51 protein-coding genes (2 of these 51 cut by a window edge) are annotated in these 57,382 nt (G+C 73.8%); 24 read left to right on the top strand and 27 right to left on the bottom strand.

The window, feature by feature from the left end; translation table 11 throughout:
* Nucleotides 1-343 carry the 3' portion of a hypothetical protein gene (locus AB4039_RS00980; RefSeq protein WP_266846011.1) on the top strand. Its footprint begins 215 nt before the window's first position, so only the last 343 of its 558 coding nucleotides appear in the window; its start codon lies beyond the left edge, outside the window; the stop codon is at nucleotides 341-343.
* 22 nt (nucleotides 344-365) lie between these two features.
* Here the strand turns inward: AB4039_RS00980 and AB4039_RS00975 are convergent, their stop codons facing one another.
* From AB4039_RS00975 to AB4039_RS00905, 15 genes are all read right to left on the bottom strand, one after another.
* Nucleotides 366-1,481 carry a SagB family peptide dehydrogenase gene (locus AB4039_RS00975; RefSeq protein WP_266846010.1) on the bottom strand — a complete coding sequence of 372 codons (1,116 nt, stop codon included), beginning with the start codon at nucleotides 1,479-1,481 and terminating at the stop codon, nucleotides 366-368.
* Nucleotides 1,482-1,546: 65 nt separating this feature from the next.
* Nucleotides 1,547-1,678, bottom strand: a complete 132-nt coding sequence (locus AB4039_RS00970; RefSeq protein WP_266846009.1) for a hypothetical protein — start codon at nucleotides 1,676-1,678, stop codon at nucleotides 1,547-1,549.
* 73 nt (nucleotides 1,679-1,751) lie between these two features.
* A complete protein-coding gene (locus AB4039_RS00965) occupies nucleotides 1,752-2,999 on the bottom strand; it encodes an ATP-grasp domain-containing protein (RefSeq protein WP_442269731.1) in 1,248 nt (415 codons plus the stop codon).
* A gap of 24 nt (nucleotides 3,000-3,023) precedes the next feature.
* Nucleotides 3,024-4,682 carry a glycoside hydrolase family 13 protein gene (locus AB4039_RS00960; protein WP_442269730.1) on the bottom strand — a complete coding sequence of 553 codons (1,659 nt, stop codon included), beginning with the start codon at nucleotides 4,680-4,682 and terminating at the stop codon, nucleotides 3,024-3,026.
* Between the two features lie 56 nt (nucleotides 4,683-4,738).
* Nucleotides 4,739-5,296, bottom strand: coding sequence for a sugar O-acetyltransferase (locus tag AB4039_RS00955; protein WP_266846074.1), 558 nt, complete (start codon nucleotides 5,294-5,296; stop codon nucleotides 4,739-4,741).
* 38 nt (nucleotides 5,297-5,334) lie between these two features.
* Entirely contained in the window at nucleotides 5,335-6,345 is a 1,011-nt protein-coding gene (locus AB4039_RS00950) for a methyltransferase (protein WP_266846006.1), read from the bottom strand.
* A 266-nt stretch (nucleotides 6,346-6,611) separates the two neighbouring features.
* Nucleotides 6,612-6,878 (bottom strand): helix-turn-helix domain-containing protein, encoded by a 267-nt coding sequence (locus AB4039_RS00945; protein WP_266846005.1) that lies wholly within the window; start codon nucleotides 6,876-6,878, stop codon nucleotides 6,612-6,614.
* Between the two features lie 9 nt (nucleotides 6,879-6,887).
* A complete protein-coding gene (locus AB4039_RS00940; protein ID WP_442269729.1) occupies nucleotides 6,888-7,703 on the bottom strand; it encodes an HAD family hydrolase in 816 nt (271 codons plus the stop codon).
* Between the two features lie 32 nt (nucleotides 7,704-7,735).
* The gene (locus tag AB4039_RS00935; protein WP_442269728.1) at nucleotides 7,736-8,590 is read right to left on the bottom strand and encodes an endonuclease/exonuclease/phosphatase family protein; all 855 of its coding nucleotides are present in this window, start codon (nucleotides 8,588-8,590) and stop codon (nucleotides 7,736-7,738) included.
* Nucleotides 8,587-9,267 (bottom strand): DUF1349 domain-containing protein, encoded by a 681-nt coding sequence (locus tag AB4039_RS00930; RefSeq protein ID WP_266846002.1) that lies wholly within the window; start codon nucleotides 9,265-9,267, stop codon nucleotides 8,587-8,589. The genes AB4039_RS00935 and AB4039_RS00930 overlap by 4 nt, the downstream gene beginning before the upstream one ends.
* On the bottom strand, nucleotides 9,264-10,097 hold the full coding sequence (locus tag AB4039_RS00925) for an SDR family oxidoreductase (protein ID WP_266846001.1): 834 nt from the start codon (nucleotides 10,095-10,097) through the stop codon (nucleotides 9,264-9,266). The genes AB4039_RS00930 and AB4039_RS00925 overlap by 4 nt, the downstream gene beginning before the upstream one ends.
* Nucleotides 10,094-11,464, bottom strand: coding sequence for a glycosyltransferase (locus AB4039_RS00920; protein ID WP_266846000.1), 1,371 nt, complete (start codon nucleotides 11,462-11,464; stop codon nucleotides 10,094-10,096). Before AB4039_RS00920 ends, AB4039_RS00925 begins: the two co-directional genes overlap by 4 nt.
* Complete coding sequence (locus tag AB4039_RS00915; protein WP_442269727.1) at nucleotides 11,445-13,280, bottom strand: 1-deoxy-D-xylulose-5-phosphate synthase N-terminal domain-containing protein; 1,836 nt, start codon at nucleotides 13,278-13,280, stop codon at nucleotides 11,445-11,447. Before AB4039_RS00915 ends, AB4039_RS00920 begins: the two co-directional genes overlap by 20 nt.
* Nucleotides 13,277-14,614, bottom strand: coding sequence for an aminotransferase family protein (locus AB4039_RS00910; protein WP_442269726.1), 1,338 nt, complete (start codon nucleotides 14,612-14,614; stop codon nucleotides 13,277-13,279). The genes AB4039_RS00915 and AB4039_RS00910 overlap by 4 nt, the downstream gene beginning before the upstream one ends.
* A 94-nt stretch (nucleotides 14,615-14,708) precedes the next feature.
* Nucleotides 14,709-15,788 carry a phosphotransferase gene (locus AB4039_RS00905; protein ID WP_266845997.1) on the bottom strand — a complete coding sequence of 360 codons (1,080 nt, stop codon included), beginning with the start codon at nucleotides 15,786-15,788 and terminating at the stop codon, nucleotides 14,709-14,711.
* Nucleotides 15,789-16,260: 472 nt separating this feature from the next.
* Between AB4039_RS00905 and AB4039_RS00900 the strand changes: the two genes are divergently transcribed.
* From AB4039_RS00900 to AB4039_RS00820, 17 genes are all read left to right on the top strand, one after another.
* Nucleotides 16,261-17,658 carry a hypothetical protein gene (locus AB4039_RS00900; protein WP_266845996.1) on the top strand — a complete coding sequence of 466 codons (1,398 nt, stop codon included), beginning with the start codon at nucleotides 16,261-16,263 and terminating at the stop codon, nucleotides 17,656-17,658.
* A gap of 219 nt (nucleotides 17,659-17,877) precedes the next feature.
* On the top strand, nucleotides 17,878-18,813 hold the full coding sequence (locus tag AB4039_RS00895; RefSeq protein WP_266845995.1) for a cyclase family protein: 936 nt from the start codon (nucleotides 17,878-17,880) through the stop codon (nucleotides 18,811-18,813).
* Nucleotides 18,814-18,918: 105 nt separating this feature from the next.
* Nucleotides 18,919-21,687, top strand: a complete 2,769-nt coding sequence (locus AB4039_RS00890; protein WP_442269725.1) for a SpoIIE family protein phosphatase — start codon at nucleotides 18,919-18,921, stop codon at nucleotides 21,685-21,687.
* A 149-nt stretch (nucleotides 21,688-21,836) separates the two neighbouring features.
* A complete protein-coding gene (locus AB4039_RS00885) occupies nucleotides 21,837-23,396 on the top strand; it encodes a sugar ABC transporter ATP-binding protein (RefSeq protein ID WP_442269724.1) in 1,560 nt (519 codons plus the stop codon).
* Entirely contained in the window at nucleotides 23,393-24,412 is a 1,020-nt protein-coding gene (locus tag AB4039_RS00880) for an ABC transporter permease (protein WP_266845992.1), read from the top strand. Before AB4039_RS00885 ends, AB4039_RS00880 begins: the two co-directional genes overlap by 4 nt.
* Nucleotides 24,413-24,471: 59 nt before the next feature.
* Entirely contained in the window at nucleotides 24,472-25,632 is a 1,161-nt protein-coding gene (locus AB4039_RS00875) for a substrate-binding domain-containing protein (RefSeq protein WP_442269723.1), read from the top strand.
* A 143-nt stretch (nucleotides 25,633-25,775) separates the two neighbouring features.
* Complete coding sequence (locus AB4039_RS00870; protein WP_266845990.1) at nucleotides 25,776-26,462, top strand: response regulator transcription factor; 687 nt, start codon at nucleotides 25,776-25,778, stop codon at nucleotides 26,460-26,462.
* Nucleotides 26,459-27,838: a sensor histidine kinase gene (locus AB4039_RS00865; protein WP_266845989.1), complete on the top strand. Its 1,380-nt coding sequence runs from the start codon at nucleotides 26,459-26,461 to the stop codon at nucleotides 27,836-27,838. The genes AB4039_RS00870 and AB4039_RS00865 overlap by 4 nt, the downstream gene beginning before the upstream one ends.
* 127 nt (nucleotides 27,839-27,965) lie before the next feature.
* A complete protein-coding gene (locus AB4039_RS00860; RefSeq protein ID WP_442269722.1) occupies nucleotides 27,966-30,203 on the top strand; it encodes an MMPL family transporter in 2,238 nt (745 codons plus the stop codon).
* Complete coding sequence (locus tag AB4039_RS00855) at nucleotides 30,200-30,916, top strand: LmeA family phospholipid-binding protein (RefSeq protein WP_442269721.1); 717 nt, start codon at nucleotides 30,200-30,202, stop codon at nucleotides 30,914-30,916. The genes AB4039_RS00860 and AB4039_RS00855 overlap by 4 nt, the downstream gene beginning before the upstream one ends.
* 74 nt (nucleotides 30,917-30,990) lie before the next feature.
* Nucleotides 30,991-31,293: a DUF1876 domain-containing protein gene (locus AB4039_RS00850; RefSeq protein ID WP_266845986.1), complete on the top strand. Its 303-nt coding sequence runs from the start codon at nucleotides 30,991-30,993 to the stop codon at nucleotides 31,291-31,293.
* A gap of 359 nt (nucleotides 31,294-31,652) precedes the next feature.
* Nucleotides 31,653-34,466 (top strand): AAA family ATPase, encoded by a 2,814-nt coding sequence (locus AB4039_RS00845; RefSeq protein ID WP_442269720.1) that lies wholly within the window; start codon nucleotides 31,653-31,655, stop codon nucleotides 34,464-34,466.
* Between the two features lie 467 nt (nucleotides 34,467-34,933).
* Entirely contained in the window at nucleotides 34,934-35,593 is a 660-nt protein-coding gene (locus AB4039_RS00840; protein ID WP_266845984.1) for a LuxR C-terminal-related transcriptional regulator, read from the top strand.
* A gap of 124 nt (nucleotides 35,594-35,717) precedes the next feature.
* Nucleotides 35,718-36,737, top strand: a complete 1,020-nt coding sequence (locus AB4039_RS00835; protein ID WP_442269719.1) for an NAD(P)-dependent oxidoreductase — start codon at nucleotides 35,718-35,720, stop codon at nucleotides 36,735-36,737.
* Between the two features lie 130 nt (nucleotides 36,738-36,867).
* Complete coding sequence (gene galE / locus AB4039_RS00830; protein ID WP_266845982.1) at nucleotides 36,868-37,863, top strand: UDP-glucose 4-epimerase GalE; 996 nt, start codon at nucleotides 36,868-36,870, stop codon at nucleotides 37,861-37,863.
* A 77-nt stretch (nucleotides 37,864-37,940) separates the two neighbouring features.
* On the top strand, nucleotides 37,941-38,093 hold the full coding sequence (locus AB4039_RS00825) for a hypothetical protein (RefSeq protein ID WP_266845981.1): 153 nt from the start codon (nucleotides 37,941-37,943) through the stop codon (nucleotides 38,091-38,093).
* Nucleotides 38,090-38,389, top strand: coding sequence for a hypothetical protein (locus AB4039_RS00820; RefSeq protein ID WP_442269718.1), 300 nt, complete (start codon nucleotides 38,090-38,092; stop codon nucleotides 38,387-38,389). The genes AB4039_RS00825 and AB4039_RS00820 overlap by 4 nt, the downstream gene beginning before the upstream one ends.
* Nucleotides 38,390-38,442: 53 nt before the next feature.
* On the opposite strand, the gene AB4039_RS00815 is transcribed toward AB4039_RS00820, so the two are convergent.
* On the bottom strand, nucleotides 38,443-39,582 hold the full coding sequence (locus tag AB4039_RS00815) for an amidase domain-containing protein (RefSeq protein WP_373916589.1): 1,140 nt from the start codon (nucleotides 39,580-39,582) through the stop codon (nucleotides 38,443-38,445).
* 531 nt (nucleotides 39,583-40,113) lie between these two features.
* Here AB4039_RS00815 and AB4039_RS00810 point away from each other — a divergent pair.
* Complete coding sequence (locus tag AB4039_RS00810; protein ID WP_442269753.1) at nucleotides 40,114-41,958, top strand: transglycosylase domain-containing protein; 1,845 nt, start codon at nucleotides 40,114-40,116, stop codon at nucleotides 41,956-41,958.
* A 58-nt stretch (nucleotides 41,959-42,016) separates the two neighbouring features.
* Here the strand turns inward: AB4039_RS00810 and AB4039_RS00805 are convergent, their stop codons facing one another.
* Both AB4039_RS00805 and AB4039_RS00800 read right to left on the bottom strand, forming a co-directional pair.
* Nucleotides 42,017-43,333, bottom strand: coding sequence for a hypothetical protein (locus tag AB4039_RS00805; RefSeq protein ID WP_266845977.1), 1,317 nt, complete (start codon nucleotides 43,331-43,333; stop codon nucleotides 42,017-42,019).
* A gap of 453 nt (nucleotides 43,334-43,786) precedes the next feature.
* A complete protein-coding gene (locus tag AB4039_RS00800; protein WP_266845976.1) occupies nucleotides 43,787-45,412 on the bottom strand; it encodes an ADP-ribosyltransferase domain-containing protein in 1,626 nt (541 codons plus the stop codon).
* A gap of 267 nt (nucleotides 45,413-45,679) precedes the next feature.
* On the opposite strand from AB4039_RS00800, the gene AB4039_RS00795 reads away from it, so the two are divergent.
* A complete protein-coding gene (locus tag AB4039_RS00795) occupies nucleotides 45,680-46,357 on the top strand; it encodes a macro domain-containing protein (RefSeq protein WP_266845975.1) in 678 nt (225 codons plus the stop codon).
* 101 nt (nucleotides 46,358-46,458) lie between these two features.
* Entirely contained in the window at nucleotides 46,459-46,806 is a 348-nt protein-coding gene (locus tag AB4039_RS00790) for a DUF3040 domain-containing protein (protein WP_442269717.1), read from the top strand.
* A gap of 192 nt (nucleotides 46,807-46,998) precedes the next feature.
* Here the strand turns inward: AB4039_RS00790 and AB4039_RS00785 are convergent, their stop codons facing one another.
* Entirely contained in the window at nucleotides 46,999-47,778 is a 780-nt protein-coding gene (locus AB4039_RS00785) for a crotonase/enoyl-CoA hydratase family protein (protein ID WP_442269716.1), read from the bottom strand.
* Between the two features lie 338 nt (nucleotides 47,779-48,116).
* On the opposite strand from AB4039_RS00785, the gene AB4039_RS00780 reads away from it, so the two are divergent.
* A complete protein-coding gene (locus AB4039_RS00780) occupies nucleotides 48,117-48,380 on the top strand; it encodes a hypothetical protein (protein WP_266845972.1) in 264 nt (87 codons plus the stop codon).
* A 39-nt stretch (nucleotides 48,381-48,419) separates the two neighbouring features.
* Here AB4039_RS00780 and AB4039_RS00775 read toward each other — a convergent pair whose 3' ends face one another.
* Both AB4039_RS00775 and AB4039_RS00770 read right to left on the bottom strand, forming a co-directional pair.
* Nucleotides 48,420-48,599 (bottom strand): hypothetical protein, encoded by a 180-nt coding sequence (locus tag AB4039_RS00775; RefSeq protein WP_266845971.1) that lies wholly within the window; start codon nucleotides 48,597-48,599, stop codon nucleotides 48,420-48,422.
* A gap of 100 nt (nucleotides 48,600-48,699) precedes the next feature.
* On the bottom strand, nucleotides 48,700-49,092 hold the full coding sequence (locus AB4039_RS00770; protein ID WP_266845970.1) for an STAS domain-containing protein: 393 nt from the start codon (nucleotides 49,090-49,092) through the stop codon (nucleotides 48,700-48,702).
* 206 nt (nucleotides 49,093-49,298) lie between these two features.
* On the opposite strand from AB4039_RS00770, the gene AB4039_RS00765 reads away from it, so the two are divergent.
* The gene (locus AB4039_RS00765) at nucleotides 49,299-50,420 is read left to right on the top strand and encodes an alkene reductase (RefSeq protein WP_442269715.1); all 1,122 of its coding nucleotides are present in this window, start codon (nucleotides 49,299-49,301) and stop codon (nucleotides 50,418-50,420) included.
* A gap of 68 nt (nucleotides 50,421-50,488) precedes the next feature.
* On the opposite strand, the gene AB4039_RS00760 is transcribed toward AB4039_RS00765, so the two are convergent.
* The 3 genes from AB4039_RS00760 to AB4039_RS00750 form a co-directional block, all read right to left on the bottom strand.
* Nucleotides 50,489-50,911, bottom strand: a complete 423-nt coding sequence (locus AB4039_RS00760) for a CBS domain-containing protein (RefSeq protein WP_442269714.1) — start codon at nucleotides 50,909-50,911, stop codon at nucleotides 50,489-50,491.
* A gap of 79 nt (nucleotides 50,912-50,990) precedes the next feature.
* A complete protein-coding gene (locus AB4039_RS00755) occupies nucleotides 50,991-51,836 on the bottom strand; it encodes a class II glutamine amidotransferase (protein WP_266846073.1) in 846 nt (281 codons plus the stop codon).
* Nucleotides 51,837-52,075: 239 nt separating this feature from the next.
* Nucleotides 52,076-52,267 (bottom strand): CsbD family protein, encoded by a 192-nt coding sequence (locus tag AB4039_RS00750; protein WP_266845967.1) that lies wholly within the window; start codon nucleotides 52,265-52,267, stop codon nucleotides 52,076-52,078.
* A 239-nt stretch (nucleotides 52,268-52,506) separates the two neighbouring features.
* On the opposite strand from AB4039_RS00750, the gene AB4039_RS00745 reads away from it, so the two are divergent.
* Nucleotides 52,507-54,903 (top strand): Orn/Lys/Arg decarboxylase N-terminal domain-containing protein, encoded by a 2,397-nt coding sequence (locus AB4039_RS00745; protein WP_266845966.1) that lies wholly within the window; start codon nucleotides 52,507-52,509, stop codon nucleotides 54,901-54,903.
* Between the two features lie 170 nt (nucleotides 54,904-55,073).
* On the opposite strand, the gene AB4039_RS00740 is transcribed toward AB4039_RS00745, so the two are convergent.
* From AB4039_RS00740 to AB4039_RS00730, 3 genes are all read right to left on the bottom strand, one after another.
* Complete coding sequence (locus tag AB4039_RS00740; RefSeq protein WP_266845965.1) at nucleotides 55,074-55,196, bottom strand: hypothetical protein; 123 nt, start codon at nucleotides 55,194-55,196, stop codon at nucleotides 55,074-55,076.
* A 117-nt stretch (nucleotides 55,197-55,313) separates the two neighbouring features.
* A complete protein-coding gene (locus tag AB4039_RS00735; RefSeq protein WP_442269713.1) occupies nucleotides 55,314-56,192 on the bottom strand; it encodes a helix-turn-helix domain-containing protein in 879 nt (292 codons plus the stop codon).
* A 74-nt stretch (nucleotides 56,193-56,266) separates the two neighbouring features.
* Nucleotides 56,267-57,382, bottom strand: the 3' portion of a protein-coding gene (locus AB4039_RS00730) for an amino acid transporter (RefSeq protein ID WP_266845963.1). Its footprint extends 867 nt past the window's final position; 1,116 of the gene's 1,983 nt are visible here — the last part of the coding sequence; its start codon lies beyond the right edge, outside the window; it ends in the stop codon at nucleotides 56,267-56,269.

Genomic DNA, 57,382 nt, shown 5'->3' with positions numbered 1-57,382 from the left:
GAACGTGGACGCGACCGGGCACTTCCTCCTGAAGCGCTTCCAGAAGAACGTCGACTACACGGTCCTCGCCGTCAACGAGAACCAGCCCTTCGTCTTCGTGAACTGCAAGCGCGTCCCCGCGGCCACCTCACCGCAGGCCACGAGCCCGACCCAGCCCGGCTCCCGGCGTGACCGGGCCGCGGGCACCGCGGCCGGCGCCGAGGCGGGGATCGCAGCGGCCGCCAAGAGCTGCGCCACCCCGCCCGTGGCGGACAAGAGCGGCCAGCAGCACAGCGACACCTACTGGAACAGCTGGACCCAGGCCGCCAACCGCGCCTTCCAGAAGGCGTGCCAGAACGGTTAGGAGCGCAGTGCGCCCCGCGGCCTCAGGCGGGGTCGTCCCCCGGGTACAGCGCCGCGCGCCGGAAGGCGTCGAGACCGGCGGTGGGCTCGGCGTCCTGCCGGACCCCCGCGGGGATCCCGGCGGCCAGGACGTACAGGGCCGTTTCGGCGATGCCGTCCACGCCGAGGGCGTCTTCCAGTTCGCTGTCGCGGAAGGCCGCGGTCTGGAAGGGGCCGAGGCCCAGCGCGGTGGCGGTGAGGGCGAAGGTCTGGCCGAGGTGGCCGGCGTTCATCAGCATCACCCGGTAGGCGCGGGGCGCCCGGTACTTGCTGCTCATGCGTTCGACGACCGCCGTCACGAACACCGTGACCGCGGCTTCCCCGACGGCCTCCTGGTCGAAGCTCAGGTGGGCGGCCCGCTCGCGGGTGAAGGCGGGGTCCAGGAGCTCCAGCGAGTGCTCCAGGACGTTGTAGTGGTAGAGCCCGGGCGTGACGCCCTCGACCGCGAAGACGCCGACGTACGCCTCCAGTTCGTGCCGTGAGCCGCCTGCGGCGCTGGTGCGCTTCATGAGGGCGCCGAAGTCCTGGCCGTCGAGGAACTCGCTGGGGCCGAACACCATCGCGAGGAGTCCGGAGAGCACCGGCAGCGGCAGGTCCGCCTGCCGGAAGGACCGGTGGGTGCGCCGGCCGTAGAGGGTGCGGACGAAACCGGCGTCGACGTCGAGGGGGGCGCGGGGCAGCAGGATCCGGTCCGCGGCGGGGTAGTTCTTGAACAGCGCGGGACGCTTCCCGGCCCGGAAGTCCTCGTTGACCTCGGGAGAATCGGTGTAGGGGGCGTCCTTGCTGGAGAAGTGCAGCGCGCCGGCCTCCGGCGACCAGGTGTCCCAGTGCTCGGCGAGCCGGTCGTCGCGTTCGCGCTCGTCCTCGGAGACGAGGAAGCCGTAGGCGTGCAGTTCGGCGAGGGCCGCGCGGCAGGAGTCGGGATCGTGGTCCGGGAACATCGTCACGGCCTCGTCGACGGTGGTCCAGTCGGTGAACGCGGCGAGGAGGTCGGCGGCCACCGGCGCGAGCGAGACCTCGGATCCGCCGAGGTAGTTCTGGATGACGAACGCCCCGTCACGCCAGTAGCAGACGAGGTTGTGCGCGCGGCGCAGAAGCATGGGGTCTCCTTGGTGACCCGGGCGGGGGCTGGTCGCTCCGGCCCCCGCCCGAGATCATCGGCGGGTCAGCGCTGGTAGTGGATCTTGATGGAGCGGGCCTGGACGGGCTTGGCGGCGAGTTCGACCTTCTTCATGGGATTCTCCTTCTGCTTGTTCCGGCTCCGGGATCCTTTTCCCTTCGCCCTTGATGAAATCAATTCTGCCGGTGTGCGCAGGGGCGGCCAAGTCACGGGATTCCGGGACCTGTCGGCCGGTACGCCGCGGATTTCGTCAGTCGACGTCGTAGAAATCCCGGCCGTCGAGATAGCGGACGGTGGCGAGGTCGCGCAGCACGCTTTCCAGTACCTCGTGGCGCAGTTCGACGAGCAGCGGGTACGTGAGGTCGTTGACGGTCGGGACGATGTGTTCCCCGGGGTGGACGAATTCCCTGACGCCCACGAAGCTTTCCAGCTTCTTCAGCTCGTCGAGGCCCGTGTATCCCCGCAGGGTTCCCTCCACCGGAGAGATCATGGGCGCGCCGGCGACGAACTGCTTCACCCGGTACCGCTCGCGGCGGCGCTCGTGGAAGCGCTCCGGGCGGACGTAGGCGTCCGCCGTCCAGTTCAGCTGGGACTCGCCTGTCGCGATCCGGGCGTAGTGCGCCGTGCTGCCGCCGCCCATGCGTGCCGCGACCTCGATCACGCACGGGCCGGACGGTGTCATCTTGAGCTGGACGTGGGCGGGTCCGTGGCGGATGTCCAGGGCGTCCAGGACCCGTTCGGCGTAGCGGACGATCTCGTCGAGCCGTTCGCCCTCGTACGGCAGCAGCACCATCCCGTCGCAGAGGTCGAGGACCCCGTTCGCGGTGATGTGCGTCGAGGTCCAGATGTCGCAGACGTGGTGCTCGCCGTCCCGGCTGACCGTGTTCAGGGCRTACTCGGGCCCGGCGAGGTACTCCTGCGCGACCACCGTGTCGTTGGGCAGCGAGAAGATGTCGTCCGTGCCGACGAGCCCCGCGTACGCGCGCACCGCCTGTTCGGGGGTGTCGCAGTAGTTGATGCCGTCGCTGCCCGCGCTGCTGAGCGGTTTCACCACGACCCGGCCGCCCAGTTCCCGGTGCCACGCCTCCAGTTCGGCGGCGTTCGTGACCAGCAGCTGGCGGGCGCCGCGCAGGCCGGCCGCCTTGATCTTCTCGACCATCGCGTACTTGTCGCGCCGGGCGTGGCTGCCCGCCGTCCCGTTGGTCGCCAGGCCCAGCCGTTCGCTGAGCAGGTCGGCGAAGCCGACGCCGAACTCGCTGTCGGGGATGACCGCGACCGGCCGGTAGCGGGCGAGTTCCGCGAGGGTCGCGTCGAGGTCTCCGTGGTGCACCACTTCGGCCGCGAAGCCGGTGGGCACCACCGACGCGTAGAACTTCGGGCGTACCGGGACGCTCTGCACGTGGACGGCGTCGTATCCGCGTTCCTTGAACGCGGCGACCAAGCCGCCCGAGCGGCAGGCGGGACTCGCGTCCACGAGCGCGACGTAGCCTTTTACCACCAGATTCCCACCTTTGCTTGTCGTTCATGAGTCGGGGGCGCCGGCCGGGGGCCGGCCGAGCCAGGCGGCCGCGTGCGGCGCGAGCTCGTGCCCGGACGCCGGATCACTGGCCAGCAGTACGGTGTGCGCCCGCGGCAGGGCCACCGGGCGGTCGGAGAAGTTCACGAGGCACAGGACGTCGTCCCGGCGGAAGGCCAGCACGTCCTCCCCGGCCGGCACCCAGGCGAAGTCCTCGCCCCGGAAGGCGTCCAGGGAGCGGCGCAGGCGCAGGGCCCGGCGGTACAGGCTGAGCAGGGAGGCGGGGTCCGCGTCCTGGGCCGCCACGGTGAGGGCGGCCCAGTGGTCCGGCTGCGGGAGCCAGGTGTCCGCGCCGGCGCCGCCGCCGAATCCGTACGGCCGCTCCCGGCCGGACCACGGCAGGGGCACGCGGCAGCCGTCCCGGCCCGGGTTGACGCCGCCGGAGCGGAAGTGGACCGGATCGCGGCGGGCCTCCGGGGGCAGGTCCTCCACCTCCGGCAGCCCGAGTTCCTCGCCCTGGTAGAGGTAGACGGAGCCCGGGAGGGCCAGGGTCAGGAGCGCCGCGGCGCGGGCGCGCCGGGTGCCGAGGGCGAGGTCCGTGGGGACGCCGGCGGTGACCTTCCCGAAGTCGAAGGAGGTGTCGGCCCGGCCGTACCGGGTGACCGTACGGGTGACGTCGTGGTTGCACAGCACCCAGTTCGCCGGGGACCCGGCGCGTGCGCTCGTGGCCAGCGAGGCGTCGACGGTCTTCCGCAGCGCGGCGGCTTCCCAGGCACACGTGAGGAAGGCGAAGTTGAAGGCCGAGTGGAGTCCGTCGCCGCGCAGGTAGCGGGCCAGGCGCTCGCCCTCCCCGGTCCAGATCTCGCCGATGAGGACGCGCTCGTCCGGATAGGAGCGGGCGATGCGGCGCCACGACCGGTAGACGCCGTGCAGTTCCTCCCGGTCGACGTACGGGTGCGGCCGCTCGCCCGGGGGGCGGACCAGGTCGGGCAGTTCCGGGTCCTTGGCCAGCAGGTTCGCGGAGTCCACCCGGATGCCGGCCACCCCGCGGTCGAACCAGAACCGCAGGATCGACTCGAACTCGGCGCGGACGGCGGGATGGTTCCAGTTGAGGTCCGGCTGCTGCGGGGTGAACAGGTGGAGGTACCACTCTCCCGGTCGCCCCGCCGCGTCGGTGGTCCTGGTCCAGGCCGGTCCCCCGAACTCGGAGAGCCAGTTGTTGGGGGGCAGCTCGCCGTGCTCCCCGCGTCCGGGCCGGAAGTGGAACGGTTCGCGCTCGGGGGCGCCCGCGGGGGCGGCGAGGGCGGACCGGAACCACGGGTGTGCGCAGGAGACGTGGTTGGGGACGAGGTCGACGACGATGCGGACGTCCAGGGCGCGGGCCTCGGCGATGAGCAGCTCCGCCTCGGCCAGGGTCCCGAAGGCGGGGTCGATGTCACGGTGGTCGGCGACGTCGTATCCGCCGTCGGCGAGGGGCGAGCGGTACCAGGGGGTGATCCACAGGGCGTCGACGCCCAGCCCCGCCAGATGGGGCAGGCGGGCGCGCAGCCCCGCGAGGTCTCCGGTCCCGTCGGCGTTCCCGTCGGCGAAACTGCGCGGGTAGACCTGGTAGACGACGGCGTCGCGCCACCAGTCCCGCGGCGGCGTCCGTCCTGGTGTGGGCACGGCCCATCTCCTTCCCGCACCGGGGCCGCCGCCCGCCGGGCGGCCCGCCCGGTGCCTCAGAGCGCCTCCCGGACGACGCGCGCGGGGTTCCCCACGGCGACGACGCCGGCCGGCAGGTCCTTGGCGACGACGCTGCCGGCGCCCACGACCGTGTTGGCGCCGATGGTGACGCCGGGCAGCACGATGACGCCCCCGCCGAGCCAGGCGCCGTCGCCGATGACGATCGGTTTCGCGGTTTCCCACATGCCGTGGCGCAGCTCGGCGGAGTGCGGATGGTTGGCGGTGTACAGCTGGCAGCGCGGTCCCATGCGGACGTCGGCGCCGATGGTGATCGGCGCGCAGTCGAGGAGGACCGCGTCGAAGTTGATCCGGGAGCGTTCCCCGATCTCGATGAAGAACCCGAATTCGCACAGGAGCCGGGGCACCACCCGCACTCCGGGTGCCACGGCTCCGAACAGCTCCCGGAGGATCCGGTCGCGCTCGCCCTGGTCCGCGAGCGCGGTGGCGTTGAACCGGTCCAGGAGGTTCTCGCAGCGTTTGCGGTAGGGGCGCAGGGCGGGGTCGTTGGCCAGGTAGGGCTCTCCCCCCGCCAGGCGGCCCTTGATCTCGTCCAGTTCCACGGCAACCCCCTCGGATCCGGCGGTACGCTCCCTCACTCGCCCGGTGCGGGCTTGACGGCGACCACCATCGATTCGGGGCCGGCGAGGTGGCGGACCCGGGTGTCGCGGAATCCGCATTCCCGCATCCAGGCGGTGCAGTCGGCGCCGGTGTAGTCGAACCCTTCCGGTACTTCCATGTGCATGATGAGGCTGAGGATCAGGCCGATGGCGTTGTCGCGCCGCTCGTCGTCGATCAGGGTCTCGTAGACGAGGACGGCGCCGCCGGGGGGCAGGGCCTCGTACGCCTTGCGCAGCAGGAGTTTCTTGGTCTCCAGGTCCCAGTTGTGCAGGACGTGGCCGAACACGATCACGTCGGCCCGGGGCAGGTCGTCCTGGAAGAAGTCCCCCTCCGCGAAGACCTGGCGATCCGTCAGTCCGTGCGCCCCGGTGTAGGCGAGGAAGCCGTCCCGGGTGGGCGGCAGGTCGAACCCGGTGGCGGTGAGGTGGGGGTGGCGGAGCAGGACGCGGGTGGACAGGGCCCCTTCGGCGCAGCCGATGTCGGCGAGCGAGCGGTAGTCGTGCCAGGGGAACTCCTCGGCGATCGCCTGCGCCGAGTCGATGCTCAGTGCCGTCATGTCGCGCTGGAAGGAGCGGACGGAGCCGGTGGTCCGGTAGACCGCCTCGTAGTAGTCCCGGCCGGTGTGGGCGCCGTTCAGGGCCTCGCCCGAGCGCAGGACCCGGGTGAGGTCGTCGGCCAGGCCGGTGCTCCGGTCGACGAAGCCCCCGCCGAGGTAGGCCTCGCTCCTGGCGGGGTCCAGGTAGGTGCCGGCCGCCGGGGAGTTGGAGTAGTGCGCGCCGTGGCGCTCCAGGAGTCCGAGGGCCACGAGCGCGTCGAAGAAGTCGGGGGCGACGCGTTCGTGGACCCCGGTGCGTGCCGCCAGTTCACCGGTTTCGAGGGGGCCGGCGGCGAGTTCGCCGAACACGCCCGTTTCGAGGGCGCTCAGCAGGGTCTTCGTCTTCCAGTGCGCCCACATGAGGTCGACCACCGGTTGTGCGGACGTCATGAACGGCACCTCCCTCGCTCGTGACTCGGTACGGACCGTCGGGGGCCGGTGGTGTGCCGCCGGCCCCCGATCGGTGTTTTCGTGAGGTGGATCAGCCCTGGCGGTGGATCTTGATGGTGCGGGTCTGGACGGCCTTGGCGGCGAGCTCGATCTTCTTCATGGTGTGCTCCTTTTTCCATGGGGATGAGGGTCGTTCATCTGTCGTGCGGTTTCCGGTGTTTCCTGTTCCGTTCGCCGCTGACAGGTATTACTTTGCCGGGGTCGCTTCACGCGGCCAAGTCACGGGATTCCGGGACCGTCGAGGAGACCGGCGCCGTCGTCTGCGCCGCGCACATCGCGAGGAATGCCATCTGAACGCGCGTGGTGGCGCCCGTCTTTCCACGGATGCGGCGCAGGTAGGTGTCGACGGTATGGACGCTGAGTCCCATGCGGCGGGCTATTTTGCAATAGGTGTCGCCTTCGGCCAGGTGCACGAGGACCTCGCGCTCGCGCCGGGACAGGAGGGAAACGGTTTCCTGAATGTTCTCGATCATCACGGCACCTCAGAAAGTCTTGTCGCGCGGAAAGGTGGCCGGCCCGGTGAAGTGCAGGGCCGACAGGTCGGGCAGGATCCGGTCGGCCGCCCCGTGGTCCAGGCCGCGGGTCAGGGCGGTGGGCACCGCCACGACCGTCATGCCGGCCGCCCGTGCTGCCGCGACGCCGGTGAGGGAGTCCTCCACGGCCAGGCAGCGGCCGGGGTCGGCCCCGAGGGCCGCCGCGGCCGTCAGGTACGCCTCGGGATCCGGTTTGCGCCGGGTGACGTCGTCTCCGGTGACGACGGCGTCGAAGTGGCGGCCGAGGCCGTAGTGGCGCAGCCACCGGCGCACCCAGTCGCCGTCGGAGGAGGAGGCGACGGCCAGGCGCAGCCCGGCGGCGCGGGCCCGTTCCAGTGCCCCCGGCACGCCGGGGAGCAGACGGACCAGGTCGGGCGTCATGTGGACCTCCCACAGCTGCCCGAGCCGCCGCCGCAGCGCGGCGTCGTCCGGCGCCGCCGCCCCGCACGGGCCGCGCAGCAGCGCGAACAGGGCCGGATAGCCCTCGGGGCGGCCGCAGACCTCACGGGCCCAGAACTCCCGGGGCAGCCGCTGCCCGTACTCGGCGAACAGGGCGCCGCAGGCGAGGAAGTCGGGGCGGACGGAGTCCACCAGGGTGCCGTCGAGGTCGAAGATCACGGCGTCGTGGGGGGTCGGGCCCGGGGCGGCGCCGCGAGCGGGGGCGGGGCCGGCGCCGGGGGCGGCGGGATGGCCGGGGGGCGAGCCGCCGCCCGGCCGTCTCGCGGTGGGGTCGGGGCCGTCTCCGGCCGGTCCGGTGGGTCGCACGGCAAATCCACTGCCTTTCGGGGAGGGCGGGGTCACCGGCGGCGCAGCCGGATCGTGACGGGCCGGTGGTCGGAGGCGGGCGGGCGGCCGGCGCGCCGGTCGGGCCACGGGTCGGGCGCGCCGTAGGCGAGCAGGCCGGGGACGAGGGAGGGGGACAGCAGGAACAGGTCGATGCGGCGCTGTGCCTCCTGCCCGGGCCCCGCCGTGCCGAAGGTGGGTGCACGCAGGCCCAGGTGGGCGCCCGCGTCCACGAGGAGGGGGTCGGCCGGGTCCCCCAGCAGCCGGGCCACGGGCATGCGGTCGGCCCGGTCGGTCCCGTCGAGGAGGTGGTCGGCCCTGCGGTGGCGGGGCACCCGGCTCCAGTCCGGCTCGGGGTCGCCGGGCGGCAGGCTGTTGGCGTCCATCCCCGCCACCAGCGGCGCCAGGGCGGGGTCGGCGTGGCGGCGCAGGTGGTCCGACTCGATCCGCCGCCCGGTCGGGCTGAACGGGTCGAGGTGCGCCACCAGGAACCGCAGGGGTGTCGTCCAGCCCGGCAGGCCCAGGGTCGCCAGGCCGTGGCCGTGCCAGTGGGTCAGTTCGGGTGCGGGCCGTTCCGTGTCCAGCCGCTCGATGTCCCGCTGCCAGAAGACGGCCTGGTGGCAGCCGGTCTTCGCGAGGAACAGCTCGCCGTCCATGCCGAAGGCGGCCTTGGCGTCCTCGAAGAGCGCCCCGTCGTTGCGGTGCCAGCCCCAGCCCTCGGTGGTGAGCAGGACCCGCGGCCGGAGCGCGGCGACCAGCTCGCACTGGGCCAGCCAGCGTTCGTGACGGCCCGCGAGGCGCTCGATGCCCGCCTCGTAGAGGTTCCAGAACATGACCAGGTCGCTCCCGTCGGCGGTGTCGGCGCTCACCGCCGGTCCGCCAGGGCGCGGGGGCTCCACCGGGCTCCGGTGAAGACCGCCGTGCAGGAGTCGGAGAACGGCGCCTGCGCGAACAGGGCCAGCCGTACGTCCGCGTCCGCGGGGCCGAGGAAGGTGCGTACGAAGAGCCAGGGTCCGTCCGGGTCCTCGCGGCAGAACATCGCGTGGCGCCCGCCCTCGCGGGTCACCAGCAGCTCGGCGCGCGGGCCGGCCAGGGCCGGTCCCACCGCCTCGTCCGACAGAGGGCGGGAGACGACGGTCACCACCGCCCAGCCGCCCGCCCGGGTCCGCTCCACACAGACCTTGAACCAGCCGTCGGCGCCGTGGACGAGGATGCCTCCCGCGTCGCCGAAGGCCCCGCCCCGGACGGCGACCCGGGCGCGGACGGTGTGGTCGCCGGCCAGTGTCCGGCCCAGCAGGGGGACGCCGGAGGCCTCGTGGAAGCCCGGCATCGCGAAGAGGTCGGCGCCCCGGTCGGCGCGGATCTCCAGGGTGGCCGCGTCACGGGCCGCCACGGCGCCGGGGCCCGAGAACGTCCAGCCGGTGTCGTCGAAGGCGAGGGCGTGTCCCCGGGGCGGTGTCGCGCCGGGAGCGGTCGCCGCGGCGGTCAGGGCCGCGGTGACGCCGTCGGGGGCGGGGGTGGTCACCGCGGCGGCGGGGGCGGTCACGGGGCCGACATCCCGCCGTCGACGCTGATGGCCTGGCCGGTCACGCGGGGCGCCGACGCCAGGTACAGGACCAGCCCCGCGATGTCCTCGGGCGTCTGGAACTCCCGCTGCGGGACCATCGCCCGCATGCGCTCCCAGCACTCGTCCTCGCTCTCGCCGGGGCGGACGAACTCCGAGAGGAGGTAGCGCCACATGTTGGACCGGACGATCCCCGGACAGACGGCGTTGACGCGGATGTTCTCCTTGGCGACCTCCTGGGCGAGGGCGGCGGTGAAGCCGATCACCCCGAACTTGGCCGCGCAGTAGTGGGCCACCTTGGAGAAGCCCGAACGTCCCGAGACCGAGGAGAAGTTGATGATGGAGCCGCCGCCGGAGGCGCGCAGCAGGGGCAGCGCGGCCCGGGAGGAGAGGAAGACCCCGTCGAGGTTGCCGGACACCACGTGCCGGAACTCGGCGAGTTCCATGGTCTCGACCGGGCTGACGTGGGTGACGCCGAAGGCGTTGACGACCGTGTCGAGACGGCCCTCCCCGTCGGCGATCCCCGCGTAGAGCCGGTCCACGGCCTCCTCGTCGGTCGCGTCGACCTCGGCGGCGGTCACGGCCAGGCCCTCGGCGGCGAGCCGGTCGGCCAGCGCGCGGGCCTCGGTGTAACCGGTGACGGCGGTCGAGCGGTAGTGGTTGAACGAGGACGGCAGCCGGTCGGTGTCGGCGGCGACCACCCGGGCGCCCTGGCGGGCGAAGGCCTCGGCCACGGCGGCGCCGATGCCGCGGCCGCCGCCGATGACGAGCGCCACCTGTCCGGCGGGGGCCGGTGCGCGGTCGGTTGTCATGGGGTGACTCCTGTCGGGACGGCGCCCGCCGGGGCGGGCGCGAGGGTGTAGGCCAGCGGGGGCAGGACCAGCGCGTCCAGCAGGCGCGGGAAGGCCCGGTAGTCGGCGAGGTTGCGCTCGGGCGCGGCGACGATGCGGCGCAGGGCCGGGTCGTCGTGGCCGGTGCGCGCGGCGAGGGCGTCGAGGGCGGCGCGGACGGCGCCGTCCCGGCGTTCGAAGAAGTCCCGGAAGAGGGCGGTGGCCGCCGCCGCCTCCGGGGCAGCGCCCGTACGGGGTGCGACGCGCACGGCCCCGGGCAGGATCCGGTCGTGGCCGTCCGGAGCCGGCACCGGTTCTCCGGCGAGGGCCCGCAGGAAGGCCGCGTCGGTGTACGGGGTCTCATGGCGCAGGGCCGCCGGTGCGATGTCGCGCGTGAGCAGTTTCCGTGTCAGGACGTCCTCGTCGACCCGGCCGAGGGGTCCCACGCGGCCCATGTCGAAGGTGCCGTGGACGTCGAGGGTGGTGGGGACGAGGTTGCGGGCGGGGAGCAGTTCGACGGCGGGGCCGACGTCCGCGGCCAGCACGGGGACCCCGTGGGCCAGGGCCTCCAGGACCACCCTGCCGAGGGTCTCCCGTGAGGCGGTGCTGGGGAAGAGCAGGACGTCGATCCCGTCGAAGAAGCCGGCGAGCTCCTCCTGGGGGCGGACTCCCTCCATGCGCACGGCCTCCGGGGGGACCCCGGCGCGGCCGAGCGCGGCGTGCACGGCGGCGCTCTCCCAGCGGGGGTCGTTGGGCTTGCCCGCGCAGACGAGGGTGACGGCGCCGTCGGAGGCGCGGTGGCACCGGGCGAACACCGACACGACCTGGTCGAAGTTCTTGGCGAGCGAGAGCGCTCCCAGATAGCCGATGCGCAGGGGTGCCCCGGTGGGCGGGAGGGGGCGCGGTTCCCGTCGGGGCAGCCGGTCCAGCATGGGGTAGGCCACGGCGGAGCCGGCGTCGGTCACGGACGGGAAGTGCGCGCGGAACAGCCGGCGCGTGTACTCGGTCGGGAACAGGGCCAGGTCACCGGGCCGCACCAGCGGGGCGCACAGCTCCTCCTGGGCCCAGTAGCCCGACCAGAGGGCGGTGTGGGCCTCGCGGACGATCCGGAAGCGGCCTCCCCGCAGCGCGCGCCAGTGGTGGTAGAGGAAGGCGTACGGGCCCGAGCCGGCGTACACCACGTCGTCCTCGCCCAGTCCGGCGACGCAGTCGGGGCCCCTGGTCAGGTCGTGCAGGGTGACGGAGCCGCGCCGGGCGAGGAGGCGGGACATCTCGCGGTGCATGAGGATCGCGCCGTCGACGATGCCGTCGGTCCGCGGCGCCCGGTAGTCATGCGTATGCAGGCGCATGGCCGGACCCCTCCCGGTTCTCCAGCAGCCCTGCGAGCCGTTCGCGCAGCGCTCCGGGGCTCATGCCGTGCAGCGGCAGCTGGTGCCTGTGCACGCGGGTGGCGATGTCCCGGCGGACGGCGTGCACTTCGACGGGCAGCAGGTGCCGGGCGCGCAGGCGCTCCCCGAAGCCGCTGCCCGCTCCGTTGTACTCGACGCTCAGGATGCGGCGCGAGCGTGCGAGGACGTCGAGGCCGGCGGGGTCGAGCCGGGGGTCGAGCGCGGCGCAGTGCAGGTGGGGCAGGCCCACGTCCCGGTTGGCGGCCTCCACCAGGACGCCCGCGTAGCCGAAGGTGACGACGGTGGCGTCGACGGCGTCGGGGCCCTCGCCGGGCGGGGTGAGCCAGACGCCGCCGTCGATGTCGGCCGAGCAGTCCCGGGCCGGCGGCTCGAACGCGGCGTCGATCATGCTGACGACGTGGGTGGTGGCCGGGTCCCGGGCGAGCCGGTCCAGGCAGGCCTGGAACTCGGCGGCGGTGACCGGCTCGTAGACGCGGGTGTGCAGCAGCAGTCCCAGGAGGTTGGTCGCGTTGTGGGCGCCGCCCCACGCGCCCCAGCTGCGCCCGGCCAGGACGAGGAGGTTGCGGACGCTGGTGGTGGCCTCGGTGAGCATGCTCAGCGAGTCCATGTAGTACATGGCGTCGGTGGCGACGACCTTGGTGAGGTGGTCGGGCAGGGAGAGGGTCATCCCGACGGTCAGGGTCTCGGCCAGACCGGTGTTGGTGTACGGCACGTGTCCGCCCAGTCCGAACCGGGCGGCCATGTCGGGTGTGAACACGGCCAGTTCGCGCCCGGTGCGTTCGCGGTGGGCGCCGAGCATCCGACCGGCGGTCGAGGCGAAGGACACGGGCCGGCCGGGGGCGGGCCGCGCCGCGCCCGCGTCCGCCGGTTTGAAGCTGTGGTCCCCCTTGCGGGTGCGGCACACGAGTGCGGCCGGTCCGGGGCGGGCGAGGAGCTCGCCGAGGGCCGCTTCCACGGCGCCGTCGTCGCAGCCGTCCACCTCCACGAGGGTCCCCAGGTAGGCGGACAGGTAGGCGGTGTTGAGCGGCCTGGCCAGTGGTTCGATGCCCTTGCCGTTCGCGTCGACGACGAGGAGCAGGTTCGTCAGTCCCGCGTCGTGCGCGAAGCGCAGTGCCTCGAACGCGGCCCCCTCGTGGAGTTCGCCGTCCCCGGCGAGGCAGACGACCTTGCGGTCGGAGCCGCCGCGCGCGAGCTCCCAGGCGAGGCTGACCGCCTGCGCCACACCGACGCCGAGGCTGTAGCGCATGGTGGCGCGGAAGCCCAGGTCGCGGTGGACGACGCCGGTGAGGCCGCCCTGGTGGAGGGTGGTCAGGGGGGCGAAGGGCAGGGTTCCGCGTACGTAGTGTTCGGCGTAGAAGGCCGGGGCGATGTGGCCGCGGCCGACGACGAGTTCGGCCGGACCGTCGCCGGTGCCGTCCCCGCTGCCGTCCGCGCCGCCGGCCGCACCGCCGCCGCCCTCGTCGACGAGGCCGTGGGCGAAGCAGGCGCGGACCAGGGCCAGTGAGGACAGGTTGCTCTGGAGGTTGCCGGAGCCCGCGATCTCGTGCATCCGCAGGAGGACCTCGGCGCTGTCCGCGTAGAGGCGCTGGGGCACCTGTGCGGCGACCTTGCGCAGACCGTCCAGGAGCCTGCCGCCGTCGCGGCCCTGGCGCTCCATCTCTCGTAACTCGTGCTCGACCACCTGGCGTTCGGCGGGCGTGAGGCGGGGAAGTGCTTCGCGGGCGGGGGCGGCGAAGGTCGCGTGGAGGTCGTTCACCGGCCGGCTCCGAGGACCTCGTCGAGTGCCTCGCCCAGGATCCCCAGGATCTCGTCGACCTCCGCCGGGGTGGTGACGAAGGCGGGGGCGAGGACCACCCAGTCGTCCTGGCCCCGGATGATCAGGCCGCGGCGCAGGCAGGCCGAGGCCACCCGCTCGCCGAGGCGTTCGGCGCCCTCGGCGGCGGCGCCGGTGAGCTTGACTCCGTAGAGGAGGCCGACGGCGCGCAGGGTGGCTCCGTGGGCCTCGGCGAGGGCGCGCAGCCGGGGCTCGGTGTACGCGGCCAGCTCGGCGATCCGTTCCTGGTAGCCGCCCTCGCGGAACAGCGTGACGGCGGCGAGCCCGGCGGCGGCGGCCAGCGGATTGGCGGCGTAGGTGTGCGAGGGGGCGAAGGACACCGGCCCGCCGCTCTCGCCGAGCGCCTCGGCGACGTGCCCGGCCATCAGGACGGCGGCCAGGGGGGCGTACCCGCCGGAGATGCCCTTGCCGACGCAGAGGATGTCGGGGGTCACCCCGAAGGTCTGGGCGGCGAAGGGCGCTCCGGTGCGGCCGAATCCGGTGACGATCTCGTCGAAGACGAGCAGGACGTCGTGGCGGTCGCAGACCTCGCGGACCCGGGCGAGGTAGTCGTCCGGCGCGATGGCCATGCCGCGCAGGTGGATGACGGGTTCCATGACGATCGCCGCCACCGAGTCGGGCCCCTCGGCCTCGATGGTCCGCTCGATCATGGACGCGGCGAGGGCCCCCGACTTCTCCGGCGGGACGTCCCAGAAGGACTCCAGGCAGTCCGGCGGCCACACGTGCACGACGCCCGGGAGCCCGGGGCCGAAACGGGTGACGTCGGGCCGGCCGGTCAGGGACAGGGAGCCGAAGGTGGCCCCGTGGTAGCCGTGGTAGTAGCTGAGGACCTTCACCTTGCCGGGGTTGCCGCGGGCGCGGTGGTGGAGCCTGGCCAGGCGCATCGCGGCCTCCACGGCCTCCGAGCCGCCGTTGACGAGCTTGGCGGCCGTGATGCCGGGGGGCGCCAGGTCGACGAGGGCCCGCGCCAGTTCCAGGGCGGCGCGGTTGGTGCCGTGCAGGGGCGGGTTGAAGGGCAGGGTCCGCAACTGCCGGGTCACGGCTCCGATGATGGGCTCGCAGTCGTAGCCGAAGCAGGTCACGAAGACCCCGGAGAGCGCGTCGAGGTAACCGCGGCCGGCCGCGTCGGAGAGGCGGATGCCCTTGGCGGACTCGAAGAGCAGGGACTCCGACGAGTGCGGCACCTCGAAGCAGAAGGCCGACAGGTCGGCGGGCCAGGAGGAAGCGGGGTCCGATGGTGTGGTGGTCGTCGTCATGTACGGCTCCTTCGGGTGAGGGGACGGGGGTGCGCGGGCACGCCGGGGCGGCCCGGCGGGGGCGGTGGTGGGTACGGGGTGCCGGCGGAGGCGGTCAGCCGGCCGCGGCGGCGCTGAGCAGCCGGTGGACGGCGAGTCTTCGCGCCGGGGACAGCAACTCGAAGTAGGCGAGCCACTGGGGGGTCAGGATGCCCCGGTCGAGGATGTCCTTGGCGATGTCCACGATGACCGGCAGCGAGTGCGCCATCAGGAGGGGCATGAGGAGCACCTCGTCCCCGGGCTTCAGCAGTCCGCGGCCGCGGCCGGTGCGCAGGAAGCGGGCGAGGACGTCGCGGGCGGCGCCGGTGTCGGCGCCGCAGGCGAGGACCGCCGTGTCGGCGGTCCAGGCGAGGTCGAGGAGCCGGTCGGCCACCTGGAGGTTGTCGAAGTCGAGGACGGCCAGCACGCGGGCCGCGCCCCGGTCGGAGAGCAGGAAGTGGTGGACGTGCAGGTCCCCGTGGACGACGGAGGGACGGCCGGCACCGACCGGCTGCGACCGGGACAGGGACCTCAACATCGGTGCGGTGGCCGCGAGTTCACGCAGGACGCGGGCTGCGGCACGGTGCCAGCGGTCCGCTCCGCGCTCCGCCCGGGGCAGCAGGCGCCGCTCGGCGTCCTGGAGGGCGGCCGGCCAGTGCTCCTCCTCCACCATGAGGGGCAGGTGTACGGTGGCCAGCTTGCCGGTCACCTCCGGGGGGAGGGTGTCCAGCGCGGCCCTCAGGGCCAGCCCGGCGGCGACGATGGCGTCGGCCTGCTCGCGGCCCCCGCTCGCCCGGGCCCCGGGGCTGTGGGGCGACAGCTCGCACAGGATCCCGTCGTGCCGGACGGCGGGCCGGCCGTCGGCGGCGGGGACGACGGGCAGGACGGGCACGCCCCGCCGGGAGCAGTGGGCGAGGACCCGGGCCTTGAGTGCGGGGAAGTTCCCGGGCCGGGCGGCCTCGGTGTTCAGCTGCACCTTGAGCACGTGGTCACCGCCGGGCCCCGCGACCCGCCACAGCCCCGCGGTGTGGGTGAGCGGGGCCGCGCCCCCGACGGTGAGCGGGATCGGTCCGGCGGCGCCCCACGCGTCGCCCCAGTGGGTGGCGAGGACGTGGCGCACCCACTCCACCGTTCCGGCCGGGGCGGCAACGGTCATCGGCTTTCCTTCCGTTCCTGGGACGTGCGGGTCTCCCGGGAGAGACCGGGCTCCGCGGCACATCGGGTTGTCGATGCGGCCGGGGCACTCGACGCACGGGGCGTCGATGCGCCCCACAGCTTTCCTGGAGAACTGTCCCGGACGCGGCTAAGGCAGCCGTCACGATTGCCTCGCGCCCGACCGGAGCCCGGCTCAAACGGGTTGCGGCGAACCGGCACACCCGTCCGGCCACCCGGGACCGCGTCCGCCGGCGGTGGGGGCGCCCCGGTCACCGGCACGGGGCCGGTCGTCGGCCGCCGGGCTGCCCACCTCCCGCACCCCGGCGCCGCACAGTAGATGAACCTTCAATTGTCTTGCGCGGCAGCCGAGTTGGCCGGATCCCGAGATGACCGGCGCGGCGTCCGCATGGCATGATCGACCTTCAGATTACTTACGAGTAACACCTGCTATCCGATCTGAAGGTCACACCTACGTGCGCACGCTCACCCGACGCCTCCTGCTCCCCGGCCTGACCACCCTGGCGCTCGCCGCCACCGGCTGCTCCTCGACACCGCACACCGGCGCGGTCGCCGAGGCGGGAGGCTCCCCCACCACCGCGTCACAGGGCGACGGCACCCAGCAGCTGACCGTGGACGCCGCCCCGCAGGGGTCCGCCGCACCGTCCGCCATCGCCCGCACCCGGACCGGCCAGACACAGCCCGAGAAGTCCTCGCTGAAGGTCGCCTCCTACGACAAGGCCAGCGGACGGGCCGTCATATCCAAGGCCCCGCAGGGGCCCAGCGGTTCCCCGACCCACTCCCCCACACCCGACCAGCCCGTCGCCGTCGGCGACGTCATCGCCAGCGCCCCGGCGCCCGGCGCCCCGGACGGCCTGCTCGCGAAGGTCACCGAGGTCGTCAAGAAGACCGAACGCGGCACAGAGGTGAAGACCGCCTCCACGACCCTGGCCTCCGTCCTGAAGGACGACAAGGCCGACGGCAAGGTCCCGGTCGACCCCGCCACGGTCGCGGTCGAGCCCCTGATGAAGGGCGTCACGGTCTCCTGGGCCAAGGGCGGGGGCCTGCGCTCCGGGCCCAACAGCGCCAAGCTGCCCCTCGGCAACCTCCGCCTCGACGTCAACGCCGCCGTCGACACCGCCGAAGGCGCGCCCGTCTCGGCCGGAGCCTCGGTGTCCGGCTTCGTCCAGCTGGCCCCCGAGGTGGAGTTCTCCTACGAGGGCGCCCAGGGCGCCGGCGCCCTCCCGCACTCGGCCTTCCTCGGCATGAGCGGCGACTGGTCCTCCCAGTGGGAGCTCAAGGGCCGCGCCGCGGCGAGCACGGGAGCGCCCAAGCGCATCCCGTTCGCCAAACTGCACAGCTCCCCCGTCATCCAGGTGGGCCCGGTGCCCGTCGTCGTCAACCTCGACCTGACCTGCTACGTCCAGGTGGAGGCGGACGGCCGGGTCACCCTCGACGTCCGGCAGGACGTCAAGGGCGACTTCCGCGTCGGCGGGAGCTACGCCACCGGCAAGGGCTGGACCCCGGTCAGCACGTCGGCCGTGCAGAGTTCCCCGGTGAAGGCCGAGGTCACCGCCGCCGGAAAGGTCAAGGCCGCGCTCGGCGCGGAGGCCTCCGTCGGCCTGTACGGGGTCGTGGGCGTCGGCGCCGACTTCGCCCCCTACCTGCGTGGCGAGGCCGAGGCCAAGGCGAGCGCGTCCACGGACGGCAAGACCTCGGCGACGGGCTCGTGGGCGCTGCACGGCGGCTTCGACCTGAGCGGCCAGCTCCACCTCGGGCTGTCGCTGTTCGGCACGCCGGTCATGGACCGCCGCATCCCGCTCGGCACCCTCAACCGCGAGTGGCCCCTGGCGAGCGGACGGGCCGGCCTCTGACCGGACGCGGCCGCCACGACCGGCCGCACCCCGCGGGACACCGCCGGACGGGCGGGAGGGCGACGGCCCCTCCCGCCCGTCCGGCGCTTCCGGAGGAGGAATGACGCGGCCCCCGCCCGCGCGCCCCCGGCCCGGTACCGCGCCGGGCGGGGATCCTGACCGGGGAGGCGGCGGGCGCGCGGGCGCCGGCCCGCATGGACCCTGGAGCGCCGAGCACGCATGAGCAGCGACCCCGCCAACGGACCCGCCGTATCGCGGCGGGAGTTCGACGCGCTCTTCGAGGCGGTCCGCACGTGGGGCCGCTGGCCCGCGCCCGACCGCGGCGCGTGGAACAGGGTGACCGCGGACCACGTGCGCGGGGCCGCGGCCCTGGTCCGGTCCGGCACGGTCGTCCCGATGGGGCGCCCCTGGGACACCCGCCCCGGACCGGACAACACGAAGCCCGCCCTGCACCACATGTCCGACCTCGGCGACGTGGAGGCCCCGGAACCCTCCGCGTACAAGGACTTCCTCGCCGCGGACTACCACGGCAAGAGCGTGACCCACCTCGACGCCCTGTCCCACCTCGCCTACCGGGGGCGGCTGTACGACGGCCGCGACGCGCGCGCGTCCGTCGGCGCCGGGGGCGCCCGCTTCGGCTCGGTGCAGGCGCTCGGCCCGCTCGTGACCCGCGGCGTGCTCCTCGACCTGCCCGCCGTCCTCGGGGTCGACTGGCTGGAGCCCGGCCGGGCGGTGCACGCTCCGGACATCACCGCCGCGGAGCGAACACTCGGCGTCACGCTCGGTGACGGGGACGCGGTACTGCTGCGCTCGGGCCGCTTCCGCCGGCGCCGGGAGCTCGGCCCCTGGGATTGCGGCGCCGCGAGCGCGGGCTGGCACGTGGACGCCCTGCCGCTGCTGGCCGAGCGGGGCGTCTGCCTGCTCGGCGCCGACGGGGACAGCGACGTACGGCCGTCGCCGGTCGAGGGCGTGCACTCGCCCGTACACACCCTGGCGATCACCGCCATGGGGGTGCCCCTGCTGGACAACCTCGACCTCGAAGCCCTCTCCGCCGCGTGCGCCGGGGCGGGCCGGTACGCGTTCCTGCTCGTCGTGACCCCGCTGAACGTTCCCGGCGGCACGGGCTCGCCCGTCAACCCGGTCGCGGTCCTGTGAGGCCCGGGGGCCGCCGATCGCTCCCCACTCACGCCAGCCATAAAATGTGAGGAATATACTCAAACCGGGCGATCGAGAGCGTTCCGGTGAGGGGAAGTGGTGCAGATGGGGGTGGTGGAAGACCGCATCGGCCCCGTGCTCTCACGTGATCGTTTTCTGCACGGCGAGACGGTCGAGTCGGTCGAAGGGGACGTGCGGGGCGCGATCCTGAGCTCCTGGGAGCGCTGCCGGCTGCTGGGCCTGTCCCCGGACCGGGCGGACCTCCCCTTCACCCAGGACTTCGACCCGGACGGCCCCCTCGTGCGGGCCGCCGCTCCCGTGCTCGACCGGCTCCAGTCGATCTTCACGGGGAGCCGGATGAACATCTGCCTCGCCGACGGGCACGGTGTCGTACTGGAGCGCCGCTTCGGGGACAAGTCCCTGCCCCGGCACCTCGCCCCGATCCAGACCGTCCCCGGCTTCGTGTTCGCCGAGCAGGTCGCTGGGACCAACGGCATCGGCCTCACCCTCGCCGAGCGGGGCCTCGTCCAGGTCTACGGCGCCGAGCACTTCGCCGAACGCTCACAGTCGAGCGCCTGCACCGCCATCCCCGTACGCGACCAGCTCAGCGGGCACATCGAGGGCGTACTGTGCCTCGGCTACCCCTACACGGACGCGGACCCGGCACTGATCCCGCTGGTGCGCAGGGCCGCCGAGGCCGTCGAACGGCGCCTGATGGAACAGAGCTCGGCACGGGAGCGAGGACTGCTCCACGCCTACCTGGAGGCGGGGTTCCGCGCCGCCCGCAACGGCACGGAACCCCGCAACGGCTCCCCGCTCGCCATGGCCGAGCTGCTCCAGAGCGAGCTGGACCAGTCCGACCGGTCGCTCCTCAAGGAGCGGGCCACGGAGCTGATGTCCTCGGCCCGGCGGGCCGCCACCGAGGTGCCCCTCTCCCACGGCCGGTCGGTGACCCTGGTGAGCCGTCCCGTCACCAGCTCCTCCGGGGTGGAGGGGATCGTCATCGAGGCACTCATCCCCGAGGACACGGAGCGCCACGCCCCCGCCCCGCCCCACGCGGACGCCGCCGGCCACGCCCCCGCCCGCGCGGACTCCGCCACCCGCTCCCCCGCGCCCGCCCCCTCGTCCGGTGCGGACCCCGCCCCCGGCATGGTCCGGGGCCTGGTGCTGGTCGGCGAACCGGAGGTGGGCCGGTACGCCGTCGCGGCGCGGCGCCGACTGGAACTGCTGGCCGAGGCCGGCAACCGCATCGGCACCACCCTGGACGTGGACCGCACCGCCCGGGAACTGGCCGAGACGGCGGTCCCGCGCCTGGCCGACTTCGTCACCATCGACGTGCCCGAGGCCGTGCTGCGCGGGGAGGAGTCCCCCAACCCGACCGCGGAGATGCGGCGCACGGTGGTCCACGGCATCCGCGAGGACTGCCCGTTCTACCCGGTCGGCACGCGGGTGAACCTGCATCCCACCACGCCCCACATGCGCTGCATGACCACCGGGCAGCCGGTGCTGGAGCCCGAGCTGAAGGCCGCCTTCGGCTGGATCGCCCAGGATCCGGCGCACGCCGAGCTGCTGCTCGCCCACAACGTCCATTCCCTCATCACCGTGCCCCTGCTCGCCCGGGGCGTCCTCCTGGGCATCGTCTGCTTCTACCGCTCGCAGGATCCCGCGCCCTACGGCGACGACGACCGGGCGCTGGCCAGGGAACTCGCCGCCCGCGCCGCCCTGTGCATCGACAACGCCCGGCGCTACACGCGCGAGCACACCCTGGCGCTGTCCCTGCAGCACAGCCTGCTCCCCCGGGGCCTGCCCGAACAGGGCGCCGTCGAGGTCGCCCACCGCTACCTGCCCGCCGAGTCCGGGGTGGGCGGCGACTGGTTCGACGTCATCCCCCTGTCCGGCACCCGCGTCGCCCTCCTCGTCGGCGACGTCGTCGGCCACGGACTGCACGCCGCCGCCACCATGGGCCGGCTGCGCACCGCCGCCCGCAACTTCGCCGAACTGGAACTCGCCCCCGACGAGCTCCTCACGCACCTGGACAACCTCATGGTGCGGCTCGACCGGGAGGAGGGCGGGGACCTGCCCGGCGCCGGGAGCACCGGCATCGTCGGCGCCAGCTGCCTGTACGCGATCTACGACCCCACCTCGCAGCAGTGCACCGTCGCCCGCGCCGGCCACCCCCCGCCCGCCCTCGTACTCCCCGACGGCAGCGTCTCGCTCCTCGACCTGCCCGCCGGGCCCCCGCTCGGCCTCGGCGGCCTGCCCTTCGAGTCGGCGGAGATCACCCTCCCCGTCCACAGCCAGCTGGTCCTGTACACCGACGGGCTCATCGAGGACCGCCACCGCGACGTCGACACGGCCCTGGACCAGCTGCGCGGCGCGCTGGCCCACCCCGACCGCGCCCCGGAGGACACCTGCCGGGCGGTCCTGGACGCCGTGGCGCCCGAACACCCCGGTGACGACATCGCGCTGCTCGTCGCCCGGACCAACGCCGTGCCCGCCGACCGGATCGCCTCGTGGGACCTGGACCCCGATCCGGCCCTCGTCGGCCAGGTCCGCGCCGCCGCGGTGGAGCAGCTGGACCGGTGGGGACTGGAGGAATCCTCCTTCGCCACGGAACTGCTGCTCAGCGAGCTGGTCACGAACGCCGTCCGCTACGGGAGCCCGCCCATCCGGGTCCGCCTGATCCACGACCGGACCCTGATCTGCGAGGTGCACGACGCGAGCAACTCCGCTCCCCGCATGCGCCACGCGGCCTCCACCGACGAGGGCGGCCGCGGCCTGTTCCTCGTCGCCCAGCTCGCGCAGGCCTGGGGGACCCGCTACACCACCGGCGGAAAGGTGATCTGGGCCGAGTGCGCCCTGGACGCCGCGTGAACGGCACCGCCGGTCCACCACCGGCCGGGGGCCGGCCCCGCCGGGTCCCGGCACTCAGAGGGKGCAAATACCGTCGATACAGTTACATATCGGCATAGAATCCCCCATGCAGTCGGGAACACCTCGGAGGCCGACCCCCGGAGAAGTCTGTGCATGACGCTCCCGGCACATCGACGGGCGGTCCGCCCCCGCGCTCCGGCGGAGCGCCCCCGCCCCTCGTCCGCATCCGCGGGCTCGGCAAGCGGTTCGGCGGCACCCGCGCGCTCGACTCCGTCGACCTCGACATCCACCGGGGCAGCGTCCTCGCCCTGCTCGGCCCCAACGGCGCCGGCAAGTCCACCCTCATCAAGGTGCTCGCGGGGGTCCACCACGCCGACGAGGGCGAGGTGACGGTGGCGGGGCACCCCCTCGGCTCCCACGCCGCGACCCGGAACATGTCCTTCATCCACCAGGACCTCGGCCTCGTCGAGTGGATGACCGTGGCCGAGAACATCGCCCTGGGCACCGGCTACCCGCGCCGCGGGGGACTCGTCTCCTGGCGGCGGACCCGGGAGGGCTGCGCCCGGGCCCTGCGCCTGGTCGGCGGAGACCTGGACGCCGACTCCCCGGTCTCCGTACTCGCCCCCGCCGAGCGTTCGCTCGTCGCCATCGCCCGCGCCCTGGCCACCCGCGCGGAGCTGATCGTCCTCGACGAGCCGACCGCCACCCTCCCCGCGGCGGACTGCGCACGGCTCTTCGACGTCCTGCACGCCCTGCGCGACCAGGGTCACGGCATCCTCTACGTCAGCCACCGGCTGGACGAGGTGTACCGGGTCGCCGACACCTTCGCCGTCCTGCGCGACGGCCGCGTCGTCGACCGGGGCCCGCTCGCCGGCCACAGCCCCGCCCGGCTCGTGCGCGTCATCGTCGGCCGCGAGCAGGCCGGGCACGGGCCCGTCGCCACCCCGGCGGCGGGCCCGCCCCTGCTGCGCCTGGACCGCGTGACGACGACGGCCGCGAGGGAGGTCAGCCTGGAGCTGCGGGCCGGCGAGGTCCTCGGCATGGTGGGCCTGACCGGCGCCGGCCACGCCGACCTGGGCCGGGCCCTCGTCGGCGCCCGGCCGCTGCTGGGCGGGCGGATCCTGCTCGACGGCCGCCCGTACCGACCCGGTTCGGTCCGCGCCGCCCTCGCCCGCGGGGTCGCCCTCGTCGCGGGCGACCGTCAGGGGGAGGGCTGCGCCGCCGCGCTGACGGTACGGGAGAACTTCCTGGCCAACCCCCGGTCCGCCGGCGTCCCGGCATGGCGCTGGATGAGCCCCCGGCGCGAGCGCGCCGAGGCCGCCGACCTGATCGAGCGGTTCTCGGTGCACCCCCGCGACAGCGAGGTGCCCATCGCCACCCTGTCGGGCGGGAACCAGCAGAAGGTCATGGTCGGGCGCTGGCTCCGGGGGAGGCTGCGGCTGCTCGTCCTCGAAGAGCCCACCGCCAGCGTGGACGTCGGGGCCAAGGCCACGGTCCACCGGCTGCTCGACGACGCGCTGGCCTCCGGTCTCGCGGTCCTGCTCGTCTCCACCGATTTCGAGGAGGTCGCGGGCGTGTGCCACCGCGCTCTGGTGTTCGTCCGCGGGACCGTGGGTGCCGAGCTGACCGGCCCGGACCTCACCGTCGCCGAACTCACCCGCACCGCCTCGGCCATGCCCCCCGTCACCGGCCCCGGGACGACCCGATGACCTCCTCCCCCTCGTCCCGGCCCTTCCTGGACCGCCTGCGCGGGCACCACGTCGGCGCGTACGGCCTCCCGGCCCTCGCGGCCCTGCTGTTCCTCGCCTTCTCCCTCGCCCTGCCCGCCACCTTCGCCACCCGGGACACCGTCTCCTCGATCCTCTCCAACCAGTCGATCCCCGCCGTCCTCGCGCTCGGCGCGACCGTCCCCATCGCCGCCGGGAAGTTCGACCTGTCGATCGGCTACGGTCTCGGCCTGGCGCACGTCATGGTGCTGGACCTGATCGTGAGCGACGCCTGGCCCTGGCCGCTCGCCTGCCTCGTGGTGGTGGCCGGGGCGGCGGCCATCGGCGCCCTCAACGGGGTCATCGTCGAATTCGGGCGGATCGACTCCTTCATCGCCACGCTCGGCACCGGCAGCATGATGTACGCCGTCACCGGCTGGATCACCGACGGTGCCCGGATCGTCCCCGGCCCGGAGGGCCTGCCCGCCGCCTTCACCGGCCTCTACGACTCCCGCTTCCTCGGCCTGCCGCTGCCCGCGTACTACGTCCTGGCCGTCGCGGGCACCCTCTGGCTGGTGCTGGAACGGCTGCCGCTGGGCCGCTACCTGTACGTGATCGGCTCCAACCCGCGCGCCGCCGGCATCATCGGCATCCCCACCCACCGCTACTCCGTCTACGCCTTCGCCGGATCGGGCCTGCTCTTCGGCTTCGCCGGAGTGCTGCTCGCCGCGCAGCAGCAGACCGGCAACCCGAGCGTCGGACTGGACTACCTGCTGCCCGCCTTCGTCGGCGCCCTGCTCGGTTCCACCACGATCAAGCCCGGCCGCGCCAACGCCCTCGGGACCGTGGTCGCCGTCGCCGTCCTCGCCATCGGCCTGGCCGGCATCGGCCAGCTCGGCGCCCAGTTCTGGGCCACGCCGCTGTTCAACGGCGCCACGCTGCTCATCGCCGTCGGCCTGGCCGGCTACTCCGCGCGCCGCCGGCTGCGTACCGGCGCCGGCGCGACCCGTCACCCGTAAGCCAGAACCCGTCGCGGCACACCGCGGCCCGTCGTACGCGCACCCGTGTCAGGAGCCCCGTGCAAGCCAACCACCAGGCCACCCTCACCGCCGCGGCCCTGCTGAGCGCGGCCCTCACCCTCCTCGCCGGCTGCGGGGGCGGCCCCTCGTCGGGCGGCGGGCCGTCCTCCCCCGGGCCCTCCGCCGCGGGCTGCCCCGCAGCCCTCGCGCAGGCCGGGGCCGCCGTCCGGCGGGCCGAGAACACCGACGCGACCTGGACCGGCCCCACCGGCGGGCCCGCGGCGGTACCCGGCAAGACCCTCGTCTACGTCGCCCAGACCATGACCAACCCCGGGGTCGCCGGCGTCGCCAAGGGTGTCGGGGAAGCCGCGGACGCCATCGGCTGGAAGGTCCGGGTGATCGACGGCGGAGGCACTCCCGCGGGCATCCAGGCGGCCCTCAGCCAGGCCGTCACCCTCAAGCCCTCGGGCATCGTCATCGGCGGCTTCGACCCCGAACTGACCTCCCAGCAGGTGGCGCAGGCGCGGGCCGCGCACATTCCGCTCGTCGGCTGGCACGCGGTGGGCTCCCCCGGCCCGAGCGAGAGCGCCGGCCTCTTCACCAACGTCACCACGAAGGTGGAGGACGTGGCCCGGATCGGCGCCGACTGGATCATCGCCCGCTCCCGCGGCAACGGCGGGGTCGTCGTCTTCACCGACGACTCGATCCCCTTCGCCCGCAACAAGGCCGAACTGATCAAGAAGCAACTCGCCACCTGTCCCGGCGTGCGGCTCCTGGCGTACGAGAACATCCCCATCCCCGACGCGGGCAGCCGCACCCCCCAGGAGATCTCCTCCCTCCTGGCCCGCTTCGGGCACCGGTGGACGGACTCCGTCGCCATCAACGACCTCTACTTCGCGGACGCCGCCCCGGCCCTGCGCGCGGCCGGCGCCCCGGGTTCCGGGCCCCCCTTCAACATCGGCGCGGGCGACGGCGACCCCTCCGCGTTCCAGCGGATCGACAGCGGGCAGTTCCAGGCGGCCACCGTCCCCGAACCGCTGTCCCAGCAGGGCTGGCAGATCGTCGACGAGTTCAACCGCGCCTTCGCCGGCCGGCCCGCCAGCGGGTACGTCGCCCCCGTCCACATCGCCACCGCCGCCAACAGCCGTGGCGCCACGTCCTGGGACCCCTCCGGCTACCGCGAGGCGTACCGGCGGATCTGGGCCCGTCCCGGTTCGTGACCGGCCCCTTCCCCTGCGCCCGGCGGTCGCGCAGGGGCGCGCCGCCGCAATGTTCGGGGAACGTACGGGTGGCGGCGCACCCGCCGGGCGGACGGGGCTCCGCGGTTAGCATCGGCGGGGTTCGCCGCGCGTGAGGGGAAGTGATGACGGAGTCCAAGGGCCTCGTGCTGGTCGTCGAGGACGAGCGCCACATCGCCGACGTGCAGCGGCTCTACCTGGCACGGGAGGGCTTCGGCGTGCACGTCGAGGCCGACGGGACCGCCGGGCTCGCCGCCGCGCGGCGGATGCACCCGGTGGCGATCGTGCTGGACATCGGCCTGCCGGGGCTGGACGGCATCGCCTTCTGCACGGCCCTGCGGGACGCCGGCGACTGGACGCCGGTCCTGCTGGTCACCGCGCGCGGCGAGGAGGCCGACCGGATCCTCGGCCTCGAACTGGGCGCCGACGACTACCTGACGAAGCCGTTCTCGCCGCGCGAGCTCGTCGCCCGGGTCAAGACGGTCCTGCGCAGGGCGGCCGGGCCGCCGGGCCGGCCGGCCGAGACCGTGGGCCGGCTCAGCCTGGATCCGCTCAGCCGTACCGTCCGCCGCGACGGCGAACCCGTCGAACTCACCACCACCGAGTTCAACCTGTTGGCGCACCTGGTCCGGCACACCGGGCAGGTCTTCACCCGGGAACAGCTGCTGGCGCGGGTGTGGGGGTACCCGGGCTACCGCGACACCCGGATGGTCGACGTGTTCGTGTCACAGTTGCGCGCCAAGCTGGGGGACGCCAGCCCGATCCGCACGGTCCGCGGCGTCGGCTACAGCGCGACGGATCCCCGTACGTGAACCGGCCCCGCCCCCGCCGCGCCTCGCTGGCCCGCAACATCGTGGTGCTGACCACCGCGGTGGCCGCGCTCGCGGTGGCGCTGACGGGGCTGGTCGCCTGGCAGAGCGCCGCGCACGCCGCCGAGCGCCGCGAGCGCGACCAGCTGACGCGTCAGGCCACGGTGCTCGGGCGGCTGCCCGTCCTGTCGCAGGCGCTGTTCAACGGCGCCCGGGCGCTGGGCGGGCCGAACGGGGTGGAGCTCGCGGTGATCTCCGCCGACGGGAGGGTCGGCGGGGGCGCCACCCCGGCCGTCGGCCTGGCCGTGAAGGCGGCCCTGCTCGCCGGCGAACCCGTCTCCACCACCGCCGTCCTGGGGGGACAGGACGTGCTGCTGGTGGGGCGGCCGGCCGTGGGCGGCGGCGCGGTCGTCCTCACCGAGCCGTACGCGGTCGTCACGCGGAACACGAACGAGATCCGGCGCAGCGTGATCGTGCCGCTGGTCGTCGGCATGCTCGGCGCGGCCCTGGCCGGGGCGCTCATGGCACGCCGCATCGCCCGTCCGCTCGTGAAGGCCGCTCGGGTCGCGCACCGGCTCGCCGACGGCGAGCGGGGCGTGCCGGCCCCGGTCGACGGGCCGCGGGAGACGCAGGACATCGGGCGCGCCCTCAACGTCCTGGACGCGGCGCTGGCGCGCAGCGAGAACCGGCAGCGGGAGTTCCTGCTGTCGGTCTCCCACGACCTGCGGACCCCGCTGACCGCGCTCCAGGGGTATGCCGAGGCGCTGGCCGACGGCCTGATCGAGCCGGAGCGGCTGCCCGGGGTCGGGGGCGTCCTGGCCGATGAGACGCGCCGCCTGGACCGGTTCCTGGCGGACCTGCTGGACCTGGCCCGGCTGGAGGCGGACGGGTTCCGGCTGGACGTGGCCCCGGCCGACCTGGGCGCGGTCGTCGCCGAGGCCGCCGCCTTCTGGGCCGGGCCCGGCGCGCGCGCCGGGGTCGAGCTGCGGGTGGAACGGCCGGAGCCGCCCCTCGTCGTCGAGACGGACGCCTTCCGGGTCCGGCAGCTGGTCGACGGGCTCGTGCAGAACGCCCTGCGGCTCACACCCGAGGGCGCGCCCGTGGTCCTCGCCGTGCGGGCGGCCCCGGGTGGCGGGGCCGAGGTGCAGGTCCGCGACGGCGGCCCCGGCCTGACCGAGGACGACGTGAGCGTCGCCTTCGACAGCGGGGCCCTGCACGCGCGCTACCGGGACACCCGCCCGGTCGGCAGCGGCTTGGGGCTGGCCCTCGCCCACCGGCTGACCGGCCGTCTCGGGGGCACCCTCCAGGTGGAGGGGCACGGTCCGGAGGGCGGCGCCTGCTTCACGGTCGCCCTCCCGCGGACACCCGGCCCGGCCTGAGGCCCGCCGCGGCGGTGTGACGACGCCGCCGCGGCATCCGCGGTCCCCGCGGCGGGCGCGCGGGTCCGTACGTTCCCCGAACAATCCGCCAACGATCCCCTTACGGGAGCCACGCACAGTGGGGCCCATGAACACCGCATCGACCGGGGGGCCCGGACTCCTCCACCGCAGCGGGCGCTGGTGCGCCCGGCACGCCTGGCGGATCGTCGCCCTGTGGGTACTGCTCCTGGCCGGCCTCGCGTCCGCCGACCACGCCTGGGGCGGCACCTTCGCGGACAGCTTCTCCCTGCCCGGCACCGGCGCCCAGACCGGCGCCGACCTGATCGAGGCGCACACCGGCGGAGGCGGGGGCACGGCCGCCGCCCTCGTGCTCCACACCGGGAGCGGTACGGTCGCCGCCCACCGGGAGGCGGTCGCGGCAGCCGTGGCCAGCCTGGACCGGCTGCCGGACGTCCTGTCGGTGGCCGACCCGCTGACCACGCCCGGGGCGCTCTCCCCCCACGGCGACACCGCCCGGATGACGGTCCGCTTCGACGGCAACCCGGCGGGCTTCGACCCCTCCTACCTGGCCCGGGTCGACGCGGCCGTGGAGCCGCTGCGCGCCGACGACGTCACCGTCGAGTACGGGGAGCCGCTCGGGCAGCTGGCCTCGGCCGGATCCGCCGACCGCGTCTCGGAGGGCATCGGGCTGGCCGTCGCCGTGCTGGTGCTGCTGATCGGCTTCGGCAGCGTGGCCGCGGCCGGACTGCCGCTGCTGACGGCCGTGCTGGGCCTGGCCGTGGGTCTCAGCGGCCTCGGCCTGCTCGCCGGCCCGTTCGACTTCGCCCGGGCGTCCCCGACGCTGGCCGCCATGATGGGCCTCGGCGTGGGCATCGACTACGCCCTCTTCCTGGCCACCCGCTACCGGGCCCTGCTGCACGCCGGGGCGGAACCGGCCGACGCGGTCGGGCGTACTGTCGCCACCAGCGGCCGTGCCGTCCTGGTCGCCGCGGCCACGGTGGCCATGGCGCTCGGCGGGCTCTGCGCGTCCGGCGTGGGCTTCATCGGCACCCTCGGCATCGCGGCGGGGCTCAGCGTGGTGGTGGCCGCCGCCGCGTCGGTGACGCTGACGCCCGCGCTGCTGGGTCTGCTCGGCCGCCGCGTCGACCGGCTCCACGTGCGCACGCCGGTCGCCGAGCCCGCCGGGGAGTGCGACGTCTGGCACCGCTGGGCCCTGCGGGTCGCCCGGCGCCCCTGGGCCTTCCTGGCCGCCGGCCTGCTCCTGCTCGGCGTCCTCGCCCTCCCGGCGGCGTCCATGCGGCTGGGGCACGTCGACGCCGGGGCACAGTCCACCGCCAGGACCGACCGCCGGGCGTACGACCTGATCACCGAGGGCTTCGGCGCCGGCGCCAACGGCCCGCTCACGGTCGTCGTCCAGCTCGACAGCGGCCGGGTCGCCGACCCGGCCCGCCGCGAGGACCTGGCGGCCTCGCTCCGGCGGCGGCTGACGGCCGTCCCGGGGGTGGCGTCCGTGACGGCCCCGGTCGCCGGCCCCGACGGGGCCCTGCTCCTGTCCACCGTCACCCCCGCCACCGGACCGCGGGACCCGGCGACCGCCCGGCTGATCCACACCCTTCGGGACGAGACCGTCCCGCGGGCCCTGACGGGCACCGGTGCCACCGGGTACGTCACCGGCACCGCCGCCGCCACCCAGACCTTCACCGACACCCTGGCGGGCGCGCTGCCCCGGATCGTCGGCGTGGTGGCCGCGGCCGCCTTCCTCCTGCTGCTCACCGTCTTCCGCAGCCCGCTGATCGCGCTCAAGGCCGCCGTGCTCAACCTGTTCTCGATCGCGGCCGCCTACGGGGTGGTGGTCGCGGTGTTCCAGTGGGGCTGGGGCGGGGCGCTGTTCGGGGTGAGCGAGCCGGTGCCCGTCGAGTCGTACGTGCCGATGATGATGTTCGCGATCGTCTTCGGACTGTCGATGGACTACGAGGTCTTCCTGCTCTCCCGGATCCGCGAGGTCTGGCTGCACCGGCGCGACAACCACCTGGCCGTGGCCACCGGTCTCGCCGCCACGGCCCGGGTCATCACCTGTGCGGCGCTGATCATGACCAGCGTCTTCCTGGCGTTCCTGCTCTCCACGAACGTCGCCGTCAAGATGCTGGCCCTGGGACTGGGGGTGAGCGTCGTCCTCGACGCCACCGTGGTCCGCCTGCTCCTGGTGCCGGCGTCCATGTACCTCTTCGGGCGCGCCAACTGGTGGCTCCCCGACCGGCTGGAGCGGCTCCTGCCCCGACTCGACCCGGAGGGTCCCGCCCCGGCGCCCGCCCCCGAGGCAACTCCCGAAGCCACCCCCGTACCCCTTCCCGGAGACCGACGATGAAGCGCGCTCCCCTCGCCGGGACCCGGGCGGCCCTGCGCCGCCACCTCCTCCTCTCGGTCACGGGCGCCGTGGCCGTGGTGGCCGTCGCCGCGACCGGTGCGGCCGAGTCCGCGGCCGGCGCCGTGATCCGGCACCGCGTCGCGAAGGCGGCTCCGGGACTCGGTGACGCCGTCACGGTCGGCGTCGGCGGCGACTGGGCCCTGTGGGACCTGGCGCACGGGAGCATCCCCCGGCTCGACATCGCCAGTGACGACGCCCGCGTGGGCCGCCTGTCGGGAGTGCGCGTACGGGCGCGGCTCGACGACGTCCGCCTCGGCGAGCGGGCCACCGTCGGCGGCACGCGGGCCGAGGTGACCGTCTCCCCGGGGGCGATCGCCGACGCGATCCGGGCCGCCGCACCGTCGGTGACCGTGGCCTCGGTGACGGCCGACCCGGCGGCCGGCACCGTGCTCGCCGCCGTCGGCCCCGGCGGCGCGGGGCGGCTGACGCTGCGTCCCGCCCTCGCGGACGGCAAGGTCACCCTCGCCGTGGACGGGCTCACCGTGTTCGGCCGCTCCGTCCCGGCCGGCCGGCTCGGCCTGGACGGCCTCGCGCCGGGTCCGGACGCCCGCGCCGCCTACCCCCTCGGGCTCAGGGCCACGTCCGCCGACGTCCGGCCGGACGGGCTGCACGTGTCCCTGGCGGCCGGCCCCGGCCCCCTTCCCGCCGCCTGACGGCCCGGAGCGCGCCCGGACCCGCGCGGGGGGATGCTGGAGGGGAATGGGCCCCGGGCGTGAGGAGGCACGTCATGACACACGCCGAACAGTGGCAGGTGGGCGTGTACCTGAACGAGGAGAGCGGCATCACCACGGCGCGCGCGGTGCTCGACAACGGGACGACCATCATGACGGGCCGCGGCAAGGCGCGCTGCAACCCGCAGGACGTGGAGATCCCCGCGATCGGTGACGAGCTCGCGGCGAGCCGGGCGATGCGCGACCTGGCCGGTCAGCTGATGCGCGCCGCCGACCGGGACCTGGCCGCGATGGGTGCGGTGCCCGAACGGCCGCGCACCGGCTACGGCTGGCCGGACGACGCACCGGGCGGGGGCTGACCCGAAGACCCGGCGCCCGGACGGGCACTCCACGGCCCCGGACCGGAGCAGGGGCGTGACCCCGGGCGCGAGGTCGTCCGCCCCCAACACCCGTCCCGTGGACCGGTGCTGGTGAAGTCGTGGCTGCTCGCCGTCCCGCCGTACCTCGTGGCGGGCGTCTTCACCGGCGCCCAGCACGGCGGTTGGACCCCCGCTTGGACCCCCGCGGCCTCATCGGCCTCGACCGCCGGGGCCATGGCGCTCATGAGACGCAGGTCACAGAGGGGTCCGGAGCGGCACCGGGATTTCGTACGTCTTGCAGCGGCAGACAGAATTGCCCCTCCCGTTACGCAGCGTGCCCGACCAGTCCAGGAGTTCCCATGCCGAGCCCCGCCCTCCGGGACCGTGCCCACACCTCCTCCACCGTGCTGCGGGAGCGTGCGGAGCCGCCGGCGAGGGCTCGGGCGCTGGTGAGACGGGCCGGGGCGGGGACCGGGGGCACGGTGGTGATCCGGGGGGCCAGCGGCAGCGGACGCAGCTCCGCGCTGCGGTCCCTCGCCCGGGACACGGAGCGTCACGGGACGACGGTCCTCAGGGCCCGGTGTTCCCTCCAGGAGGCCGGGGTCGACTTCGGGGTGGTCCTGCAGTTGTTCGACGGCCTCGGCCCGTCCGACGGCCCACCGGACGTCGACGCCTGGGGCGGGTCGTTGCACGGCGCCGATCTGCCGTCCCGACTGTGGAGCCTGCTCCGGTCACGGGCCGCGTCCGGGCCGGTGCTGCTCGCCGTGGACGACGTCCACCTGGCGGACGCGGTGTCGCGCCGCTGGCTCGCCCAGGTGACGCGGCGCCTGGACCGGTTGCCGGTCGTGCTGGCCGTGACCGAACGGTGGCAGTACGACCTGGCGCTTCCCCAGCCCTCGTTCACCGACGCCTGCCGCGTTCCGGCCGACGAGATCTGCCTGCTGGCCCCGCTCGGCGCGACGGCCGCCCGGGCTCTCGCGCGCTCCGTCCTCGGCGACGACGCACCGCACACCCTGACCGAGGAGTGCGTCGGCGCCGTCGGGGGCAATCCGATGCTGCTGCACGCGCTCCTCACGGACCTGCGGGAGATGGCCGTCGGGAGCCCCCTCCCGGCCCACCTGCCCGGGAGTTGCGCCGACCTGCGTCCGGGCGCGTTCTCCTGCGCGGTGCTCCGCTGGCTGCACGACGCCGGTGCCGAGACCGCGGACGCCCTGCGGACCTTCGCCGAGATCCAGGACGAGGACGACGCACTGGCCCTGCTGGTCTCCGTGACCGACGTCGACCCGTCCCGGGTGCGCGGCTGGACCGGCGAACTCATCCGTCAGGGGCTGCTGCGCAAGGACCCGCGCAGCGGCCGCCCCGTCTTCGCCCACCCGCTGCTGCACGAGGCCGTACGCGACACGTGGGAACGGCACCGCCGCGCGGACGTGCGCCGGCGCGCGGCCGAACTGCTGCACCACCGGGGCGATCCGGAGGAGTCGGTGGTGCGCCACCTGTTGCCGATACCCGCCGTGGGCGCTCCCTGGGCCGCCGACGCACTGACCGGCGCCGCCGCGAAGGCGGTCCGCGACGGGCGGGCCGACGAGGCGATCGTCTGCCTGCGCCGGGCGCTGCGGGAACCGCTGTCCGTCGGCCGCCGCAGCGAGGCCCTCATCCGGCTGGGCTGCCTGGAGGTACGGGACGAACGCGCCTCCGGGGTCCGCCACCTGGCGGAGGCCCTGCGTCTGCAGCGCTCCGCCGGAGGGCGGGTCCGCGCCGCCACCGCGCTCGGTACGGCCCTGGTGGCCCGCGGCGAGGTCCACACCGCCCTGGACGTGCTGGCCGAACTCGCCGAGGGTTTCGCCGACTCGACGGACCTCGCGCACGCGGTGCAGGCGGCGACCGCCCTGATCTCCTCGCACGACGGGGACAGTTGGCTGCGGGTGGTGGCCGGACTGCGCCGCATCGAGGAGCAGGCTCCCGACGGGATCGCCCCGACCGCCAGGGCCCTGCTCACCGAACACGGCGCGACGGCCGGCCGGCTGTCGGCGGCCGAGGTCATGGAGCGGGTCCGGTCGCTGACGCGGACCTCGCTGGACCCGCTGCTCGAACCGTACCTCTACGCGTCGGCCGCCACGCTGGCCCAGTGGGCGGACGAACTGACCGAGGCCGACCGGCTGGTGGCCCGTGGGCTCGCCGCCTGCCGGACCCCGAACCTGCTGCACCCCGGCCACCAGAGCCTGCTGAGCGTCGCCGCGGAGGCCGAGGTGATGCGCGGCCGGTACACCGCGCTGCTGGCCGACACCGCGCTGTGGGACGTCCTGCCGGGCAACCTGGCCGCGCCCGGCGCGGAGAACGCCCATCTGCGCGCCCAGGCGATCATCGCCCTGACCGAGACCGGGCGGCTCGCCGAAGCCCGCCGCCTCGCCTACGCCGTGACGGCCGGGGGCGCGCACGGCTCGTGGGAGTGGAACGAGTTCCTGTACGCGCGGGGTCTGCTGCACATGGCGTCGGACGAACCCGACGCCGCCCTCTCGGACCTCCTGGAGTGCGGCAGGCGCCAGTCCGCCCGCGAGGTGGAGAGCCCGATCGTCACCCCGTGGCGCTCCGCCGCCGCCGACTGCCACGTGGCGCTCGGGTCGCCGGAGCAGGCTGCCGCGCTGGCACGGGAGGAGCTCCGGCTGGCCCGCGCCTGGGGAACGCCCCGCGCGGTCGGCCGGGCGCTGCGCGCCCTGGGCGTGGCGCTCGGCGGCCGGCACGGGCTGGAACTGGTCGAGGAGGCGGTGGAGTTGCTACGCGGCACGGCGGAGCCGCTGCCCGAGCTGCTGCCCGCCCTGGTGTCGCTCGGGCGGTCCCTGCACGACTCCGGCCAGAGCCGGCGGGCCCGCACGGTGTTCCGCGAGGCCGTCGAGCGGGCCGAACGGACGGGAGCGGTACGGATGAACCTCGTCGCGCGGGCGGCCCTGCGCGACTGCGGGGCCCGGCCCCGGCGGACGCGGCACACCGGAGCCACGGCGCTCACCTCCAGTGAGCGCCGCATCGCGCAACTGGCCGCGGCCGGCCACAGCAACGTCGAGATCGCCGAGTTGCTGCACCTCGCCGTACGGACGGTGGAGACCCATCTGACGCACTGCTACCGCAAGCTCGGCATCCGCCGCGGCGACCTGGCCGTCGCCCTCGGCAAGACCGGCTGAGCCGGCGGGGCCGTCTCGGTCGACTCGGTCGACTCGGCCAGCTGGACCGGCCGGACCGGCTGACGGCCGGACCGGCCGAACCGGCGTCGTGGTGATCAGGGGGAAACCCCACGACACCGACGAGCGTAGGAGCGGGCGGGCGCGGCGGGCAGGTCGGGAAGGGCAGACCCGGGGGAAACCGCCGCGCCCTTCGTTGCCCGGACGGGCGCGCCCGCTCTGCCCTCGGCGTGGGGGCGGAGAGGCGTGGGCCGCGGATAGCCTGCGATCCGGAGGTGTCCGCGCGCCGTGGCGACCGCTGCCGGACCGCTGTGGACGCCCGGTGCCCCCGTGGAGCGTTACCGCACGGACCGCACGGCCCCCGCACCGCCTTCCTCGTGGTGGTCCCGATCTCGTGGTCGACCACGATGGCCGCGCCCCGCCCGATGGGAAAGGGTGGGAGCCGGTCGTGGGAAAAGGAGTTCTTCACCGTGCTGCAGTTCGTCGACGACGTCCGTACCTCCCGTCGGGTGGCGGTCGCCATTCACGCCCCGGACCCGATCACCCGGGCCGGAGCGATGAGCCACCTCCGTCAGTACCCGGAGATCGCGCTCGTGGACGGCCCCCGGCAGGACGGCGCCGACGTCGCCCTGCTGATCGCCGACGCCTTCGACGAGACGGTCCTGGCGAGGCTGTCCCGGCTGGTGCGGGCCGAGAAGGTCGGGGTGGTGCTGGTCCTGGACCGGATCCGGGAGGCCGAGCTGCTGGACGTCGTCGCGTGCGGTGTGACCACGATCCTGTGGCGCCGCGAGGCCACGGGGGCACGGCTGCGCCAGGCCGTCCTCGCGGCCGAACGGGGCGGCTGCGAACTGCCGCCCGACCTGCTGGCCCAGCTGATCGGCCACATGGGGCGGCTCCGGGACGGCAAGGCCGGCGGACAGGGCGCCGCGTCCGTCACCCTGGGCATGGTGCCGCGCGAGGTCGACGTCCTGCGGCTGGTGGCCGACGGCATGGACACCGCGGAGATAGCGGTCGAGCTCGCGTACTCGGAGCGGACGGTCAAGAACATCCTGCACACCGTGACGACCCGGTTCCAACTGCGCAACCGGGCCCACGCCGTGGCCTACGCACTGCGCGAGGGCTACATCTAGTCCCGTGTCCGGCGAGGTCCGCCGCACACGGCACCGGTCCGGGCCCGGACGCCCCGAGCGGCCCGCGGGCCGCGGGCCGCGGGCCGCGGGCCGCGGAAACGAACCCGAACGAAGAGGAAGCCCGTTGGAGAACGAGACAGCCGTGGTCCCGCCGTCCCCGCTCACGAGACCCCTCGCCCCGGGGGACAGCGTCGCCGTCCTGGGGGCCGGCCCGATGGTCTCCCGGATGGTCCCGCGCCTGCGCCTCTCGGGCTTCCTCGTACGGCTCCACCACCGGACGCCCGACCTGCTCGAAGGGCCGCCCGGGGCGGGCACCACGCTCTGCTCGACCCCGCGCGAGGCCGCGGAGGGTGCCCGCGCCGTGCTCTCCGCGGTGAGCGGCGACGCGGCGAGCCGCTCGGTGTGGCTGGGCGCGGACGGCGCCCTGGCCGGCGCGCGGCCCGGAACACCGGCCGTCGAGTGTTCGCCCCTCTCCGACGGGTGGACCACCGTGTGGGCCGAGGCCTGCCGTGAACGCGCGCTGGCGCCGGTCGACGCCCCGGTGACCGGGACCACCCCACGGGCCCCGGACGGCACCCCGATCGTGTTCGCCGGCGGCTCGGCCGCCGCCGTCGAATCCGCGCGCCCGCTGCTCGCCGTGTTCACCGAACGGGTCTTCCGGCTGGGCCCCACCGGGGCCGGCGGCCGGTTCAGGCAGGTCGACGAACTGCTCGCCGGTTCCTTGCTGGTCGCCCTGGGCGAGGCGTTCGCGACGGCGGAGCGCCTCGGGCTGGACCTCGCGCGGGCACTGGACGTCCTGGCAGAGGCCGGCCGGGCCGGGGGCGTTCCACCCGCAGACGACCGTGCCGTGCGGGCCCACCGCACGGACATCAGCTGCCGGCTGGCCCTGATGGCCCAGGACCTCGGGTACGCCGGCGCCCTGACCCGCCGCTCCGTGTCGGCCGAGCCCTGGCCGGCTCCGCCGTCCGGCGCCCGGCCGGCGAAGACCGCGATCGCCACGACCGTCCGGCACGAGAACCTGCGGATATTCGGCGACGAAACGAATTCCCACGCACGATCGAAACGACCCGACGAAAGGCCGGCGACTCGGGCCGAAATGGCCGTCCCGCACCCCCTTCCAGCGCACCGCCCTTCGGGCCCGTGACCGCATCCGTGAAGAATTCTTCCACGATGCGGTATCTTGAACCCCCCTCGTCCGGAAGGGAATTCAGGACGGCGGGAAAGGAAAACGGCGACCGGCCGCATCTCGGCCGGCATTTCAGGAAGGGACTGATGTGAAGGTTCTCGTTTCGGGTGGTGCCGGATTCATCGGCAGCACGATCGCGTCCGCCTGCATCGATTCGGGAATCACCCCGGTCATTTTGGACAGCCTGGTCACCGGCCGCCGGGAATTCACCGAGGGGCGGGCGTTCTTCGAGGGGGACATCGCGGACGGCGCCCTGATCGACAGGATCTTCGCCGAGCATCCGGAGATCGAGGCCGTCGTCCACTGCGCCGCGCTGATCGTGGTCCCCGATTCGGTCGGCGACCCCGTGGGCTACTACGAGGCGAACGTCGCGAAGAGCCTGGCCTTCGTGTCGCACCTGCTGCGCAACGGCTGCGGCCGGCTCGTCTTCAGTTCCTCCGCCTCGATCTACGAGCCCGGCGCGGACTTCTCCGTCGACGAGGACTCGGGGCTCGACCCGCAGAGCCCGTACGCCCGCACCAAGGCGATCTGCGAAACGATGTTCGCGGACATCGCCGCCACCCAGGACATCCGCGTCCTGTCCCTGCGGTACTTCAACCCGGTCGGCGCGGACCCGAAGATGCGTACGGGCCTCCAGCTGCGCCGCCCCTCGCACGCGCTCGGCAAGATGATCGAGGCCCTGGAGGAAGGCTCCTCCTTCGAGGTCACCGGCAACGACTACCCGACGCGCGACGGTTCCGGCATCCGCGACTACGTCCACGTATGGGACCTGGCGACCGCCCACCTCGCCGCGCTCCGCGCGTTCGACACGGTGCTCGGCGACGGACGGCGGAGCACCGCGATCAACCTCGGCACCGGCACGGGCACCACGGTCAACGAGCTGCTGGAGGCCTTCGACTCCTCCGTCGGCACGCCCCTGACCGTGGTGCGCGCCGACCGCCGGCCGGGCGATGTCGCCGGCGCCTACACCCGCGGTACCCGCGCACGGGACCTGCTCGGCTGGGAGCCGGCGTACTCCCTGGCCGAGGGCATCCGGCACTCGCTGGAATGGACCGCCCACCGTGACCGGATCCTGGCCGACTGACGACCGACGACCAACACATCGGCTCGCGCCGACGTCGGGCACGAACCCGCGCGCACCGGACAAGGAGACCTCAGCAGATGGAAGCCGCCGGAAGCGGTCCGGACCTGCAGGACGTGGAACGGATGCCGGCCATCCGGGTCTTCGAGGAGCGCCTGCCGGAGCTGTCCGCCGCCGGCCGGCGGCCCGGGACGACGCACCCCCCGCGCGCGCCCTGGCGGCCACGGGCGTGACCGTCCAGCTCTTCGTGCCCTCGCGGCCGTACCCGTTCGATCTGGAGCCGGTCACGGGGTTCGTGGGCGCCGGCAGCCTGGTGTCCGTGGTCGACGACGGGCCGGGCCCGGCCGGGTGGGCCGGCGCCGYCGCGGCCGCGCCGGCGGCGCGTGCGTGGGGGACCCTGCGCAAGGCTCCCGTGCTGCTCGCCTCGGCGCCGTCGGCCGTCCCCGCCGCGCGGGAGCTGGAGGACCGGGTCGTGATCTCGTCCGCCGACATCGCGCGGCGGCTCGTCCGGGAACCGGAGACGCCGTGAACCGGCTCCTCCCGCCGCGGAGTTCCGCGACGGGAGGAGCCGAGGAGTACCGGTCAGGTGCGGTACGCGTAGTACACCGCGTCCGGGTAGGACGCGATGAGGCTCGCGAGCGACTTCCGGTAGGTGTTCGTGGAGTGGTACGTGACGTACGGCATACCCGCGCTGCTGCGGTAGGTCACCATCATGGAGTGGTCCTTGGACCCGTCCTTGTTGAAGTCCACCTGCACGATGTCACCGACGTCCGTCTGGTAGACGTTGGCCAGGTTGGCCGCCCGCTGGTTGGACAGCGTGAACCAGGCCCACTCGTTCGCCCCGACCCAGGAGTCGGACTGCTTGGCCCCGTCGTACCACCAGTTGCGGTAGTCCGAGGTGGAGCCCGGAACGGCCTTCCAGCCACCCGCCTTCAGCGCCTGGCTGATGAAGTTGGTGCAGTCACCACCCGCGCCGGAGAACTTCCGGTAGGCCGGGTTGTAGTTGCTCCAGTACTTCTCGGCGTACTTCGCCATGGCCGCGTAGTCGTAGGCACCGCCGGTCTTGGCCTTGGGCTTCGCCGGCGCCGGGTACTTGGTGGACGCGGGCGTGCCGTCCGGGTACTGGTTGCCGTCGTCCTTGACCACGTTCGCCTTGGCCGCCACGGGCTCGTTCACCGCGACCGGGCCGTTCTCCTGGGACTTGATCGAGTTCAGCTCCCAGGCACCGCCCTTCTTGCTGGTGAGCTTGAGCTCGTACCGGGTCCGGAAGTCGGTCGTCGCCGGCTCGTCCCCGCGCAGCTTCTTGTACGTGAGCGTGGTCTGCTCGGTGACCTCGACGGTGGCCTTCCCGCCGGTGACCGTGGCCTTCTCCACGGTCACCTTGGTGTCGGCCTTCGTGTAGGCCTCACCGAGGTCCGCGAGCCGGGTCCTGCGGGACTTCAGYGACGAGAGCGCGGAGTCCTCGTCCTTCGCCAACTGGGCCGACATGCGGCTCTTCGCGGCGTTACGGCCCGAATTGCGATGCCCTCCCTGGTCCTCGACCAGGGCATCGGAGCGCTGCGACAGTACGTCGCCCGCAAGGCGCCCGAAGGTGTCGACCGTCTTCCGGTCGGCTGCTTTGGGGCCGGATTCCGCACTCGCAGAGGAAGCGAGCAGACCTGCGGTCACCACGCCCACGGTCAGGGCCGCGCCGGCGGCGAGCCTGAACCTCTTTGGTATCACTATTTTCCCCTTGTCACCCGGTCCACTCGAACCGAGGCACGGAATTTTCGCACAACTTGACGACCCCTTCGTTCCGTTCCGTTTGTGTGACCGGACCGACGGCACGTATCCCTACTCACCCGTACGGAAACGGACACGTTCGGTCGCTGGGCGACCCCACAGCAAGTGCCTCTAGGGTGTGGGTCAAGAGCAGCGGAAAGGGCATGCGCAGTGGGCAGGCAGGAAAGGGCTGGAAGAGGCCGATCACGGGACAGAAGGGTGGTTCCGGACAGCGGCGGTGGCGCCCCCTCGGGCCGTCGCGGAAGTTCCGGTTCCCGTCGCAAGCCCCGCGCGACGGCCGGCCGGCGCATCACCCTCCCCCCGGCCCTCGTCGGCGCCGCCACCTCGGCCGCCACCCGGGCCGTCGCCGCGGCGCGCCCGTGGCTGCGGCGCCTGCGCCCCGCCTACCCGAGGCCCGGCCGCACCGGCTGGCGGCGCTGGGTGCCCTCATGGCGCCAGTGGCTGGGCGCGTGCCTGTACGCCTTCATAGGCATGGTGGGCTTCGTCGCCTGCGCGTACGCGACGACGGACATACCCGACGACCTGAACTCCTTCGCCAAGCAGCAGGACAACGTCTACTACTGGGCCGACGGCTCCACGATGGCCAGGACGGGCTGGGTCAGCCGGCAGGAGATGCCGCTCGACAAGGTGCCCCCGAAGGTCCAGGGAGCCGTCCTCGCGGCCGAGAACGCCAGCTTCTACTCGGACCCCGGAGTCTCCCCCTCCGGCGTCCTGCGCGCCGTGCGCGCCGCCGTGACGGGGGGCGAGACCCAGGGCGGGTCGACCATCACGCAGCAGTACGTGAAGAACGCCTACCTGAGCCAGGAACGCACCCTGTCGAGGAAGTTCACCGAGCTCCTGCTCGCGGTGAAGCTGGACAACCAGAAGCCCAAGAAGCAGATCCTCCAGGACTACCTCAACACCAGCTGGTTCGGCCGCGGCACCTACGGCATCCAGCGCGCCTCCCAGGCCTACTACGGCAAGGACGTCTCGCAGCTCAACGCCAGCGAGGGCGCCTTCCTCGCCTCGCTCCTCAAGGGCGCCGGCCTGTTCGACCCGGCCCTGGGCAAGGAGAACCGGGCGCGGGCCGTCGAACGGTGGAGCTGGATCCTGGACCGGATGGTCGAGACCGGGCAGATATCGGCCGCCGAGCGCGCCACGTACAAGACCTTCCCCGAGCCCTCGGGCACCTCCCTCTCCGGCACCCCCGGCGCACAGACCGGCTACCTGGTGGAGCTGGCCAAGCAGTACGCGGTCAAGTCCGGCCACATCAAGGACTCCGACTTCGACCTCGGCGGCTACCAGGTCTACACCACCTTCGACCAGTCCCGGATGACGGCGCTGACCGCCGCCGTGCAGAACGCCCAGAAGGGCTTCGACGCGGAGAAGCGTCCCGACACCGACAAGCACGCGAAGACCGGCGCGGCGAGCGTCGCCCCCGACGGGCGCCTGCTCGCCGTGTACGGGGGCCCCGACTACCTCAAACAGGGCTTCAACGAGTCGAACGCGACGACGATCCCGGCCGGCTCGGCCTTCACCCCCCTCGTGTACGCCGCCGGGCTCGAAGAGGGGGTGCTGCGCACGCGCGGCAAGGCCCGTACGCCCCTCTCCCCCACCACCACCTACGACGGAAACGACCAGGTCACCGTGCAGACGCCCGAGGGCCCCTACTGGGACCGCAGCGGCAAGGTGGTCAAGGGGCACAACGACGGGGGCCGCAACTGGGGTCAGGTGACCCTGCGCCAAGCCGTGGCCGACTCGGTCAACACCCCCATGCTGCAGCTCGGCCTCGACGTCGGCCTCGACCGGGCGGAGGCGTTCGCGGAGCGTTCGGGGCTGCTCGCGTCGAGCCTGGGCCCGCGGATCCCCGCCTTCGCCCTCGGGGAGAACTCGACGCCCAGCGCGATCCGCATGGCCGGCGCCTACGAGACCTTCGCCGCGGACGGAATGCACACCGACCCGTACTCGGTGCGCTCGGTCAGCCGCAACGGCGCCGCGGTGCCGCTCGACGCCCCGAAGCCGGTCCGGGCGATGTCCGCCAAGACGGCGCGCACGGTGACGGAGGCCCTGCAGGACGCCGTCACCGAGGGGTCGGCGAAGACGGCGGGCAAGGCCCGCCCCGGCGCCGCCGGCAAGACGGGCACGACGGCCGCGAACACGGCGGGCTGGTTCGTGGCCAGCACCGGGCAGGAGTCCACGGCCGTCGTGGTCTACCGGATGTCGCTGACCGACCTGATTCCGCTTCCGCTGACCGGGCTGGGCGGGGACGCACCCGGCACCCCCGGCAGCGAGCGCGCGGTGCGGCTGTGGGCCGACTACGTCAAGGCCGTGAAGTAGGCGGGCGGGCGGCGCACCGCGCGCCGCCCGCCCGTGCCCCGCCCCGCGACGCGCCCGGCTACTTGATCAGCTTCTTCCAGTCCGGCGCCTGAGCCGGGTCGAGCATCCGCAGCTGGGCCAGGACCTTCGGGTCCTGGGCGTCGAGCCAGTCCGACAGTTCCCGGAACGAAACGCAGCGCACCTCCTGGCGCGGACAGACGTCCCTCATGACGTCCTCGACGGCCTTCATGTAGATGCCGCCGTTCCAGTCCTCGAAGTGGTTGCCGATGAACATGGGCGCCCGGCTGCCGTTGTAGACCCGGTTGAAGCCGTTGAGGTACGACATCCGGGTCTGCGTCTGCCAGGCCGCGAACTTCGTCGGGTCCCCCTGGGTGCTGTCACCGGACTGGTTGTAGAGGAAGTTGAAGTCCATGGAGAGGACCTGCGCCTCCTTGCCCTGCAAGGGGACGAGTTGGAGGGGAAAGTTCCATATGTCCTGCTGCTTGGACGGCCACATCTGGAAGTCCCCGGAGGAGCTCGCGTCGTAGCGCCAGCCGTACGGCTTGATCGCGGTCAGCAGGTTCTTCTGGCCCTCCAGGCAGGGCGCCCGGCCACCGACCACCTCCCGGTCCGGGTCGAAGGGCAGCGGGGGCTCCTTGGTGAAGCCGGTGTTGGTCTTCCAGTTCTTCACGAAGGAGTACGTCTGGTCGATCTCGCTCTTCCACTCGGCGGGGCTCCAGTCACCGCCGCCCTTGGGCCCGCAGAAGTGCCCGTTGAAGTGCGAGCCGATCTCGTCGCCGTCGGCCCAGGCGCCGCGCAGCTGCTCCAGGGTGGACTTCACGTGCGGAACGGTCGGGTACGAGATGGCGGACGAGCCCTGGGGGTGCTGCGGCGGCTTGTAGAGCATCTTCTTGGCGTCCGGCAGCAGGTAGATGCCGGTGAGGAAGAAGGTCATGTGGGCGTTGCTGTCCTTGGCCACCTGACGGAAGTGCGAGAAGAGGTGGTCGTCGCCCTCCAGCGCGCCGTCCCAGGAGAACACCACGAACTGCGGCGGCTTCTCGCCGGGCTTGAGCCGCTCGGCCTTGAGCTGTCCCGGCTGGGGCCCGGTGTTCGAGGTGGAGCCGTCCCCCAGCACCTTCACCTTGCCGTCCCAGGGCTCCTCGGGCCCCTTCGCCCCGTTCGAGGGGGCCGGCGCCGCGAAGTTCGCGTCGTGACCGGTGGAGCCCGCCGAGCCGCCCAGGGTGAAGGCGTACGCGGCCGCGCCGCCGCCCAGGGCGACCACGGCGGCGCCGATCCCCAGGCGCTTGCGGTTCTGCGCCTTGCGGCGTTCCTTGCGTTCCCTACGGGCACTGCGGGGCTCCGCACCGCTCTGCGAAGCGAGGTCGGTCTCGGCCATCGCTGTCGTATCCCCCCTGATCACCGCAGCAGGGCCGCGCATGGATGGTTCGTACGAATATAGAACTTGTCGGCACAGCTGCCGCACCCATGTCCATCAACGACGTCGCTTCACAGCCAACCCACAGCCCACGGCCCCGCCCCGGGAACCCGCCGGGGAAGCCCGGGGCGCGCGCCGGCGCCGCCACCGCGTCGACGCCGGTCCTGCCCTTCGGCAGGGGCAGGCGTGCCGCCCTCACGGGGGCGCCGGGGGTGCGCACCGGAGCCGAGGCCCTCGGGGCGGGGCGGTCGGGGCGGGGTCCGCCTGCTCCTCCGCTCCCCCGCGCCGTCGCCGGGCCGCCCCCGGTTCCGCGGACATGGCCGGTACCGGCTGCTCCCCCTCCGGGCCCGCTCCGGGCCGTGCCATGATGCGCGCGGCCGGCGGACGCGGTGACCGTACGCCGCCCCCGCCGGCTCAGGACACGAGGGTCTGCTCGGGCAGCTCGGTCAGCCGTACGGTGCACAGGCCGCCGCGTTCGGCCCTGACGTCCGTCACCTTGAGCTGTGTGCCCGGCGAGAGGATGAACTCCTCCTCGGCCGTGAACGCGGAGAACTCGCTGATGCCCACCGCCCGGACGGGGACCACCTCGAAGAGCGTCCGCTTGCCGCGGCTGCCGAGGAAGGCCTTGGCCACACCGAGCTCGGGCGTGCAGGAGGACACGCCCCACCAGGTCACGGTGCGGCCGAGCGGGTACTGCGCGCGGAGGTCCAGCGACACTCCGCGCCACAGCGGTTCCGTGCGGACGGGGAGCTGCGACACCGCCGAGAACAGCAGGCGCAGGTAGGGGAGGTACGGGACGACCCTGGACCGGTCCGGGGTGCGCAGGACGGCGTTGATCTCCCGGTAGAAGGCCGACTCGCAGGTGTAGAGGTGGAGGGCGGCGATCGCGTCGGCGGACAGGCCGCCGGCCGAGGTCTGCGCCCGTCGCCTGCCGAACTCGTGGGACAGTCCGACGTGCCGGTCCAGGGAGGACAGCAGCTCGGCGACCGGGGCGACGGCCTCGTGGAAGTCCATGAGCGGGGTGTCGAAGACACCGGTGATGGCGGGGAGGACGAGTCCCTCGTCCTTGACCCCCGCGAGCCGGTCCAGGTAGAGCTGGTGCAGCTCCATCGTGGACGCGATGAAGGCGCCCATGCGCGCGGCGACGCCGCCGCCGTCGCCGTCCGTCCCTTCGGACTCGGCCGCGGCCTCGTTCCACCCCTTGCTCGGCAGCCAGTCGACCGGGACCGCGCCGACCGACGCGAGTGCCTCGTTCACCACGGCGAAATGGTCGCCTTCGCAGAAGACATCGCCCTGGGCCGCCGGGTTGGGGTGGTCGATGTGCCGGACCTCGACCTCGGGGTACTTCTCCTGGAGACGCAGGACGACCTTCTTCAGGCTGCGGGCGTGGGCTCCCCACCACGCGAAGACGACGCCGCGGTCCTCCTCGTCGGCGTTCTGCTTGGCCCGGAGGATCTCCTCGACGATCCGCTCGGCGACCGGGCGCCAGAAGGCGGTGTGGCGGTCGGTTCCCGTCGCCCCGTCGGCGCTGGCGGTGAGCGCGGCGTTCAGGAGCAGCACGCCCTGCGTGAGCATGGCCTGGAACCACTCCGGCGGCTGGACGGTGTCCCGTTCCCCGAGCAGTGCGCGGACGTCGGCGATGGGGGTCTTCTTCTGGATGCCGTACTTCCACATCGCCGCCGCCTTGATGATGCAGCGGATGCTGACGACCCGGCCGAACTGGCTGTCCTTCCAGTCGTGGAAGGTGTTGTCGAACATGGCTATGCCGGTGGCGCTCTCCGGCCGCGGGTACGGGTTCTGGCCGAAGATCACCACCTTCCACTTGTGCGGCGGGTGGGGCTTGAGCGCCTGGAAGGTGAGTTCGCGGACGGGAACGACCTGCGGGTCACGGCCCGGTCCGATGAAGCCGGCCGCGTCGGGCTGCGCCTCGATGACCGGTTTCAGGAGCGGGAGCCACGGTTCGCCGCCGCCCTTGAACAGGTCGGCGAGGGCCAGCGGGTCGTTGGTGTCGGGTTCGGCCGGGACGTTGTCGTCGCGCATGGTGAAGTCACTCCGATGAGAGAAGCCTGCTGGGGAGGGGCGGCGCGGTCGCGGACCGGCCGGCTCGCGCCGCCGGCGGACCCGCGCCGGTTCCGGCGTCGGTCTCCGGGGCCGGTCCACTGGAATCTGGCGGCAGGCTAACAGCGGCCCCTGACAGTGGCCGCCTTCGTGACGGTACGTCACGGGCGGCGTTCGCAGCGGACGTTGTCAGTGGGGGGCGCTAACGTCGTGAGCAGTGGAGAAGCCGTATCTCGATGGGAGTGGACCATGGCCGTGGACCTGACGCAGTCGTCGCTCAGGGTGGTGTTGACCGACCTCAACGCCGAAGTGGTGGAGGCGTGGCGCGCGGCCTTCGCCGGCACACCGGGGGTCGAGATCCGCTCGGGGTCGATCCTCGACGAGGTGGTCGACGCATGGGTCAGTCCGACCAATTCCCGGGGCCGGATGGACGGCGGGGTCGACGCGGCCGTCAAGCGGCACCTGGGGGCGGGCATCCAGTTGCGCGTGCAGCGGGCCATCCGTGACGGGTTCGGGGGCAGCCTGCCGGTGGGCAGCGCGGTGTGCGTGCCCTCCGGGGCGGTCAATCCGAAGTTCCTGATCTCGACGCCGACGATGGAGACGTCCTCGCAGGACGTGAGCGAGACCCTCAATGTGGCCCTGGCCTGCGCGGCCGCGTTCCAGGCGGTCCACCGGCAGAACGAGCTGGTGCCCGGCAGCGTCCGGTCGGTGGCCCTCGTCGGCATGGGCGCCCGGACCGGCCGGGTCCCGGCCAGGGTGTGCGCCAACCTGATGTGGACGGGCCACACCCTCTTCAACGACCACTCCTTCGCGGACTACGAGGACCTGCGGCGCACGGTGATCGCACAGCTCGACGACATCGAGAACGCTCCGGTCGAGGAGCCCGTACGCATCACGCCGCCCCGGACACCGGCCCGCCGCCCCTGACCACCCCTGGCCGCCCCTGACCACCGCCGAGGCGGCCGGGGACGCGCGGATTCGCCGCACGAGGGACAATGGGCACACATCTGGAGGACGGGGGCGTTGCCATGGACGGCCCTGAGCTTTCCCGGCGGGAGCTGGAGATTCTCAACGGCATCGAGCAGGAGCTGCGTACCGAGCAGCTCCTGGACCGCCGGTTGCGCACCCTGCACCGCGGGCTGCGGCCCTGGTCATCGGCCGGGCACTGGCCCCGGCGGCATTGGCTCGGCGCGTGCACCGCCGCTGTGGGCCTGGTCTGCGCGGTGTTCTTCGTGCGCGCCGTGGTCACCTCCTCCCCCGCCCAGATCTGGGCCTTCTCCGCTCTCTGGGTGCTCACCCTGGTCGGCCTGCTGCTGCTCGTGATCCGCTGGTGCCGCAGAGTGGCCGCCGCGTCGGAGAGGGCGAAGAAGGACTGACGCGGGGACCGGCCCCGCTGGACCGGACCGGAGCACTGCGGATGCCGTGAACAGGTCCGGCGGTCATCCCCGCGAAGGAGCCGGCAGGGGGGCGGCGCGGGGACCGCATCCCCTACGACGCCGCCCCTGACCGGCAGGGCGCCGACGGGGCCGGACCGCTGCCGGACGGGGCACCGGGGCCGGCCCCTGCGCTCACTCGTCGAACGAGCCGTGCCGCCCCGCGCCGGCCGCGAACCGGTCGGCGCCGGACCGGGTCTCGCCGGCACCGAGCGGGACGATCCCGTGCCGGTACTCGGAGGCGAGCGCGTCCGCCTCGCCCAGACCGTGCTGGTCGAGGACCGAGAGGCGGTCGTGGCGCAGGCACAGCTGGGGAAAGCCCGCGATCCGGCGGGCCAGTTCCTCCGCCTCCGGCCGGGAGCGGCCCGGCGGGACGATCCGGTTGGCCAGCCCCATGGCGAGGGCCTCGGCGGCGCCGACCGGCCGGCCGGTGAGGATGAGGTCCATCGCACGGCTCTCCCCGATGAGCCTCGGCAGCCGCACCGTGCCGCCGTCGACGAGCGGTACGCCCCAGCGCCGGCAGAACACCCCGAAGACCGCGTCCTCCTCCACGACCCGAAGGTCGCACCACAGGGCCAGCTCCAGGCCACCGGCGACCGCATGGCCCGCGACGGCCGCGATGACCGGCTTGCCCAGCCGCATCCGCGTGGGGCCCATCGGGCCGTCGCCGTCCGGGAGGACCCGGTTGCCGCGCCCGGTGCCGACGGCCTTGAGATCGGCGCCCGCGCAGAAGGTCCCGCCCTCGCCCCACAGCACGGCGACGGCCGCGTCCTCGTCGGCCTCGAACTGTCGGAAGGCATCGGCCAGTCGGGCCGCCGTCGGGCCGTCGACGGCATTGCGCGCCTCCGGCCTGCCGATGACCACCGTGAACACCGGCCCGTCCCGCTCGATCCGCACGGTCGCCTTCTCGTCCACCCCGCACCCCTCCCACGGACACTGATGATGGGTGATCGTGCCACAGCGAAAGACCCCGGTCTCCATGAGGAGGCCGGGGCCTTGATCGAGCGCTGGGCAGGCCTTGCACCTGCATTCCCCCACGGGAAGTGGGGTGTCTTTCCTTGGACCACCAACGCCGGTCTCACGGCCGAGGGTCTCGGCCGCAGGAACAGTGCCAACGATACACCGGGATCGCACACCGTCAGACGGCCCCCGGAGCAGCACCGTTGCCACCCGGCCGGGTGAGGCCCGCGCCCGGCGGCACGAGGCTGCCGGCCCCTGCCACCGCGGCGGCGGGCCGTTCTAGGATCCGTCCCGTGAACCGTGACGACGAGCCCGTCTTCAAGCGCAGCAAGTGGGGGAACCGCTACCACTACAACCCGCACAACCCTCTGGGCCTCGCGCTGATCATCGCCTCCCTGCTCTTCACCGCGACGATGCTGATCCTCATGGCCAACCGGGCCGGCCCCTTCGCACCGCCCGCCGCGCCCGCACCGTGGAGCCCGCCGCCGTTCGACCAGTCCTGGCCGCCCCGCTCTACGGCACCGCTCCCGCCCGCACCGTCACAGGAGGGGCCGTGACGTGAGGGACGGGGGCGGGGCGGCGCCCTCGTCAGGGGATCATCGGGCGGCTCCGGGTGGGTCGTCGTCGGGGTGCAGGCCGAGCATGTCCAGGAGCAGGAGGAGTTCGGCGGGGTCGGTGGCGTGGGCGGCGACCGTGCGGCGGGCGGCCGCGCGGTCGTCTCCGGCACCGCCCGGGGCCAGGAGGGACGGGTCGTCACAGCCGAAAGGATCCTTCATGCCCTCGATGCGACCAGCCCGGCCGCCGGAACGCAGCCGGGCCTGCTCCACCCGGCCCCGTCGCCGACGGCCCGCGTCGGCACCGGGCCCAAGCCGCGGCCTACCCCAGCGGAGGGGCCCCGACGGCTTCGCCCCTCCGGACACGGGCGCGCTGCTCGACCAGACGGCGGAAGCTCGCGAGACCGTAGCGCTCCCCGGTGGCCGAGCCGGGCCCGGGGATCCGGGCCACCTCGGCCATCAGCTCCTGCGGCTGGCGCTGCCAGCCGACGACCAGCACCCGCAGGCCGAGGCATTCGGCCCTGCGGTGGACGTCGAGGAGGAGCAGCAGGCCGGCGGTGTCCATGAAGGACACCCCGTGCAGGTCGATCATGACCACCGAGTGGCCCTCGGCGACGGCCCACAGGCAGGCCCGCAGCGCCGGCGCGGCGGCCGCGTCGAGATCGCCGGTCGCGATGATCGACAACGTGCTGCCACGACACTCGGTCTCCGTCATGAACGAGGGCTTCACACGCGGCCTTCCCTTCCCACCGGCGGCCCCGCGCGCGGTCCCGGCGCGGGGGGCCTCCATCCTGACGCCACCACCACCGCAACGGGCACCAGGCGCGCCCGAACGCCCGCCGGCGCGCAACGGTCGCGGCGGGCCCGAGCCCCGCCCCGGGCCTTGAACCTGACACCGATGTGAGGTTCTACGGTGCCCGCATGGACCAGACGCAGCAGACCCCCTCCGCATCCCCGCTCTTCGCTCCCGCCCGACTGGGCGGCCTGGAGCTCCCCAGCCGACTGGTGATGGCGCCGCTCACCCGCAACCGCGCCGGGGCCGACGGGGTCCCGGGCGAGCTCATGGCCACCCACTACGCGCAGCGCGCCTCGGCCGGTCTGATCATCGCCGAGGCCACGACGCCGAACGCGGTCGGCCAGTCCTACCCGCACATCCCCGGGATCCACACCCCGGCGCAGATCGCCGGCTGGCGGCGGGTCACCGACGCCGTGCACGCGGCCGGCGGGCGCCTGTTCCTCCAGCTCCAGCACGGCGGCCGGGTCGGCCATCCCGACACCAGCGGACACGTCCCGCTCGCCCCTTCCGCGGTGCCGCTGCCGGAGCCCCTGCACACCCCGAGCGGCTTCCAGGACGCCGTCGCGCCCCGCGCGATGACGGGGCGGGACATCAGGTCCACGATCGCGGACTTCGCGACGGCCGCCCGCAACGCCGTCGCGGCCGGCTTCGCCGGGGTGGAGGTGCACTCCGCCAACGGCCACCTCCTCCACCAGTTCCTCTCGCAGAACACCAACCTCCGCACCGACGCGTGGGGCGGCTGCGTCGAAGGGCGGATCCGGTTCACCGTGGAGGTGGTGCGGGCCGTCGCCGAGGCCGTCGGCCCGGAGCGGGTCGGCGTCCGCGTCTCGCCCGGAGCGACCGTCAACGGGGTGGAGGAGGGCGACACCCCTGAGCTCTACCCCGCCCTGCTCAAGGCACTGGCCGACCTCGATCCCGTCTACCTGCACCAGGTCCACGCGGACCCGGACGAGGGGGCCTTCGCGGAGATCCGCCGGACCTGGGCGGGCACACTGGTCGCCAACCCCGCGCTCACGCGCGAGGAGGTCGCGGCCGACGGGGGCCTGCGGCGGGCCGAACGCCTGCTCGCGGAGGGTGCGGACCTGGTCTCCCTGGGACGGGGCTTCATCGCCAACCCCGATTTCGCGGAGCGCCTGCGCACGGGCGCCCCGCTGAACGAACTGCGTCCCGAGTTCCTGATGCACGTGCACGGCGCCGAGGGCTACAACGACTACCCCGCGCTGGAGCGGACCGCGACGTCCCGGTGACGGCGCGGCGGGGCGCCCGGACCGGTGTCCGTCCGGCGGGCCCCGGGGTCAGGCCTCGGGCCCCGGGGTCAGGCCTCGGGTTCCGCCGCGGAGATGAACGCGAGGGGCGAGCCCGGATCGCGCTCGACTTCGAGGTCACCCAGGGTGACGATGCCGACGAGGCCGCCGTCCTCACCCACCACCGGCAGCCGGCGCAGGGCGTGCCGCCGCATGACCTCGACGGCCCGGTCGACGTGTTCGTCGGGCCCGATCGTGACCGGCTCGGTGCTGCAGATCGCGCYGACCGTCGTATCGGCGGGGCCCCGGTCCTCCGCGAGCGCCCGGACGACGATGTCACGGTCCGTGACGATTCCGCGGAGCCGGCCGCCGTCGAGGACCAGCACGTCCCCGATGGAGGCGTCCCGCATCACCCTCGCGGCCTCCGCCAGTGACGTCTGCCGGTCCACGGTCACCGGATTCCCGGTCATCACCTCGTGCACTCGACGGGTCATCGGACCTCCCGCTGTGGAACCGGCCCCTGTGCCGGGCGCCTACCCTCCCGCGCACGGGGTAAGCACGCGCCGGGGGACGTCAGGGGAGTTCGGGGACGAAGGGGAGGTAGTCCGTCTCCAGGCTGGAGGGGACCACCACGTAGCTGGCCTCGGGGAGCTCGTTCCACACACCGTGCAGGTCCCCCAGCGGCTCGGACACCACGATGCGGGTCGCGTCCGAGATCTCGCGGAGGTAGTCGATCTCCGGGTGGAGGTCGCGGACGGTATCGGCGCGGCTGCTGTAGAAGAGGGTCCGGGACACGCCCTGGCTGGAGTACCGGAAGGCCCAGACCCGCTCGCCGTCACTGACCGCCACCGTCATCTGGAGCGGTTCGGGTACTCCGTGCTCCTTGCCGAGCCGTTCCACGAACCCGGCCATCCTGGCCACCGCGCCCGGGACGTCCTGGTCGAGGCCGAAGGTGACCGCCAGGTAGAACATCACCTCGGAGTCGGTGGACCCCTCGATGCACGGGAAGAGCGCCGGGTCGACCGCCATGCAGAGGTCCCGCTGCAGCCGGTGGAAGTCCGCGATGGCCCCGTTGTGCATCCACAGCCAGCGGCCGTGCCGGAACGGGTGGCAGTTGGTCTGCTGAACGGCCGAGCCCGTGGAGGCCCGTACGTGCGCGAAGAACAGGGGCGATCGGACGTGGGCGGCCAGCTCGCGCAGGTTGCGGTTGTTCCAGGCCGGCGCGACGTCCCGGAAGATGGCCGGTGTACCGTCTCCGGCCGGGTCGGCGCTGTACCAGCCGATGCCGAAGCCGTCCCCGTTGGTCGCTTCGGCGCCCATGCGGGCATACAGGCTCTGGTTGATCAGGGAGTGCTCCGGACGGTAGAGCACGGCATCGAGCAGCATGGGCGAACCCGAGTAGGCGAGCCAGCGGCACATGCGCACCATCCCCTTCCGCGGCATGATCCGAGCCTAACTCCGTGACGGCGATCGGCCCTGCGGTACGCCGTCACCGCAGGTGGGTGCGCCGGGACGCCCCGTGGTCGTGGCCCGCGGACGGTCGGCGCGCGCGAGGGACGGGGTATCCCGTGCGGTGCCGGGGCGGCGGGCCGGACGCGGACCGACMGGGCCGGCCCCGCGTGCTGGGGCGGGCCCGGTCGGGTCACGAGGGGGGCCTGCTAGCTCTTCTTGCCCCGGAGGCTGTCGGCGGCGCCGCGGGCCCGCTCCGCCGTCTCGGACGTGGCCTCCTTCGCCTTCCCCTTGGCCTGGTCCATCTTGCCTTCGCCCTGCATCCGCTCGTTGCCGGTGATCTTTCCGGCCGCTTCCTTGGCCTTGCCCTTGGCCTGGTCCATCTTGCCCTTGTCAGCCATGCGAACTCCTTGACGTGTGGGTCGGTCCAACGCCTGCCAAATTATGCGATACCCGGACATACCGCACGTCGAGCCCGCCCCGCCCCTACCCGCCCGCGCGGGTCCCGGGGGGATGGCGACCGGCCGCCGCGCCCACCTGCGGGTGAAGCCCCGTAGAAGATCGGCGGTGGTGCCCGCCGGGCCGCAAGACTGTGGCCAGGTACGGGTGGCCGTACCCCTGCGCGCGGGGAGCGGAAGACATGGCGAACGGTACGGTCCTGCTGGCACTGCGGGAGAACCCGATGGGCGGCGGTGTCGGGGTCGAACAACTGCGTCGGATCGGGAAGGAGTTGGAGAACCAGGGACTGGAGCTGCGGTGGGCGCCGAGTGCGCGTGACGCGCGGGGCGCCCTGCAGGCGGAGGCGGGCCTCGTGGCGGCCGTGGTCGCCTGGGACCTGCCGCGCACGGCGCGGGGCGCGGTCGAGGAGGGCGGGGGCGGGGAGGTGCTGCGGCACATCGGGCGCCGCTTCAAGGACCTGCCCGTCTTCCTGGTGATGGCGGACGACGCGGACCAGGACCTGGAGCGCTTGCCGCTGTGGGTCTCGGAGACGGTGGTCGGCTACGTCTGGCCGCTGGAGGACACCCCGTCCTTCATCGCGGGCCGGGTGGCGACGGCGGCCCGCGGCTACCACCGGGACCTGCTGCCACCGTTCTTCAAGGCGCTGCGCAGGTTCGAGGACTCCCACGAGTACTCCTGGCACACCCCCGCCCACTCCGGCGGGGTCGCGTTCCTCAAGTCTCCGGCGGGGCGGGCGTTCTTCGACTACTACGGGGAGCGGCTGTTCCGCACCGACCTGTCGGTGTCCGTCGGGGAGCTCGGGTCGCTCTTCGAGCACAACGGTCCGATCGGCGAGGCCGAGCGCAACGCCGCGCGGGTCTTCGGTGCCGACCGCACCTACTTCGTCCTGCACGGCGACTCCACCGCCGACCGGATGGTGGGCCACTACAGCGTGACGACCGACGAGATCGCGCTGGTGGACCGCAACTGCCACAAGTCCGTGCTGCACGGGCTCGTGATCTCCGGGGCCCGTCCGGTGTACCTGGTGCCGACCCGCAACGGCTACGGGCTGGCCGGGCCCCTGCCGCCCGCCGTGACCGACCCGGCGGCGGTGGCCGCGAGGATCGCCGCGAACCCGCTCACGGCCGGCGCGGTCTCCCCCGCGGCCCAGTACGCGGTGCTGACCAACTCCACGTACGACGGCCTGTGTTACGACACCGTCGCGGCCGCGCGGGCCTTCGCTCCGAGCACTCCGCGGCTGCACTTCGACGAGGCCTGGTTCGCGTACGCCCGCTTCCACCCGCTGTACGCGGGGCGCTACGGGATGGCCGTCGGCCCGGACACCTTCCCGGACACCGGCGCGGAGCCGGGGCGGCCCACGGTCTTCGCGACCCAGTCGACGCACAAGCTGCTGGCCGCCCTCTCCCAGTGCGCGATGGTCCACGTCCGGTCGTCACCGCGGGCCCCGGTCGAACACGAGCGGTTCAACGAGGCGTTCATGATGCACGGCACCACCTCGCCGCTGTATCCGGCCATCGCCTCCCTGGACGTGGCCACGGCCATGATGGACGGTCCGCAGGGCCAGTGGCTCATCGACGAGGCCGTGACCGAGGCGATCCGCTTCCGTCAGGCCGTGGTCCGCACCGGGCGCCGCATCGCCGCCGCCGGAGACCGGCCGGACTGGTTCTTCGGCGTCTGGCAGCCGGAGTCGGTCACGGATCCCGCGACCGGCGAACGCCTCGCCTTCGCCGACGCGCCGCCCTCGCTCCTCGCCGGCGAACCGTCCTGCTGGCACCTGGAGCCGGACGCCGACTGGCACGGCTTCACCGGGCTGAGCGAGGGCTACTGCCTGCTCGACCCGGTCAAGGTCACGCTGACCTGCCCGGGGGTGACGGCCACCGGCGAGACCGGCGACTGGGGCGTTCCGGCCCGGATCCTCACCGCCTACCTCGCGGCGCGCGGCATCGTCGTGGAGAAGACCGACGGCTACACGGCCCTGGTCCTCTTCTCGATGGGCATCACCAAGGGCAAGTGGGGCACCCTGATGGACGCCCTCATGGACTTCAAGGCACTCCACGACGCGGACGCCCCGCTGGACCGGGTCCTCCCGGAACTGGTCGAACGGTTCCCGCGCAGCTACGGCCGCACGACCCTCGCCGCCCTGTGCCGGCGGATGCACGAGCACCTGACCCGCGCCGAGCTGATCAGCGCGCTCGACGCCGCCTTCCAGGACCTGCCGGAGCCGGTCTCGCCGCCCCGCCACTGCTACCAAGCGCTGATCCGGGGCGGCACCGAGCGCGTCCGCCTGGCCGAGGCGGCCGGGCGGGTGGCGGCGGCCATGGTGACCGTGACCCCGCCGGGGATCCCCGTGCTGATGCCCGGAGAGTCCACCGGAGCCCCGGACGGCCCGCTGCTGCGCTACCTGCGCGCCCTGGAGGCCTTCGACCGGTCCTTCCCCGGCTTCCACAGCGAGGCCCACGGGGTGAGCGTGGACCCCGAGACGGGCGACTACCTGATCGAATGCGTCCGCACGGACGGCGCAGGGGACAGCGCCCCGGGGAGGCCCGGCACCGGAACGGACGTCGGGACGCCTTCCTGACGCGGACCCTCCGGGGCGGGGGCCCACCGCCCGGCGGCGGGCCGATGCGGGCCGCCGCCGGGCGTCGCCGTACGCCGCTCCGGGGACGGGACGCCCCCGGCGCCCTCCGCCGCTCACCGCGGGCGGCGGAGGGCCCCTCGTCCACGGCCGGAGCGACGGCGGGCGGGAGGTCAGCTCCCGTTCGTGTCCCCGCCCTCGCGGCGCCTGCGGCCGCGCCGGCCGAGCGTCCCCACCACGGCGATCAAGCCTCCCGTGAGCGCTCCGGACACGAGGATGCGCAGCAGGTTCTCCATCGGGTACTCCCCTCTCCGTCAGGTTCACCGGCCCCTGGGCCCGGTGCCTGATCCACTCCGAACGGGGACACTAGCGGCGTACCGGCGGCCTGGCTTGGACGAATTTGACCTCGCCGCTCACAGCGCGAGCGCCCCCTCCGCCACGCGGGCCGCAGCCATCCGGCCGGGGGTGGTCCCGGCCAGGGCGCGGAACTCGCGGTTGAGGTGCGCCTGGTCGTAGAAGCCGCAGGCGGCGGTCACGTCCGTGGGGTTCGCGCCGTCGCGGGTGAGCAGCCCCACGGCCCGGTGGAAGCGCAGCACCCGGGCGGCGGTCTTGGGCGTCAGGCCGACCTGTTCGGTGAACCGGCGCACCAGGTGGCCCTGGCTCCAGCCCACTTCGGCCGCGATCCGGCCGACGGGGATCGCCCCGCCGGCGCGGGTCAGCAGCCGCCAGGCGTGGCCGACCTCGGGCGCGGGGCGCGGCCCGCGATCGAGCCGGGCGGTCAACGCGGCGTCCAGCAGGTCGAAGCGGGCTCCCCAGTCCCCGGTGGCCGCCAGCCGCTCCACCAGGAGGGCGGCCCCGGGGCCGAGGACGTCGGACAGCTCGACCACCCGGTTGGTCAGCTCGCCCATCGGCACGGCGAACAGCCGGAAGGCGCCCAGCGGGGTCAGTTCCAGCCGGATCGCCTCCTGGCCGCCGGGGTGGTCGCACACGCGGGGCCCGTCCTCCAGCCCGGCGACGAGCGAGCCGGTCACCGGGCCGGGCGGGCCCGTGTCCCCCAGCCGCCGGATGCGGGTGAACGGCTCGGCCAGGCTGAGCACGACGACGGCCCGGCCCGTGGGCACCAGCCTCACCCGGTAGGGGGACGCCGTCGCCTCCCAGTAGCCGGCGTAGCTGTGTACGAAGGGGCGCAGCACGGCGGGCCACGGCCGCGTCACCCGCCATCGGCCGCCGACCCTGGTGACGTCGACTCCCCGACCGGTCACGCACGGGCCCGCCTTCGCGACCCCCGCCATGTCCCCCTCCTCCCTCGGCCCCTCCTGGTCCGTACGCGCCGGGCCGTACGCGCCGGGCCGTGCGCGCCCGTCCGTCAGTCGCCGACGTGGATGCCGGGGCGACGCTCCGGGTCGGGCTCGTGCCTGCGGATGATCTCCCTGGTGACCGGGGCCGTATCGCCGCGGCCGAGCAGGAAGTAGCGGAACATGTGCCGCATCGGGCTCCCCTCCGCCCAGGCGAAGTAGCAGTGCGGCCTGACGCCGGTCGTGTCGCGCAGTGCGAGCAGGATCGCGGCGATGGCGTTCGGCGCGGCCGGCGCCTCGGCGCGCAGGACCCGGTAGCCGTCCACCTCGATGCCGCGCACGGTGAGGGTCTCGCTGAAGTCGGAGGGGTCGACCACGTCGATCTCCAGGAACATGACGTCGGCGGGCCCGGGGACGGGGTTGGACCGGCGCTGCTCCCGCTCCTTGCCGGCGTATTCGGCCCTGTCCCCGGTCTCCCGGCGGTTGGCGATGATGTTGACGGCGTTGTCGTGGGCGAGGGTGTCGGCGACGAACCGGCGGGCGGCCAGGTCGAAGACGATGCTGTCGGCCCGCAGTTCCGTGGTCCGCGAGACGCGGGAGACCAGGGACACGACGATGATGCCCGCGATGAACATGCCCGAGATGGCGAGGCCGTCGGGCTTGTCGACGACGTTGGCCACCAGCGCGTAGAGCAGTACGGCCGTGAGCAGCGTGAAGCCGGCCGTCGCCGCGTGCCGGCGACGGCGCAGGGCGGAGACGGTCACGGCGAAGGCACCGGAGACCATCATGGCGAGGATCCCGGTGGCGTAGGCGCCGGCCTGGGCGTTGACGTCGGCGTCGAAGGCGACGGTGATGACGACGCAGAGGACCGTGTAGACGAGCACGACCGGTCGCACCGCGCGTCCCCATTCCGGGGCCATCCCGTAGTCCGGCAGGTAGCGGGGCACGATGTTGATCAGCCCCGCCATCGCCGACGCTCCGGCGAACCAGAGGATGAGGATCGTGCTGATGTCGTAGACGGTGCCGAAGGCCTCGCCGACGTGTTCGTGGGCCAGCCACGCCAGCGCGCGGCCGTTGGCGCCGCCGCCGGGTTCGAACTCCTTGTGCGGGATGAGGACGGTGGTGACGAAGCTGGCCGCCAGCAGGTAGACGCTCATGATGAGCGCGGCGGTGGTCAGGAGCTTGCG

The organism is Streptomyces sp. M-16 (assembly GCF_052114405.1).
GTDB lineage: Bacteria > Actinomycetota > Actinomycetes > Streptomycetales > Streptomycetaceae > Streptomyces.
Note: the sequence above shows the minus strand (reverse complement) of the source record. Positions and strands in the feature narration are given on the sequence as shown.

Excerpts from the sequence above, each read along its gene's own strand:
- AB4039_RS00975 (WP_266846010.1), bottom strand. The coding sequence starts at position 1,481 with ATGCTTCTGCGCCGCGCGCACAACCTCGTCTGCTACTGGCGTGACGGG.
- AB4039_RS00950 (WP_266846006.1), bottom strand. The coding sequence starts at position 6,345 with ATGACGTCCGCACAACCGGTGGTCGACCTCATGTGGGCGCACTGGAAG.
- AB4039_RS00945 (WP_266846005.1), bottom strand. The coding sequence starts at position 6,878 with ATGATCGAGAACATTCAGGAAACCGTTTCCCTCCTGTCCCGGCGCGAG.
- AB4039_RS00925 (WP_266846001.1), bottom strand. The coding sequence starts at position 10,097 with ATGACAACCGACCGCGCACCGGCCCCCGCCGGACAGGTGGCGCTCGTC.
- AB4039_RS00920 (WP_266846000.1), bottom strand. The coding sequence starts at position 11,464 with ATGCGCCTGCATACGCATGACTACCGGGCGCCGCGGACCGACGGCATC.
- AB4039_RS00910 (WP_442269726.1), bottom strand. The coding sequence starts at position 14,614 with ATGACGACGACCACCACACCATCGGACCCCGCTTCCTCCTGGCCCGCC.
- AB4039_RS00905 (WP_266845997.1), bottom strand. The coding sequence starts at position 15,788 with ATGACCGTTGCCGCCCCGGCCGGAACGGTGGAGTGGGTGCGCCACGTC.
- AB4039_RS00895 (WP_266845995.1), top strand. The coding sequence starts at position 17,878 with ATGAGCAGCGACCCCGCCAACGGACCCGCCGTATCGCGGCGGGAGTTC.
- AB4039_RS00890 (WP_442269725.1), top strand. The coding sequence starts at position 18,919 with ATGGGGGTGGTGGAAGACCGCATCGGCCCCGTGCTCTCACGTGATCGT.
- AB4039_RS00880 (WP_266845992.1), top strand. The coding sequence starts at position 23,393 with ATGACCTCCTCCCCCTCGTCCCGGCCCTTCCTGGACCGCCTGCGCGGG.
- AB4039_RS00870 (WP_266845990.1), top strand. The coding sequence starts at position 25,776 with ATGACGGAGTCCAAGGGCCTCGTGCTGGTCGTCGAGGACGAGCGCCAC.
- AB4039_RS00860 (WP_442269722.1), top strand. The coding sequence starts at position 27,966 with ATGAACACCGCATCGACCGGGGGGCCCGGACTCCTCCACCGCAGCGGG.
- AB4039_RS00855 (WP_442269721.1), top strand. The coding sequence starts at position 30,200 with ATGAAGCGCGCTCCCCTCGCCGGGACCCGGGCGGCCCTGCGCCGCCAC.
- AB4039_RS00850 (WP_266845986.1), top strand. The coding sequence starts at position 30,991 with ATGACACACGCCGAACAGTGGCAGGTGGGCGTGTACCTGAACGAGGAG.
- AB4039_RS00845 (WP_442269720.1), top strand. The coding sequence starts at position 31,653 with ATGCCGAGCCCCGCCCTCCGGGACCGTGCCCACACCTCCTCCACCGTG.
- AB4039_RS00825 (WP_266845981.1), top strand. The coding sequence starts at position 37,941 with ATGGAAGCCGCCGGAAGCGGTCCGGACCTGCAGGACGTGGAACGGATG.
- AB4039_RS00810 (WP_442269753.1), top strand. The coding sequence starts at position 40,114 with ATGGTGGGCTTCGTCGCCTGCGCGTACGCGACGACGGACATACCCGAC.
- AB4039_RS00805 (WP_266845977.1), bottom strand. The coding sequence starts at position 43,333 with ATGGCCGAGACCGACCTCGCTTCGCAGAGCGGTGCGGAGCCCCGCAGT.
- AB4039_RS00800 (WP_266845976.1), bottom strand. The coding sequence starts at position 45,412 with ATGCGCGACGACAACGTCCCGGCCGAACCCGACACCAACGACCCGCTG.
- AB4039_RS00795 (WP_266845975.1), top strand. The coding sequence starts at position 45,680 with ATGGCCGTGGACCTGACGCAGTCGTCGCTCAGGGTGGTGTTGACCGAC.
- AB4039_RS00790 (WP_442269717.1), top strand. The coding sequence starts at position 46,459 with ATGGACGGCCCTGAGCTTTCCCGGCGGGAGCTGGAGATTCTCAACGGC.
- AB4039_RS00775 (WP_266845971.1), bottom strand. The coding sequence starts at position 48,599 with ATGAAGGATCCTTTCGGCTGTGACGACCCGTCCCTCCTGGCCCCGGGC.
- AB4039_RS00770 (WP_266845970.1), bottom strand. The coding sequence starts at position 49,092 with ATGACGGAGACCGAGTGTCGTGGCAGCACGTTGTCGATCATCGCGACC.
- AB4039_RS00765 (WP_442269715.1), top strand. The coding sequence starts at position 49,299 with ATGGACCAGACGCAGCAGACCCCCTCCGCATCCCCGCTCTTCGCTCCC.
- AB4039_RS00755 (WP_266846073.1), bottom strand. The coding sequence starts at position 51,836 with ATGTGCCGCTGGCTCGCCTACTCGGGTTCGCCCATGCTGCTCGATGCC.
- AB4039_RS00750 (WP_266845967.1), bottom strand. The coding sequence starts at position 52,267 with ATGGCTGACAAGGGCAAGATGGACCAGGCCAAGGGCAAGGCCAAGGAA.
- AB4039_RS00745 (WP_266845966.1), top strand. The coding sequence starts at position 52,507 with ATGGCGAACGGTACGGTCCTGCTGGCACTGCGGGAGAACCCGATGGGC.
- AB4039_RS00740 (WP_266845965.1), bottom strand. The coding sequence starts at position 55,196 with ATGGAGAACCTGCTGCGCATCCTCGTGTCCGGAGCGCTCACGGGAGGC.
- AB4039_RS00735 (WP_442269713.1), bottom strand. The coding sequence starts at position 56,192 with ATGGCGGGGGTCGCGAAGGCGGGCCCGTGCGTGACCGGTCGGGGAGTC.